This is a genomic window from Streptomyces sioyaensis, from assembly GCF_004122735.1.
GTDB lineage: Bacteria > Actinomycetota > Actinomycetes > Streptomycetales > Streptomycetaceae > Streptomyces > Streptomyces sioyaensis.
Genome location: NZ_SDIF01000034.1, coordinates 1 through 56,316 on the forward strand (window position 1 = coordinate 1; position 56,316 = coordinate 56,316).

49 protein-coding genes, 1 other RNA gene and 3 pseudogenes (1 of these 53 only partly in view) are annotated in these 56,316 nt (G+C 72.1%); 19 read left to right on the forward strand and 34 right to left on the reverse strand.

What is annotated here, in order from left to right:
* Positions 1–35 precede the first annotated feature (35 nt).
* Positions 36–725, forward strand: a pseudogene (locus EST54_RS14565) (trypsin-like serine peptidase); the annotation flags it as partial.
* A 113-nt stretch (positions 726–838) separates the two neighbouring features.
* Here EST54_RS14565 and EST54_RS14570 read toward each other — a convergent pair.
* The 14 genes and pseudogenes from EST54_RS14570 to EST54_RS14635 all read right to left on the reverse strand — a co-directional run bounded on the left by EST54_RS14570 (position 839) and on the right by EST54_RS14635 (position 14,966).
* A complete protein-coding gene (locus tag EST54_RS14570) occupies positions 839–2,416 on the reverse strand; it encodes a S53 family peptidase (RefSeq protein WP_239013776.1) in 1,578 nt (525 codons plus the stop codon).
* Between the two features lie 116 nt (positions 2,417–2,532).
* A pseudogene (locus tag EST54_RS36345) lies at positions 2,533–2,685 on the reverse strand (DUF7873 family protein); the annotation flags it as partial.
* 68 nt (positions 2,686–2,753) lie between these two features.
* A pseudogene (locus EST54_RS14580) lies at positions 2,754–3,164 on the reverse strand (CBS domain-containing protein); the annotation flags it as partial.
* A 178-nt stretch (positions 3,165–3,342) separates the two neighbouring features.
* Entirely contained in the window at positions 3,343–3,669 is a 327-nt protein-coding gene (locus EST54_RS14585) for a plasmid stabilization protein (protein ID WP_129248046.1), read from the reverse strand.
* Between the two features lie 296 nt (positions 3,670–3,965).
* The gene (locus EST54_RS14590) at positions 3,966–5,321 is read right to left on the reverse strand and encodes an MFS transporter (RefSeq protein ID WP_161989285.1); all 1,356 of its coding nucleotides are present in this window, start codon (positions 5,319–5,321) and stop codon (positions 3,966–3,968) included.
* A gap of 300 nt (positions 5,322–5,621) precedes the next feature.
* A complete protein-coding gene (locus EST54_RS14595) occupies positions 5,622–6,824 on the reverse strand; it encodes a polysaccharide deacetylase family protein (protein WP_129248048.1) in 1,203 nt (400 codons plus the stop codon).
* A 417-nt stretch (positions 6,825–7,241) separates the two neighbouring features.
* A complete protein-coding gene (locus EST54_RS14600) occupies positions 7,242–8,306 on the reverse strand; it encodes an alpha/beta hydrolase (RefSeq protein ID WP_129248049.1) in 1,065 nt (354 codons plus the stop codon).
* Positions 8,307–8,398: 92 nt separating this feature from the next.
* Positions 8,399–9,562, reverse strand: a complete 1,164-nt coding sequence (pcaDC, locus tag EST54_RS14605) for a bifunctional 3-oxoadipate enol-lactonase/4-carboxymuconolactone decarboxylase PcaDC (protein WP_129248050.1) — start codon at positions 9,560–9,562, stop codon at positions 8,399–8,401.
* Positions 9,559–10,992, reverse strand: coding sequence for a 3-carboxy-cis,cis-muconate cycloisomerase (pcaB, locus tag EST54_RS14610; RefSeq protein WP_129248051.1), 1,434 nt, complete (start codon positions 10,990–10,992; stop codon positions 9,559–9,561). The genes pcaDC and pcaB overlap by 4 nt, the downstream gene beginning before the upstream one ends.
* Positions 10,979–11,521 carry a protocatechuate 3,4-dioxygenase subunit alpha gene (gene pcaG, locus EST54_RS14615; protein ID WP_174857439.1) on the reverse strand — a complete coding sequence of 181 codons (543 nt, stop codon included), beginning with the start codon at positions 11,519–11,521 and terminating at the stop codon, positions 10,979–10,981. Before pcaG ends, pcaB begins: the two co-directional genes overlap by 14 nt.
* Positions 11,521–12,273, reverse strand: coding sequence for a protocatechuate 3,4-dioxygenase subunit beta (gene pcaH / locus EST54_RS14620; protein ID WP_129248052.1), 753 nt, complete (start codon positions 12,271–12,273; stop codon positions 11,521–11,523). The genes pcaG and pcaH overlap by 1 nt, the downstream gene beginning before the upstream one ends.
* A 6-nt stretch (positions 12,274–12,279) precedes the next feature.
* Positions 12,280–13,470, reverse strand: a complete 1,191-nt coding sequence (locus tag EST54_RS14625; protein ID WP_129248053.1) for a thiolase family protein — start codon at positions 13,468–13,470, stop codon at positions 12,280–12,282.
* A gap of 66 nt (positions 13,471–13,536) precedes the next feature.
* On the reverse strand, positions 13,537–14,184 hold the full coding sequence (locus EST54_RS14630; protein WP_129248054.1) for a 3-oxoacid CoA-transferase subunit B: 648 nt from the start codon (positions 14,182–14,184) through the stop codon (positions 13,537–13,539).
* On the reverse strand, positions 14,184–14,966 hold the full coding sequence (locus EST54_RS14635) for a CoA transferase subunit A (RefSeq protein WP_129248055.1): 783 nt from the start codon (positions 14,964–14,966) through the stop codon (positions 14,184–14,186). The genes EST54_RS14630 and EST54_RS14635 overlap by 1 nt, the downstream gene beginning before the upstream one ends.
* Positions 14,967–15,117: 151 nt before the next feature.
* Between EST54_RS14635 and EST54_RS14640 the strand changes: the two genes are divergently transcribed.
* Positions 15,118–16,776 (forward strand): IclR family transcriptional regulator domain-containing protein, encoded by a 1,659-nt coding sequence (locus tag EST54_RS14640; RefSeq protein WP_129248056.1) that lies wholly within the window; start codon positions 15,118–15,120, stop codon positions 16,774–16,776.
* Positions 16,777–16,840: 64 nt separating this feature from the next.
* Here EST54_RS14640 and EST54_RS14645 read toward each other — a convergent pair whose 3' ends face one another.
* The 4 genes from EST54_RS14645 to EST54_RS14660 form a co-directional block, all read right to left on the reverse strand.
* A complete protein-coding gene (locus EST54_RS14645) occupies positions 16,841–18,160 on the reverse strand; it encodes an MFS transporter (RefSeq protein WP_129248057.1) in 1,320 nt (439 codons plus the stop codon).
* 163 nt (positions 18,161–18,323) lie between these two features.
* Complete coding sequence (locus EST54_RS14650; protein ID WP_129248058.1) at positions 18,324–20,066, reverse strand: LuxR family transcriptional regulator; 1,743 nt, start codon at positions 20,064–20,066, stop codon at positions 18,324–18,326.
* 369 nt (positions 20,067–20,435) lie between these two features.
* On the reverse strand, positions 20,436–20,813 hold the full coding sequence (locus EST54_RS14655) for a hypothetical protein (RefSeq protein ID WP_129248059.1): 378 nt from the start codon (positions 20,811–20,813) through the stop codon (positions 20,436–20,438).
* 14 nt (positions 20,814–20,827) lie between these two features.
* Positions 20,828–21,508: an alpha/beta fold hydrolase gene (locus tag EST54_RS14660; RefSeq protein ID WP_203525536.1), complete on the reverse strand. Its 681-nt coding sequence runs from the start codon at positions 21,506–21,508 to the stop codon at positions 20,828–20,830.
* Positions 21,509–21,864: 356 nt separating this feature from the next.
* Between EST54_RS14660 and EST54_RS14665 the strand changes: the two genes are divergently transcribed.
* From EST54_RS14665 to EST54_RS14675, 3 genes are all read left to right on the forward strand, one after another.
* Positions 21,865–23,235, forward strand: coding sequence for an MFS transporter (locus tag EST54_RS14665; protein WP_129248061.1), 1,371 nt, complete (start codon positions 21,865–21,867; stop codon positions 23,233–23,235).
* A 144-nt stretch (positions 23,236–23,379) separates the two neighbouring features.
* Positions 23,380–24,066, forward strand: coding sequence for a response regulator transcription factor (locus tag EST54_RS14670; RefSeq protein WP_129248062.1), 687 nt, complete (start codon positions 23,380–23,382; stop codon positions 24,064–24,066).
* On the forward strand, positions 24,063–25,448 hold the full coding sequence (locus EST54_RS14675) for a sensor histidine kinase (protein WP_129248063.1): 1,386 nt from the start codon (positions 24,063–24,065) through the stop codon (positions 25,446–25,448). Before EST54_RS14670 ends, EST54_RS14675 begins: the two co-directional genes overlap by 4 nt.
* Positions 25,449–25,484: 36 nt before the next feature.
* Here the strand turns inward: EST54_RS14675 and EST54_RS14680 are convergent, their stop codons facing one another.
* The 4 genes from EST54_RS14680 to EST54_RS35400 all read right to left on the reverse strand — a co-directional run bounded on the left by EST54_RS14680 (position 25,485) and on the right by EST54_RS35400 (position 30,075).
* Positions 25,485–26,459, reverse strand: a complete 975-nt coding sequence (locus EST54_RS14680) for a TAXI family TRAP transporter solute-binding subunit (RefSeq protein WP_244942521.1) — start codon at positions 26,457–26,459, stop codon at positions 25,485–25,487.
* A 157-nt stretch (positions 26,460–26,616) separates the two neighbouring features.
* Complete coding sequence (locus EST54_RS14685; protein WP_129248064.1) at positions 26,617–28,944, reverse strand: ATP-binding protein; 2,328 nt, start codon at positions 28,942–28,944, stop codon at positions 26,617–26,619.
* A gap of 257 nt (positions 28,945–29,201) precedes the next feature.
* Positions 29,202–29,813 (reverse strand): DUF6879 family protein, encoded by a 612-nt coding sequence (locus tag EST54_RS14690; RefSeq protein WP_129248065.1) that lies wholly within the window; start codon positions 29,811–29,813, stop codon positions 29,202–29,204.
* A complete protein-coding gene (locus tag EST54_RS35400; protein ID WP_129248066.1) occupies positions 29,806–30,075 on the reverse strand; it encodes a hypothetical protein in 270 nt (89 codons plus the stop codon). The genes EST54_RS14690 and EST54_RS35400 overlap by 8 nt, the downstream gene beginning before the upstream one ends.
* 268 nt (positions 30,076–30,343) lie before the next feature.
* Between EST54_RS35400 and EST54_RS14700 the strand changes: the two genes are divergently transcribed.
* From EST54_RS14700 to EST54_RS14710, 3 genes are all read left to right on the forward strand, one after another.
* Positions 30,344–30,757 carry a hypothetical protein gene (locus EST54_RS14700; RefSeq protein ID WP_129248067.1) on the forward strand — a complete coding sequence of 138 codons (414 nt, stop codon included), beginning with the start codon at positions 30,344–30,346 and terminating at the stop codon, positions 30,755–30,757.
* An 8-nt stretch (positions 30,758–30,765) separates the two neighbouring features.
* Positions 30,766–32,892, forward strand: a complete 2,127-nt coding sequence (locus EST54_RS14705) for a tetratricopeptide repeat protein (protein WP_129248068.1) — start codon at positions 30,766–30,768, stop codon at positions 32,890–32,892.
* Positions 32,893–33,143: 251 nt separating this feature from the next.
* Entirely contained in the window at positions 33,144–33,815 is a 672-nt protein-coding gene (locus EST54_RS14710; protein ID WP_239013775.1) for a rhomboid-like protein, read from the forward strand.
* 7 nt (positions 33,816–33,822) lie between these two features.
* Here EST54_RS14710 and EST54_RS14715 read toward each other — a convergent pair whose 3' ends face one another.
* The 3 genes from EST54_RS14715 to EST54_RS14725 form a co-directional block, all read right to left on the reverse strand.
* Positions 33,823–34,512 (reverse strand): DUF429 domain-containing protein, encoded by a 690-nt coding sequence (locus EST54_RS14715; protein ID WP_129248069.1) that lies wholly within the window; start codon positions 34,510–34,512, stop codon positions 33,823–33,825.
* Position 34,513: 1 nt separating this feature from the next.
* Positions 34,514–35,188 carry a protein-L-isoaspartate(D-aspartate) O-methyltransferase gene (locus EST54_RS14720; protein ID WP_129248070.1) on the reverse strand — a complete coding sequence of 225 codons (675 nt, stop codon included), beginning with the start codon at positions 35,186–35,188 and terminating at the stop codon, positions 34,514–34,516.
* 98 nt (positions 35,189–35,286) lie between these two features.
* The gene (locus EST54_RS14725; RefSeq protein ID WP_129248071.1) at positions 35,287–35,586 is read right to left on the reverse strand and encodes a DUF6506 family protein; all 300 of its coding nucleotides are present in this window, start codon (positions 35,584–35,586) and stop codon (positions 35,287–35,289) included.
* Positions 35,587–36,325: 739 nt separating this feature from the next.
* Here EST54_RS14725 and EST54_RS14730 point away from each other — a divergent pair.
* Complete coding sequence (locus EST54_RS14730) at positions 36,326–36,619, forward strand: hypothetical protein (protein ID WP_129248072.1); 294 nt, start codon at positions 36,326–36,328, stop codon at positions 36,617–36,619.
* A gap of 304 nt (positions 36,620–36,923) precedes the next feature.
* Here EST54_RS14730 and rnpB read toward each other — a convergent pair.
* An RNA gene (gene rnpB, locus EST54_RS14735) (RNase P RNA component class A) lies at positions 36,924–37,324 on the reverse strand.
* A gap of 113 nt (positions 37,325–37,437) precedes the next feature.
* On the opposite strand from rnpB, the gene EST54_RS14740 reads away from it, so the two are divergent.
* Positions 37,438–38,283 carry a MerR family transcriptional regulator gene (locus tag EST54_RS14740; protein WP_129248073.1) on the forward strand — a complete coding sequence of 282 codons (846 nt, stop codon included), beginning with the start codon at positions 37,438–37,440 and terminating at the stop codon, positions 38,281–38,283.
* Complete coding sequence (locus EST54_RS14745) at positions 38,280–38,981, forward strand: hypothetical protein (RefSeq protein WP_244942522.1); 702 nt, start codon at positions 38,280–38,282, stop codon at positions 38,979–38,981. The genes EST54_RS14740 and EST54_RS14745 overlap by 4 nt, the downstream gene beginning before the upstream one ends.
* Here the strand turns inward: EST54_RS14745 and EST54_RS14750 are convergent.
* Positions 38,968–40,479, reverse strand: a complete 1,512-nt coding sequence (locus EST54_RS14750; RefSeq protein ID WP_129248074.1) for an RNB domain-containing ribonuclease — start codon at positions 40,477–40,479, stop codon at positions 38,968–38,970. The genes EST54_RS14745 and EST54_RS14750 overlap by 14 nt on opposite strands.
* A gap of 209 nt (positions 40,480–40,688) precedes the next feature.
* On the opposite strand from EST54_RS14750, the gene yaaA reads away from it, so the two are divergent.
* Together yaaA and eda are read left to right on the forward strand one after the other, a co-directional pair.
* The gene (gene yaaA / locus EST54_RS14755) at positions 40,689–41,486 is read left to right on the forward strand and encodes a peroxide stress protein YaaA (protein ID WP_129248075.1); all 798 of its coding nucleotides are present in this window, start codon (positions 40,689–40,691) and stop codon (positions 41,484–41,486) included.
* Between the two features lie 179 nt (positions 41,487–41,665).
* Positions 41,666–42,322, forward strand: coding sequence for a bifunctional 4-hydroxy-2-oxoglutarate aldolase/2-dehydro-3-deoxy-phosphogluconate aldolase (gene eda / locus EST54_RS14760; RefSeq protein ID WP_129248089.1), 657 nt, complete (start codon positions 41,666–41,668; stop codon positions 42,320–42,322).
* A 55-nt stretch (positions 42,323–42,377) separates the two neighbouring features.
* Here eda and EST54_RS14765 read toward each other — a convergent pair whose 3' ends face one another.
* Genes EST54_RS14765 through EST54_RS14775 form a run of 3 tightly spaced genes read right to left on the reverse strand, consistent with a single transcriptional unit; the run spans position 42,378 to position 45,178 of the window.
* On the reverse strand, positions 42,378–43,559 hold the full coding sequence (locus EST54_RS14765; protein WP_129248076.1) for a bifunctional RNase H/acid phosphatase: 1,182 nt from the start codon (positions 43,557–43,559) through the stop codon (positions 42,378–42,380).
* Between the two features lie 3 nt (positions 43,560–43,562).
* Positions 43,563–44,306: a zinc ribbon domain-containing protein gene (locus tag EST54_RS14770; RefSeq protein WP_203525539.1), complete on the reverse strand. Its 744-nt coding sequence runs from the start codon at positions 44,304–44,306 to the stop codon at positions 43,563–43,565.
* Positions 44,303–45,178, reverse strand: coding sequence for a Nif3-like dinuclear metal center hexameric protein (locus EST54_RS14775; protein ID WP_174857440.1), 876 nt, complete (start codon positions 45,176–45,178; stop codon positions 44,303–44,305). The genes EST54_RS14770 and EST54_RS14775 overlap by 4 nt, the downstream gene beginning before the upstream one ends.
* Before the next feature lie 244 nt (positions 45,179–45,422).
* On the opposite strand from EST54_RS14775, the gene EST54_RS36160 reads away from it, so the two are divergent.
* The gene (locus EST54_RS36160; protein WP_129248077.1) at positions 45,423–47,150 is read left to right on the forward strand and encodes a hypothetical protein; all 1,728 of its coding nucleotides are present in this window, start codon (positions 45,423–45,425) and stop codon (positions 47,148–47,150) included.
* Between the two features lie 160 nt (positions 47,151–47,310).
* A complete protein-coding gene (locus EST54_RS34665; RefSeq protein ID WP_167511541.1) occupies positions 47,311–47,481 on the forward strand; it encodes a hypothetical protein in 171 nt (56 codons plus the stop codon).
* Between the two features lie 108 nt (positions 47,482–47,589).
* On the opposite strand, the gene EST54_RS14785 is transcribed toward EST54_RS34665, so the two are convergent.
* The 3 genes from EST54_RS14785 to EST54_RS14795 all read right to left on the reverse strand — a co-directional run bounded on the left by EST54_RS14785 (position 47,590) and on the right by EST54_RS14795 (position 50,690).
* A complete protein-coding gene (locus EST54_RS14785) occupies positions 47,590–48,531 on the reverse strand; it encodes a 3-oxoacyl-ACP reductase (protein WP_129248078.1) in 942 nt (313 codons plus the stop codon).
* Between the two features lie 101 nt (positions 48,532–48,632).
* Positions 48,633–49,709, reverse strand: coding sequence for a Zn-dependent alcohol dehydrogenase (locus EST54_RS14790; RefSeq protein WP_129248079.1), 1,077 nt, complete (start codon positions 49,707–49,709; stop codon positions 48,633–48,635).
* Between the two features lie 105 nt (positions 49,710–49,814).
* The gene (locus EST54_RS14795; RefSeq protein ID WP_129248080.1) at positions 49,815–50,690 is read right to left on the reverse strand and encodes a MaoC/PaaZ C-terminal domain-containing protein; all 876 of its coding nucleotides are present in this window, start codon (positions 50,688–50,690) and stop codon (positions 49,815–49,817) included.
* 352 nt (positions 50,691–51,042) lie between these two features.
* Between EST54_RS14795 and EST54_RS14800 the strand changes: the two genes are divergently transcribed.
* From EST54_RS14800 to EST54_RS14815, 4 genes are all read left to right on the forward strand, one after another.
* Positions 51,043–52,056 (forward strand): ABC transporter ATP-binding protein, encoded by a 1,014-nt coding sequence (locus EST54_RS14800; RefSeq protein WP_239013774.1) that lies wholly within the window; start codon positions 51,043–51,045, stop codon positions 52,054–52,056.
* Positions 52,056–52,784: an ABC transporter permease gene (locus EST54_RS14805; RefSeq protein WP_129248092.1), complete on the forward strand. Its 729-nt coding sequence runs from the start codon at positions 52,056–52,058 to the stop codon at positions 52,782–52,784. Before EST54_RS14800 ends, EST54_RS14805 begins: the two co-directional genes overlap by 1 nt.
* A 6-nt stretch (positions 52,785–52,790) precedes the next feature.
* Complete coding sequence (locus EST54_RS14810; RefSeq protein WP_129248081.1) at positions 52,791–54,200, forward strand: sensor histidine kinase; 1,410 nt, start codon at positions 52,791–52,793, stop codon at positions 54,198–54,200.
* A gap of 148 nt (positions 54,201–54,348) precedes the next feature.
* Positions 54,349–55,005 (forward strand): response regulator transcription factor, encoded by a 657-nt coding sequence (locus tag EST54_RS14815; protein ID WP_129248082.1) that lies wholly within the window; start codon positions 54,349–54,351, stop codon positions 55,003–55,005.
* A 70-nt stretch (positions 55,006–55,075) separates the two neighbouring features.
* On the opposite strand, the gene EST54_RS14820 is transcribed toward EST54_RS14815, so the two are convergent.
* Positions 55,076–56,316 carry the 3' portion of an MFS transporter gene (locus tag EST54_RS14820; RefSeq protein WP_129248083.1) on the reverse strand. The gene runs 205 nt beyond the window's last position, so only the last 1,241 of its 1,446 coding nucleotides appear in the window; its start codon lies beyond the right edge, outside the window; the stop codon is at positions 55,076–55,078.

Here is a 56,316-nt window from a genome sequence, read left to right on the forward strand (position 1 = left end):
CTTGGTGACCGCGCCGCCGCCGGTCCACGGCCCGCCCCGGCGCCCTGCCCCAGCCCGGCGGGCCGTGGACCGGCGGCGGCGCGGTCACCAAGACCACCGGCCGGGTGTTCTTCACCTACCAGGGCCGCACGGCCGCCTGCTCCGGCGACGCGGTGACCAGCGGCAACAAGAGCACGGTGATCACCGCGGGGCACTGTGTGAAGCTGGGCGGCGTCTGGCACACCAACTGGGTCTTCGTCCCCGGCTACCACGACGGCCAGTCCCCGTACGGCAAGTGGGCGGCCACCAAGACGCTCTCCACTCCCCAGTGGACGGCGAGCGAGGACATCAACTACGACGTGGGCGCCGCGGTCGTCGCCCCGCTCGACGGCAAGAAGCTCACCGACGTCGTCGGCGGCCAGGGCCTGTCCTTCAACTCCGGCTACAACAAGGCGATGTACGCCTTCGGCTTCCCCGCGGCCGCCCCGTACGACGGCAGCAAGCTCATCTACTGCGGCGGCACCACCTTCAAGGACCCGCTGTTCTCCGGCGACCACGGTCTGGACTGCAACATGACCGGCGGCTCCAGCGGCGGCCCCTGGCTCGCCTCGTTCGACGAGAAGACCGGCACCGGTCTGCAGACCTCGGTGAACAGCTTCGGCTACCAGTTCTGGCCCCACACCATGTTCGGCCCGTACTTCGGCGACGACGCGAAGAACCTCTACACGACGGCCCAGGCGACCTGACCGGCACCCTCAGGGCCGTACCGCCATTCGGGTGACCCACGAGGGGCGCCCGGCGCCCGAAGGCCCGCCCGGCGCCCCTCGGACGCCGGGCGGGCTCCGTCGGCCGGTCCCCCTCAGCGGTGCGACATCTCCCGCAGGGAGTCGAGCAGTTCGGTGCCGTTGGGGACCCCCAGACCGGTGCAGGCGTTCCAGCCGGGGGCGGCGCGGAAGGCACCGTTGGAGCCATCGGTGATCTCGCGGAAACCGCGTGCGGTGTGCCCCGGTGTGGCACCGGCGTACAGCAGCGGCTGGATCATGCCCAGCGGGCGCCCGAGTGCCTGCACCAGCCGGCAGACCAGGGCCGCCCAGAGAGGAGCCACGGCACTGGTGCCGCCGATCACGGAGCGGTGGCCGTCCACGAGCACCTGATAGCCGGTGGCCGGGTCGGCGACGCCCGACACATCCGGTACGCCACGGCCCGGGGGGCTCCCGTTGTGCGGGACACCGGCGGTGGTCTGCCACGACGGAAGACCGAACGCCGCGCTGACGCCGCCGCCGGTGGCACCGTCGGCGGCCCTCCCGCCCCACACCCGCTCATGGTGCACCTGGCCGGTGGTCGGGTCGGCGTCGAGCCGGGTGCCGCCGCAGGCCAGCGCATGCGGGCTGGAGGCCGGGAAGTCGGTGTGCGGCAGTCCGTCGCCGACCCCGTCCCCGCTGCCGTCGTCACCCGCCGCGGCACACACGGTCACGCCGAGCGCCGCGGCATCGGCGAGCGCCTCGTCGAAGACCATCCGGGCCTGGTCGGTCCACAACTCCTCGGCTGCTCCCCAGCTGATGCTCAGTGCGGCCGGCGTCGGGGTGGCGTGGACGGCGGCGCTCACCGCGTTGACGAAGCCCTGGTCGGTGTTGTGCGCGAAGTACACCTTCTGCTCCGCGCCGGGCGCCAGGGCGCCCGCGACCTCGATGTCCAGCAGCACCTCGCCGTCGGCCCCGTCGGGGTCGCGGCCCGGCACATTGCGGGCGGTCCCGACACTCACCGCGGTCACCCGGGGGATGCTCGGCAGGTCCAGCGAGGCGAAGTAGGTGTCGAGTTCGGCCCCGGCGAAGCCGCCGCCGAGTTCGATGATCGCCAGGGTCTGGCCGCTGCCGTCGGTTCCGGGCGGGAAGTGGTAGACCTCGGCCAGCTGCGACGGCTTGTAGGAGATCCGGTGGGTCTTTTTCCCGGCCCGCCGCAGATGGGGACGGGCCTGCGGCCGGTCGTCCAGTCCGAGCACCGCGACGACCACGCCCGCCAGCTCGGCGGGCACCTCCAGCGGGCCCTCGCGGTGGCGGTGCTCGACGGGGTCGCCGCCGGTCGGGTCGGGGCTGGCCGCGCGGGCCAGCCGGGTCCGGAACGCCGCGGCCATCTCGTCCGCCGTGCCGGTCACCTTGGCCCGGCGGGACGCCAGATCGACGTCGGTCACCCGCACCCCGAGGCGGCCCAGCACCTCGCGCAGCAGCTCGGCGTCGGCCGGGTCCGCACCGTACTGCCGGGCCAGCTCGGCCTGCGGGATCGTCTCGGGGCCCGTGATCAGCTCATGGGGGACCTCGGCCTTGCGGCGCAGTACGACGGTGGCTTCGATAGGCGTCGAGCCGTCTAGGGGGCCCGCCGGGCGCGCCTCGGGCGCGATCGAGCGCTCACTGCCAGGCACCTGGACAAATCGCTCATTCATAGCACAAATTATCGACCCAACCATGGCGGAGCCGCACCCCGAGAATCCCCGACAAGGCGCCCTGCCGCCCTACGGCGGGCCCCTCCCGCGCCATATCGGCCTCTACGGGCTCGTCGCTGCCGCAACTTCTCCACGCGGTCCGGCAGTTCGTCCACCCGCCACGCGGGCAGCGCGCCGGAGAACTCCACGGTCATCCGGTAGCCGACCGGAACGTCGTCGTCGTACACATCGACCCGCGCCGGGGGCTTGTCGGTGGCCTGCACCGTCACGTCGACGAGCAGCCGAGCGCGACGCAAGCAGGGCTGGCGGGAGCACACCGGTGCCCGGCGGGAGGGCTGTCCGCGGAGAGCGCTTCGAGCAGGCTGCCGGCGTGCAGGTTCGGCAGCGCGCGAGCCACATCGGCCAGCGCCACCATGCCCACCAGCCGGCGACCGTCGATGACCGGGAGGCGGCGGACCTTGTGGCCGGCCATCGTCCGGAAGATTTCGTCCGCGTCGTCGTCCGCGCCGATGGTGACCACGCCCTGCGCGAGTTCCCCGGCTTTCGTCTGCTGGGGGTCCTTGCCCTTGCCGAGAACCTTGATCACGATGTCCCGGTCCGTCAGCACGCCGAGGAGGCTGCCGTCACTGCCGCGAATCGGCAACGCCCCGACGCCCAGCCGGGTGAGGGTGCATGCCGCGTCCAGGACGGTGTCCTCGGCGTCGATGCACTCCACTCCTGGGGTCATGATGTCGCGTGCCACAGGCATAGCGTCCGCCTTGGTGAGATCTCGGGGTTCAGCCGGGGCGCAACGAACCGGAGCGCCCGAAAACGTCTCCTCCCCAACCGGGTAGCGCTCTGCACCGACCGGCAGGGGCGGGCCGAGCGGGCCGCGCCCCTGCCGTCCGGTGCACCGGCAATGCCGTGCTTCCTGCCTTCGGTTGCCGTCAGCGGCCGACGGCCCTGCGCAGCTGCTCCTTGGTCATGGTGGAGCGGCCGTCGATGTGCTTCCTCTTGGCCTCTGCGTAGAGCTGGTCCTTCGTGGGGCTCTGGGGGCCACGGTGGGAGCGCTCGCCGCCGCGCTGGGAGGCGGACTTGGGGTCGCGGGTCGAGGTCCTGCTTGCCGACCTCGCCTCTCCCGCCCGGGCGCGTTCCTTGTTGACGGTGCGCGCGGCGATCTCCTTCGCCCGCCCCGTGGAGGTCCCGCGCTTCACGGCGCCCTCCTTGATGTGCTCGTACTGCCGCTCACGCTTACGGCTGGATCCTGCCGGCATCACACACTCCTCATGTCGCGTTCGAGATCCTTCGTCTTCCTGTGGCGGGTACCCGCATACCGGCACGAATGCGGGCGCGCGCCTCTCCCAGTCCACGACGAAACGCCTCCCGACGCGACACGAAGGAGAGCGGCGGCGCCCGCCCCGGTCCGGCTCGGCACATACGGCCGTGCGGGCGGAGAGGAGGCACGCCCATTGCTCCGAACGGGAAAGCCGTGCGCTCCGACCGGGCCACCGACGACGGCCCTCCGGGCCGGAAGCGGGGTGACGGTGAGCCGCCGGCCGCGGTGCGGCGTTCAGGCTCGCACCCGGTTGCGGAAGAGGGGGCGTTTGCGTGGCAGCTTGGCCGCGGCCAGAGCGAAGGTGGCGGCCAGCACGATGCTCGCGAAGACGAAGCCGTGGAGCGTTGCCGACGCCTTGATGATTCCCGCGGCGTTGGATTCCCGATCGTTGGCCGACAGGACGAGTGCTCCCGCGGCGGCGAACCCGAAGGCCCCGCCCAATTGCCGCAGGGTTTGCCGGAGGACGGAGGCATCCGCACGTTCGTCAACGGTGACGGCGCTCATCATTTCCGCACTCAGCGCGGGAATGGGCATCCCCATCCCGAGGCCGGCGACGATCATCCCGGGGACCTGCCACAGGTATGCGCCCCAGGGAAGAACGGCCGCCCAAGCGGCCGTCCCGAGGGTGGCGACCGCCACACCCCACAAGACAGGCACGCGGATCGCCTGGAAGCGCTCAAGGAGAAATCCGGAGGCGAAAGTTCCCACGGCCAGAGCAGCGACAAAAGGGAGCAGTGCCACGCCGGAGCCGAGCACCGTCAGGTGCAGAGCCTGTCGCAGATAGACGGCGCCGTGCACCAGCACGGGCAATTGGGCGGCCTGGACCAGGAACGTGACCGCCACGGCCGCGGCATAGGTGTGATTCCGCAAAAGGCCCAAATCGAGAAGAGGATGGGCGGCTCTCAGGATGACCCGGACCGAGAGAGCCAGCAGAAGCACGCCCGAGGCCAGGGCAGGAACCGTCCTCGCATCAAGGCCCCAGATTCCGCTCTGGTACAGGGCGAAGACGAGCACGACCAGTGCCGGGGTCATGAGGAACGGCTGAAGGACACGGAGCGGCTCCCCCGGAGCCTGATCGCTCAACCGCGCTTTGGCGATCGCCCACAGGACCGCTCCCGCGAGCGGAATATTGATCAGGAAGACGGAAGGCCATCCGAAGAACCGCGTCAGCAAGGCCCCCGCCAGGGGCCCGAGCACGAAGAACAGCTGGGCCACACCGGCGTAGGTGGCCAAGGCCCTGCCACGCTCGTGTTCCTCGTAGACATCTGTGATGACGGTTGTGGCGACGGGGAGCATCAGCGCGGCTCCCGCCCCCTGAACCGCTCTCGCTCCGAGGAGGAGTGAGGCAGCGGGCCCGACTGCCGGCGCCAGGGCACAACCCCCGGAGGCAACGGCAAAGAGCACGACCCCGGACCGGAAGACGGGAAGGAGACCGAACTTTCGCGTCGCCATTCCGCCGACAGGCACAAGTGCCGCCAGGGACAAGGCGTAGACGAGTACCACCCGGTGCATGGCGGACGTATTCAATTCCAGGCCTCGCGCCACCGGATCGAGAGCCACCGCGACGACCGTCACGTCGAGGAGGACCATCCCCCCGGTGCACCCCATAGCAGCAAGGACATACCGCTTGCGGGTCAGCGAGGGATCCGTGCCGGGCGAAACCAATGTGAGCCCCTAGTGAACCCGTTTGCCGTCACCGGCTCTGCTTCGCCCTTTCCGTCCGGCGCACTGGATGCGGCCAAAGCAGAGTGACGTCACCTTAGGCCGCGACACCGGCACAAGCTGACGCTGTCGGCGACAGGTCTCGGCGAACACCTGAACGCGCCCAGCTACGTACGGATGAACGTGATCGGCCGCGTGGGGCCGGGGCCTTCCGCCCCTCCGGCGCCGTCAGCTGCGCCCGGTGAGCTGCTGGCCCACCCCGAACCGGCGCAGGTCGGCGAGGACTTTCGGGTCCTGGGCGTCCAGCCAGTCGCAGAGCTGGCGGAAGGAGACCAGCCGGACGTCCTTGTATTTCTTGTCCGCCATGTGCTTGAACGCCTCCTCGACGGCGTCCATGTAAATGCCGCCGTTCCACTTCTCGAAGTGGTTGCCGATGAAGAAGGGGGCGCGGTTGGTCTCGTAGGCCCGCTTGAAGCCGTTGATGTAGGCCTCGGTGGCCTGCTTGCGCCAGCCCGGGTAGTTGACCGGCGGGGCCTTGGTGGAGTTCTTCGACTGCTGGTACATCAGGTTGTAGTCCATCGACAGGGCGTCGCGGGAATGGCCGGGGAACGGTATCCCCTGGAGCGGGAAATCCCACAGGCCCTGCTTTTTGGTGGGCCAGACCTGGAGGCCGCCGGGTGAGCTGGCGTCGTAGCGCCAGCCGAGCTTGCGTGCCGTGGGCAGCAGGTTGTCCTGGCCGAGCAGGCACGGCGTACGGCCGCCGACGAGTTCCTTGCTGTAGTCGAAGGGCAGCGGTTCGAGGTCGGTGAAACCGGTGTTGGTCCGCCACTTGGTGACGAAGTCCATGGCCTGCTTGATTTCGTCGTCCCACTGGGCGGGGGTCCAGTGCTTCACCGAGCCGGCGCCCTCGGCGCAGAAGTGGCCGTTGAAGTGGGTGCCTATCTCGTGGCCGTCCAGCCACGCCGCGCGCACGTTCTGCAGCGTCATCTTGACGTGCTCATCGGTGAGGAAGTCTATTTCGGAGTGCCCGACGGGGTTGTTCGGCGGGCGGTACATGCGCCTCTTCGACTCGGGCAGCGTATACAGCCCGGACAGGAAGAAGGTCATCGAGGCGTTGTGGTCCTTGGCGAGCTTGCGGAACCGCGGGAAGAGGCCGTTGCCCACCTCGCCGGCGCCGTCCCAGGAGAAGACCACGAACTGCGGCGGCTTCTGGCCCGGCGCCAGTTTCTCCGGTGCGTGCGGCTGGTTGGGCTGCTTTCCGGTGTACGCCGTGGAGCCGTCGCCTATCGGCTTGGCCGGTGTTTTCTGACCGGGCTTGGTTCCGACCTTGCCGGAGTCCGACGAACCAGAGGAAGAGCAGCCGGCGACGGAAATGGCGGCTGCTGCCCCTACGCCGAGTCCGAGTATTCCGCGCCGGTTGAATTCACGCATGGAACGGTCCTCATCGCATTCGTTAGGAGTTCTTGTCTGCGGGACGCCCAGAGAGAGGGGCAGGTGGGCGCCGGGGTTCCGTTGCGGACTGAAGAAGTAGAATTCTCGACGGACGGTCGCGGGGCATTCACCCTCCGAAGTCACGGGCGAGACGCAGAAAGGCGGCCCCCGGCCGAGGAATTGAGCCGGGGCGGGCCGGGTGTAGATGCGCGTGTAGTCGGCGACCACGTGGTAAGCCTCCGATGTTCCCGACGCACACGGGTCGGGAGGGGCAGCGAAGGCCGGGGCCGCGGTGGGGAGCAATCCGATCGGCACACCCATGGAGCATGACCAGGCGCAGGCGCCTGCCGTCGGAACGAACATTGCCGCAGCTCAGAGGGGACTCCTCTGAGCTGCGGCAGTGAGCGGCGGGGTGGTTCAGCGCCCAGCGGTGTGGAGTTGGCTCTTGAGGAAGGCGATGACGGTCTGCCAGGACGGGTGGGCGGGGACGGGCCGTGTGAGGTGGCCGTGGCGGGTGGTTTCCAGGGTGGCGCCACGTTGGGTGTCGGCGTCGCTGAGCATTTCCAGGAACGTGCCGTGGCCGGTGTTCGGGAAGGAGTAGAAGCGGGCGCCCTTGTGCGTGGCGGCCAGCTTGTCGAAGAGCAGACGGCTCTGGTGGTAGGGCACGAGCTGGTCCTGCTTACCGTGGAATATCAGGAACGGCGGGGTGCGCCGCTTTCCGATGTAGGTGAGCGGGCTGGCCTCGGCGACCTTGTCGGGGCAGTCGTTGATGGCGCAGCCGAGCAGCCGCGATTCGGGCGAGTTGGGGTCGGCGTGGCATTCGCCGGGGACGGAACCGTCCTCGCGCGGCGTGCAGTCGGTGAGCATGTGCGCGTCCATCTGCCGGAAGTCGATGGGCGGGTAGAACGGCAGGGCCGCCTGGACGGCGCTGGAGGGGCCGTTGACGCCGACAGTGCCTTCCAGTTCGGGAACGTCGCCGGTCACCGCGGCCATCGTGGTGGCCCAGCCGCCGGAGGACTCGCCCATGATCGCGAAGCGCCGCGGGTCCAGGTGGTACTTCGCCGCGTTGGCACGCAGCCATCGGATGGCGCCCTTGATGTCGTGCAGCTGCGCCGGGAACTGTGCCTGTGAGCTGGAGCGGACGGCCACACCGGCCACCGCGAAACCGTGCGGGTTGAGCTGAGCGGCCACCTTGTCGGCGTCCATGCGGCCGTTGTCGGCCATCCAGCCCGAGCCGTGGGTGAAGATCACCAGGGGGACCGGGGGCCGGGACTTCGGGACGTACAGATCCAGCTTGTGGCCCTGGGTGCCGGCGGGCTGGGCGGCGGCGTAGTCGAGGTCCTTGGTGACGTCGACGCCCGGTGACGCGGCCGCGGGGACGTCTCTGGACCCCAGGGTCGTGGCCACGACGGCCACCAGTGCCGTCACGAGGACGAGGAGGGGAATACTGCGGAATGGTGTGCGCACGAGGCTGCGAAACATTGCTTTCTCTCCTTTTCGAATGGGCCCGGAGGGGCTCTAAGGGGTCCGGATGGGTCCGGATGGGCTCGGAGGGGTCCGGATGGGCTCGGGTATCAGGGGTCCTCGTTGATGACGGGGTCCTCGTTGATGAGGGGATCCGCGATCGCGAAGGCGGCGTTGGCGGCGGGGACGCCGCAGTAGACGGCGGTCTGGAGCAGGACCTCCTGGATCTCGTCCGGGGTGAGTCCGTTGCGCAGCGCCGCCCGTACGTGCAGGGCGAGTTCCTTGTGGTGGCCGCCCGCGACAAGGGCGGTGAGGGTGACGCAGCTGCGACTGCGGCGGTCGAGCCCGGGCCGGGTCCAGATCTCGCCCCAGGCGTAGCGGGTGAGGAAGTCCTGGAAGGTGGCGGTGAAGGCGCTGGTGCGCGCCTGGGCACGGTCGACGTGGTCGTTGCCGAGGACCGCGCGCCGTACGGCCGTGCTCGCCGCGCAGCGGAGGTCGTCGGGTGGAGTCGGGGCCGCGAAGTGGTCCCGGAGGGCGGTGAGTACGGCGTGCGGTTGCTCGACGAGAGCGAGGTGGGAGGCGGCGGGCAGCTCCCACAGGGTGGAACCGGTGATGCCGTCGGCCAGCTCGCGGGCGTGGGCGGGCGGAGTGGCCGGATCGCCGCGCCCCGCGATCACCAGGGTCGGTGCGGTGATCCGGGGCAGCTCGGCACGCAGGTCGTAGCCGGCGAGGGCGTCGCAGCACGCCGCGTAGCCGGCCGGGTCGCTCGCGCGGAGGTCGGCGACGAGAGCGGCGGCGGTGGCCGAGTGGGTGAACCCGGGGGTGAACCAGCGGCCGGGCGCCGTTCCGACGAGGGCTTCGGTGCCCTGTGCGCGCACCAGGGCGGCGCGCTGCTGCCAGCCGCTGGGTTCGCCGAAGCGGGCCGAGGAGCAGATCAGCCCCAGCGCGGTGACCCGTTCGGGATGGTGGACGGCGAGGTGGGTGCCGACCGCTCCACCGAGCGAGACACCGGCGTAGGCGAAGCGTTCCACGCCGAGGTGGTCGGTGAGGGCGAGCACCAGGTCGGCCAGATCGGCGACGGTGGCGCCCGGAGGGATGAGCTCGGCAGGCGAGCCCCCATGCCCGGGCAGGTCCCAGCGGATCACCCGGAAGTGCCGTGCCAAGGCGGGCAGTTGGGCATCCCAGAGGGCGAGCGAGGTGCCGAGGGAGGGGCCGAGGATCAGCGCCGGGCCGTCCGAGGGGCCGTCGAGGCGGTGGTGCGGGAGGTGCTTCATGGGTGGTTCCTGTGTTCGGACCCGGTCTTGCGCGCCAGGGCGCGGTCGACCAAGGCGGCTGCTGCTCCCAGGTAGGTCGTGGGGTCGGTGAGTCGGCTCATGCGGTCGAGATGGCCCGCCAGGGCCGGTTCCTCCGCCAGCACGGCGGCCAGGCTCCGCCGCTCGGCGGCGGCCCGGTGGGCGGCGCGGGTGAGGAGTTCCCTGGCCGGCTGGCGACCGAGCAGGGCGCCGAGTTCGACAGCGAGGCGTTCGCTGACGATCAGGCCCCCGGTGACGTGCAGGTTGTCGTGCATCCGGGCGCTGAGGACCCGGAGGCTGTCGACAAGTTCGGCGGCGTCGCGGGCCGCCCCGCCGGCCAGCCGGAGCAGGGCGCGCAGGGTCTGCCACTCGGCGTGCCAGGCACCGGCCGGCCGTTCGTCCTCCGCGGTGAGTGCGGAGGTCAACACGGCGGCGAGAGCGGGTGCTTGGCGCGCGGCGGAGGTGATCAGCGCGGCTCGCACGGGGTTGCTCTTGTGCGGCATGGCCGAGGAATCTCCTCCGCTGCCCTCCGCCAGCTCGCCGATCTCCGTACGGGAGAGCACCAGGACGTCCACCGCGAGCTTGCCGAGCGCGCCGCAGACGAAGCCGAGCGCGCTGCCGAGGTCGGCGACCGGTGTGCGCAGGGTGTGCCAGGGCAGGACGGGCTCGGCGAGGCCGAGTTCCCGGGCGTAGGCGGCCAGCAGTGCGGGCCCGCCGGCGGGCGTCCCGGTCGGCGTTCCGAGCGCCGCCGTCGTCCCGGCTCGCGTTTCGAACGCCGCCAATGTTCCTGCCGCGCCGCCGAGTTGGGCGGGCAGGCGGACGGCGGAGAGCCGTTCGAGGCCGTCCAGGACCAGGTGGCGCCAGCCGGCTGCCTTCAACCCGAAGGTGGTCGGGACGGCGTGCTGGGTGAGGGTGCGTCCCGGCATGGGGGTGGCCCGGTGCGCCTCGGCGAGCCGTCCGAGGGTGTCGGCCGTCCGCCGCAGGTCCGCGGCCAGCAGCGGCAGCGTGCGGGCCGCCACCAGCATGGTCGCGGTGTCCATGATGTCCTGGCTGGTCGCGCCGCGGTGCACGTACGGCGCGGCGTCGGCGGGCAGGGCGGCGGTCAGGTCGGCGGCCAGCGGGATGACCGGGTTGCCGCCCCTGCGGGCACGTACGGCGATGTCCCGTACGTCGAACCGGTCGGCGTGCGCGGCCGCCGTCACGGCGTCGGCGGCCCCTCGGGGTGCGTCGCCGAGGGTGGCCTGCGCCCGGGTCAGGGCGGCCTCGGCGTCCAGCATGGCCTGGAGGAACGCGCGGTCGCCGGTGGCCGCTTCGACGTCCGACGCGACCCGGACCGGGGAGAGCAGGCCGAGGTCCGCGACGGCGTCCGGGGACGCGTCGGCCGGCCGGGCGAGAGCGTCATCGGAAGTCAAGGAAGACCGTCTCCTCAGGGCCCTGCAGCCGGATGTCGAAGCGGTGGGTGCGCGGGTCCTCCTGGGCGGCGAGCAGCGTCGCCCGCCGGCCGGGGGCGAGGGCGGCGAGCAGCGGGTCGGTGGCGGCCGGGTCGAGGTAGGCGCGGGTGTAGAGGTGGTGGAGCAGTCCGCGGGCGAACACGCAGAGGGACAGGTACGGCACGCCGGCGGGCGGGAGGGTGCGGATCGACCAGTGTCCGTCGGCGGCGGTGGCGACGCGGCCGAAGCCGGTGAAGGTGACCCCGTCGCGGCCGGCGAAGCCACCGGTGACCGGATCGCGGCGCATCGAGCCGGGCTTGCCGGCCCGCGCGTGCCCCGGCTGCCAGAACTCCAGCAGCGCGTCGGGGATCGGCGCGCCCGCCCCGTCGTACACGTAACCGTGCACGGTGATCGCGTCGGGGTGCCCGACCGGGGCGATCTCGCCGCCGCCGGGGAAGGGCAGGGCGTAGCCGTAGAACGGTCCTACGGTCTGCGAGGGGGTGGGGTGCATCAGCGGCCCTCCTCGGTCCAGGTGGCGGTGGGACCGTCGAGGACGATGTCCCAGCGGTAGCCGAGCGACCACTCGGGGACGGAGAGGTCGTGGTCGTAGGTGGCGACCAGGCGGGCGCGGGCGGCGGGGTCGGTGACGGACTGGAGGATGGGGTCGTAGGGGAAGAGCGGGTCGCCGGGGAAGTACATCTGGGTGACCAGCCGTTGGGTGAAGGCGGTGCCGAAGAGCGAGAAGTGGATGTGGGCCGGCCGCCAGGCGTTGTGGTGGTTGCGCCAGGGGTAGGCACCGGGCCTGACGGTGGTGAAGGCGTACTGCCCCTGGGCGTCGGTGAGGCAGCGGCCGACGCCGGTGAAGTGGGGGTCGAGCGGGGCGCGGTGCCGGTCGCGCTGGTGCGCGTACCGGCCGGAGGCGTTGGCCTGCCAGATTTCGACGAGCTGTCCGCGTACGGGGCGTCCGCCGCGGTCGAGGACGCGGCCGGTGACGGTGATCCGCTCACCGAGCGGTTCGCCGGTGTGCTGGCGGGTCAGGTCGGCGTCCAGCTCGGTGACGTCGGTGAGGCCGAAGGCGGGGCCGCTGAGCTCCGCCCCTTCCGGGTCCTGGACGGTGACGAGCGGCTGCCCGGGGTGGCGCAGCCGGCTGCTGCGGTAGGGGGCGTAGCCGCGGGCCGGGTGGTGGGCGGCCTCGCCGGTGGCGGCGTGTGCCGTGGCCTGCCGGGCGATCTCCCGCGAGATGTCGTGCTGGGTGAGGGTCATCGGGGCCTACCTTTCGAGGACGAGCGCGAGGCCCTGTCCCACGCCGATGCACAGGGCGGCGAGCGCGGTGCCGGAGCCCGCCGCGGCGAGTTGGTGGGCGGCGCCGCCGGTGATCCGGGCGCCGGACGCACCGAGGGGGTGCCCGAGGGCGAGCGCACCGCCGCGCGGGTTGACCACCGCCGGGTCGAGGCCCGGCCAGGCGCGCATGCAGGCCAGGGCCTGGGCGGCGAAGGCCTCGTTCAGCTCGACGGCGGTGAGGGCGTCGACGTCCCGGCCGGCCTTCGTGAGGGCTCGACGGACCGCCTCGACGGGTCCGGTGCCGAAGAACTGCGGTTCCACGCCGCTGACGGCGCAGGCGCTGATCCGGGCGAGCGGTTCGCGACCGGTGGCTTCGAGTCCGGCGGCGTCGGTGAGCAGCAGGGCGGCCGCCCCGTCGCTGAGCGGTGAGGAGTTGCCGGCGGTCACCGATCCCGTCTGCCGGAAGACCGGTGGGAGGGTGGCGAGGGCGTGGCGGGACGTGGTGTCACGGATTGATTCGTCGCGGGTGAGGTCCACGCCCTCGACCGGGACGACCTCGCTGTCGAACAGGCCGTCCCGCCAGGCGCGCGCGGCCTTGTGGTGGCTGGCGAGCGCGAAGGCGTCCTGGGCCTCGCGGGTGATGCCGTGGCGGTCGGCGACCAGTTCCGCGCCTTCGCCCAGCGAGACCGTCCACCGGTCGGGCATCTTCGGGTTGACCATGCGCCAGCCCAGGGTGGTGGAGAAGAGCTCCTGGTGGCCGGCGGGGAAGGCGCGTGGGGGCTTGGGCAGCACCCAGGGGGCACGGCTCATCGACTCCACCCCACCGGCGAGCGCGATCGAGGCGTCCCCCACGGCGATCGACCGATAGGCCTGGATCACGGCCTCCATCCCGGAGCCGCAGAGCCGGTTGACCGTCACACCGGGCACCGTGACCGGCAGTCCGGCCAGCAGCACCGCCATCCGGGCCACGTTGCGGTTCTCTTCGCCCGCACCATTGGCGTTGCCGAGGAACACGTCGTCGATCCGGGCCGGGTCGAGCCGCGGCGTGCGGTCGAGCAGGGCGCGCAGCACGCCGGCGGCGAGGTCGTCGGGGCGGACGGTGGCGAGGGCTCCGCCGTATTTGCCGACGGGCGTGCGGACGGCGTCGACGACGTAGACGTCGTGGAGGCGCTCGGTCATGGAAGGCTCCTGTTGCTGTACGGGCACGCACCGGGGTGCGTGCGTTCCCCGCGAGGTGTCGGCTGCTCAGCGGGTGGTGGGGAGGGCGACGCGGACGGGTGCGGCCGTCTTCGCCAGCACCTCGTCAGGGCCGACACCGGGGGCGGTTTCGATCAGGACGAAGCCGTCCGGCGTGATGTCGAGGACGCCGAGGTCGGTGAGGACACGGTGGACGCACGCCGTGCCGGTGAGCGGCAGGCCGCACTCGGCCACGAGTTTCGGCGTGCCGTCCTTGGCGGTGTGCTCCGTCATGACGAGGACCGTGCGGGCACCGTGGACCAGGTCCATCGCGCCGCCCATGCCCTTGACCAGCTTTCCGGGGATCATCCAGTTGGCCAGGTCTCCTCGGGCGGAGACCTGCATGGCGCCGAGGACCGCGGTGTCGACGTGGCCGCCGCGGATCATGCCGAAGGAGAGCGCGGAGTCGAAGAACGACGCCCCGGGGACCACCGTCACGGTCTCCTTGCCGGCGTTGATGAGGTCGGGGTCGACCTCGCTCTCGTACGGGTAACGGCCCACGCCCAGCAGCCCGTTCTCCGACTGGAGCACGACGTCCGCGTCGTCGGGCAGGAAACTCGGCACCAGAGTGGGCAGTCCGATTCCGAGGTTGACGTAGGAGGAGTCGGCGAGCTCGGCCGCGGCGCGGGCGGCCAGTTCGTTGCGGGTCCAGGCCATCAGGCGCGCGCCGCCTCTCGTGCCGCGCGGACGGAGACCGTCCGCTTCTCGATGTGCTTCTCGGCTGCCTGAGCGGGGGACAGCGGGAGGACCCGCTGCACGAAGACGCCCGGCAGATGGATCTCGTCGGGTCCCAGGACGCCCGGCTCGACCAGCTCCTCCACCTCGGCGACGGTGACCCGGCCGGCCATCGCGGCCAGCGGGTTGAAGTTGCGGGCGGCCTTGTGGAAGACGAGGTTGCCGTGCCGGTCGCCGCGCGCCGCGTGGACGAGCGCGAAGTCGGTGGTGAGGGCGTGCTCCAGGACGTGGCCGCGGCCGTCGAACTCGCGGACCTCCTTCGGCGGGGAGGACACCGCCACGCCGCCGTCCGGGCCGTAGCGCCAGGGAAGGCCGCCGTCGGCGACCGGGGTGCCGACGCCGGCCGGCGTGAAGAACGCCGGAATGCCCGCACCGCCGGCGCGCAGCCGCTCGGCGAGCGTGCCCTGCGGGGTCAGCTCGACCTCCAACTCGCCGCTCAGGTACTGCCGGGCGAACTCCCGGTTCCCGCCGATGTACGAGCTGGTGACCCGGGTGATCCGCCCGGCGGCCAGCAGGATGCCGAGCCCACGGCCGTCGACGCCGCAGTTGTTCGACACCACGCTCAGCCGGCCCGATCCGCGGTCGTGCACCGCCTGGATCAGCACGTTCGGCACGCCGCTGAGGCCGAATCCGCCCACGGCCAGCGAGGACCCGTCGGTGAGGTCGCCGATGGCCTCGGCGGCGGTCTGCCGGACTTTGTCCATGAGTGCCCTCAAGGTTGTTCGCGTAGTGAATGTTCGTTCATAATCTGGGGTGCCGAGAGTGTGCGCCTGCGTGCGGTGTCTGTCAACGCCCGGCTCGCACCCGCTCGGCCAGTACGGTTGCCCGAAGCCCGCTACGGAGAGCAGAGCCACCATGCCGACCACCGATGTCCGCGCACCCGCCGAAGCCGTGGGGCCGCTGATCCGCGGCATCGCCGTGCTGCGCGAACTCACCGAGGCGGACGGCCGCCAGAGCCTCGGCGGTCTCTCCCGCGGCACCGCCCTCGCCCGCTCCACGGTGGACCGGATCGCCGCCACGCTGACCCGCATGGGGTACGTCCGGCAGATAGGCCGCGACATCGCGCTCACGCCCCGGCTGATGGAGCTCGGCAACGCCTACCTCGGCGCCATCCGGCTGCCCGACCTGCTCGGCCCGCACGCGGACCGCCTCGCCGACGCCCTCGACGAGTCGGTGTCCCTCGCCGTGCCGGACCGCGACGGCATCCGGTTCGTCCACCAGGCCACCCGCCGTCGCGCGCTGTCCCTCACCTTCCGCCTCGGCGACCTGCTGCCCGCCGAACGGACCGCCCACGGGCAGGTGTTCGCGGCGGACTGGACCGAGGAGGAGTGGGCGTACTGGCGCGAGCGGTGGGCGGCGGACCCGGAGAACCTGCGCTTCCCCGCCGTCCCGCCCTTCCGCCAGCCCGCCGAGTTCCTCGCCGAGGCCGCCGCCGTCGCCCGCACGCGGGGCTGGGCGGTGGACGACCAGATGATCGAGCCGGGCCTGATCGCGCTCGTGCTGCCGGTCCGCGACGCCCAGGGGCGACAGGTCTGCGGGGTCAGCGTGGTCAGCCACACCAGTCGGCACAGCGCCCGCTCACTGCGCGAGGCCGTACTGCCCACCCTGCGCGAGACGGTGGCCGCCATGGAGGACGACCTGCGCCACGCCCCGCCGATCGAGGCGGCACGGCGGCCCGCGGACGTCGCCGGATCGGCGGCGTGGACCCAGGCGTCCAAACAGGAGCTCGGAAGGGAGTTCGTGGAGGCGCTGGCGCGGGGGCTGACCGTGCTGACCGCGTTCGGCCCCGGGCGCGCCGCGTTGCCGCTCACCGCCGTCGCCGAGGCCACCGGCCTGGCCCGGGCCACCGCCCGACGGGCCCTGATCACGCTGGAGCACCTGGGCTACGTCACCGCGCACGGGCGGGAGTTCAGCCTCACCCCCCGGGTGCTCGACCTGGGCTTCGCGCCGCTGTCGTGCGCGCCGCTGTCACGGATCGCCGAGCCCCACCTGGCCGACCTGGCCGTCGAGGTGCAGGACTCCGCCTCTCTTGCCGTGCTCGCGGGCGACGACGTCCAGTACACCGCCCGCATCGCCACCCGCCGCGTCATGAGCGTCAACATCACCGTCGGCACCCGGTTCCCCGCCTTCGTCACCTCGATGGGACGCGTGCTCCTCGCCGACCTTCCGCCCGCCGCCCGCGCGGCCCGGCTGGAACGGGCCGACCGAAGCCCCCTGACCAGCCGCACCGTCACCGACCCGGCCCGGCTGGCCCGGCTGCTCGACACGATCGCGCGGGACGGATACGCCCTGGTCGACGAGGAGTTGGAGGAGGGGCTGCGCTCGATCGCCGTGCCGATCCGCGACCGCACCGGACGGGCGGTCGCGGCCGTCAACATCGCCACGCACACCGGCCGCCGCAGCCTCGCGCAGTGCCGTCAGGACGTGCTCCCCGCACTGCGCACGGCCGCCGCCCGGATCGAGAACGACCTGCACACGGCCGGGCGTTACGTGCGGATCGCCACCACCTCCTGAGCACGCCGTCCGCGGTCGCCGACGGTCGACGGCGCCCGGGCCGGCCGGCCGCGCGGGGGGCGCCTCAGGCCTCCGCCCTCGCGACCGCCACCGCGCTCTCCCGGGCGACGAGCGGGACCAGCGCGATGGCCGTGGCGCCGAGGAAGCCGGCCAGGGCGAAGGCGGTGAAGCCCCAACTCTGGTGGCCGCTCGCCGCGAGGACACCGCCCAACCACGGGCCGACGACCGCGCCGGTACGGCCGACCCCGGTGACCCAGCCGAGCCCGGCGGCCCGCTCGCTCTCCCGGTAGACGGAGTTGGTGGCGGCGTACACCATGGCCTGGGCGCTGTACAGCCACACTCCGGTGACCGCCACGACTGCGTACGTCACCGCCAGCGGCAAGTGGGACTTGAGCAGCAGGGCACCGACGGCCGTCAGCACGAACCAGACCGCCGAGACCCGCACCGGTCCGAAACGGTCGGCCGCCCGGCCCGCGACCAGCATGCCGACGATGCCGCCCGCGTTGATCACCATCAGGAAGCTGATCGAGGAGGTGAGGCCGTAGCCGGAGGTCCGCATCAGCTGCGGCAGCCAGGTACTCATCCCGTACACCAGCATCAGCCCGCAGAAGCTGGCCAGCCACAGCAGCGGCGTCGTCCCCCGCGACTCGTGGGCGAACAGCGCCCGTACCGCCGCCCACCGCCCCTTCGCGCCCGCGGCCGGAGCCGCACCCGCCGCCGGCCGGGGCAGTCCGTAGCGGGCCGCGACGGCGCGGGCCCGTTCGCCCTGACCTCGCGCGAGCAGCACACCGGGCGACTCGGGCAGCAGCTTCCACAGCAGCGGTACGGCAATCACGGCGGGCAGCGCACCCGCCCAGAACACCGAGCGCCAGCCCGCCGCCGGAGCGACGGTCATCCCGAGCACCGTCGCCGCCATCCCGCCGGCGTGGTAGGAGGTCATCAACAGGCCGGTGGCCAGCGCCACCCGGCCCCGGGGCGCGAACTCCATCACCATGGCCAGACCGAGCGGCATCAACCCGCCGAGACCGAGGCCCGCGAGGAACCGACCGGCCCCGAGCATCGCCGGGCTGCCGGCCAGCGCACATACCGCCGAGCCGAGCGAGAACACCGTCACGCTGCCGGCCAGCAGCGGCCGGCGCCCGAGCCAGTCGGTCAGATTGCCGGCCGCCAGCGCGCCGATGAGCATGCCGAAGGTGGTCCAACTGCCGATGGTTCCGGCGTCGGCCGGGGTCAGTCCGAATCCGTGGTCGTCAAGGATGTGCGGCATGACGGCGCCGTAGATGTTGATGTCCATGCCGTCGAAGAACACGGCCAGCCAGCACAGGGCAAACACCGGGAAGACCGAGCGGAAGGAGTGGGGAGGTGGGTCGAAGGAAGAAGTCATGTCTGTCCCAGGGGAGCGAAGGGAGGGGGTGATGTTCGCCGGGGAAGTTCGTCCAGTGAACTGATATTCACTGCTGAGGTGGCATGAGTGTCCGGCCGAGGCGTACGGGTGTCAATGACTCGGCGCCTGGAGTTTTCGCCGGTCACCCCCATCGCCCCCGGGATCAGCCGCGGGTGTCCGGGCTCTGGACCGCTTCGGGGAGTTGGCGGCGCCCGGCGATGCCGAGTTTGCGGAATCCGTTGGTGAGATGGTTCTCCACGGTGCGCTGCGTGATGAACAGCTTCTGCGCGATCTCGCGGTTCGTCAGGCCGTCGGCCGCCAGGGCGGCGACCCGGCGTTCGCCGGCCGTCAGCGCCTCGACCCCCACCGTGCAGGGGGTTCGGGGGCGGGCCCCGAATTCCCGCAGTCTGCTGAGGGCTTGCGCGCTCAGGCTCGCCGCTGAGCAGTGCTGAGCGAGGCGGAGGCCGCGGTGGGCCAGGTCGCGCGCGACACGGGTATGACCGGGCTCGTGCCGCAGCGTGGCGAGCTCGATGAGCGAGCGGGCCTGCTCCACCGTCGCCTCGGCCTGCCCCAACAGGTCGACCGACTCCTCCAGCAGACGCCGGCCGCGTGGTCCGCGCGCCACCAGACCGGCGGCGCGCGACGAGATGCCGAGAGCGCGGGGCGCGCCAAAGGACCGCGCCTGGTCGAGTTCCTCCTGCGCGAGGCGTTCGGCCGGGCCGTGGTCGCCCAGGGCCAGGTGCGCGAGGGCGGCCAGGGAACGCCAGGGCAGCACGGCCGGGTTGTCCCGTCGCCAGGCGAGCTGACGTCGGCCGCACTCCAGCAGATCGTGCAGCGCGTCGTCGGCGTGGCCGCGGGCGAGGGAGAGGCGCGCGCGGGCCTCCAGGAGATGTGTCCACTGCCAGTCCGGCTCAAGACGCGCGCAGTCGGGCCGGGCGAGAAGCCGGGCCGCCTCGTCGAATTCCGCGGCCTCCACCAGCGCGCGCACCAGAGCGGCGGTCGCCAGTGCCACCCTGGCGTTTCCCCGGGAGGCGGAGAGCAGGTCGAGGGAGTCACGGCCCGCGTCGATCGCCGTCGGCACATCACCGGACCGGTAGGCGCATGCGCACCGGCTCATCGACACCAGGATCCGGGAAGCAGGCCGTGCGTCCTCCTGGATGTCGGCCGCCACGCGGTCGATGAACGCGGCGGCTTCGCTCGACCGATCGCACCAGGTCAGAGCCTGCACGGCCAGCTCGGCCGCCATCACCGTCACGCCCTGCGGCAGCTCGCCCTCCAGTGCGCGGCGTGCCTGGGCGGCCACGCGGTCGGCGTCGGCGTCCGTTCCGAGGGCGAGGCTCGCCCGGACCGCCGCCACCCCTCGTACGGCCACAGGGGCGTGCGGACCGGCCGCCTCCAGCTCGGCGACGGTCCGGTCGACCTGCGTACGCCGGGTCCGGTCATCGAGGTCGGTCAGGAGACGCTGGACGTCCAGGTGCACCGCCAGGTCCCCGCGGGACGGTTCGGCGCGGGCCAGGGCACGGGCCTCGCGGTCGAGCAGCTCGGCCGCCTGGCATCCGCGGCGGCACCGCACGAGGGCGTCGGCGAGGACGGGCACGATCTCCCGCCGCTGCGGCGCCTGCTCGGTGAGCAGGCCGAGGGATTCGGTGAGGTGACGGACCGCGGCCGCCGGGTGGCCGCCGGCCTCGATACGGCCCAACTCCCCCAGCACCAGGGCCCGGTCCCCGTCCGGCAGCGGTTCGCGCAGGGCCCGGAGCAGGTAACGGATCGCCGCGCCGGAATCGTCGTGTGCCGTCGCCGCCCGGGCAGCGGCGCGCAGCACGCTGAGGACCCACGGCATGCCGGTCGGCTCGGCGGCGAGGAGATGCCCGGCGGTCTCCTCCGGTGGCGCGTCCTGGTCGTGCAACCGACGGGCGGTCTGGTAGTGCGGGCACGTCCGCTCGCACGGCTCGGAAACGGTGATGGCTCCTGCCCCCCTTGTCCAACGAGTGATCACCTTCGTATGCGTACGCCGGCGCATGGGGAGTGTGGAACACAGCCCTCCGCCCCGCGTGGTGCCGCGTTCTCGCACGTCACTGAGGCTGCCCGGCGCGCATCCATCATCGCGGCCGGGCAGGGAAGGTCGTAGGGGAGAAATACCTGTACCGCCACCGTCTTGGCGAGTACGTATCCGCCGCACCCACGACGGCCAACCGCTGCCGGACGGCCTTCGCCCGCGCGCCCGGATCGCGGCTTCCGGTGGCACGGCCACCGCGATCCGGGCGCGCGGGACGGTTCAACCGGCTCGGCGCAGACCGGCAACCTGCAAGGAGCCGAAGACCACCACCGCCACGCCGATGAAGCCGACGTAGCCGATCCCCAGCGTGGTGATCTCGAACCACCCGGCCGTCAGCAGCGCCACACACCCCACCGCCCAGACGGCGTTGAGCACCACGGCGCCGACCGCGACCCAGCGGATGACCGTCTGCCGGGTGGCGGCGTACCACAGCGCGGCGGCATAGACAGCCAGGAATGCCCCCTGTCCCCAGTGCAGCCATGCCGGGAGACCCAGCATCCCGTCCAGGCTCCGCGCGCCCAGGAGACTGAGCACCGCCACGAGGCCGGACACCACCCCGTCCGTTTTCAGGGCGAAGCGCAACAAGAACTCGTTCATGACCGGCACCGCTCTCAGCAACCGGCCGTCGCGGCCGAAGCAATCACGTCGGCGACCCGCTCCGGCTGGGAGAGCAGCACCGCGTGGCTCGCCGGCACGGAGGTGACGGACGCCCCCATGCGCTCGGCCATCCACTCCTGCGCGGCGGGCAACAGCGCCTTGTCGTTCTCGGCGACCAGGTACCAGGACGGGATCGTGAGCCAGGCCGGTTCGCCGGACGGGGTGGCGAAGCATGCCGGGGCGGCCGGCTTCTGCACGCTGGCCAGCACGGCGGCGCGGGCGGACGGGAGGTCCGCGGCGAACACCTGCCGGTACCGGTCGGGGTCGATCCACAACCGGCCCTGCTCGTCCTGCTGGACCGCTTCGCCGACGGCCGACGGGAAGCGGGCCAGGATGTCATTGCCCCGCTCCCCCTGCTGAGGAGCGAAGGCCGCTATGTACACCAGGGCCGACACGTTCGGCGCGCCCTGCGCCGCGTTGGTGATGACGGCGCCCCCGTAGGACCAGCCCGCCAGCACGACCGGTCCCGGCAGCCGGTCCACCACCTGCCGGGTGTACGCCACGTCCTCCTCCACCGAGGTCAGCGGCAGCTGTACGGCATGCACCCGGTGCCCGGCGGCGTGCAGGAGCGGGATCACCTCGCTCCAGCTCGACCCGTCGGCCCACAGCCCGTGTACCACCACAATGTCAGTCACAACCATCAACCCTCGTGCTCGGATCGGTGCCCGACCCGCTGTGCGTGCCGGTCGGTGAAGCTTTCCGGGATCAAGGCTGTCGGAGCGGAGACCGCCAGGGATCACGGAATCCCCGTGAGATTTCGATGCGGACTCCGGGCCCTCGGAAACGCCCGGCAGCCGCGTCAGGCCCAGGGCAACGGATCAGGGCACGAATCAGGGCAATGGATCAGGGCAATGGACGGGGCCGAGGGAAAGCCCCTTTCTTAGCGGCACGTTAGATCTGACGGCCGGACCTTGTCCGGGTACGACGGCACCCGCATCCTCTGAGCACCTCATCGCCTCTCCCACCAGGGGACTTCTCGTCTGGAGCCGTCATGTCACCGTCCGCCGCCCTGCCCAGGAAGCCATCCGGCGACGAGCGCGCGAAGCGCCGCCTCGCCCTGATCGGCGGGTCGCTCGGCAACCTCGTCGAGTGGTACGACTGGTTCGTCTACGCCACCTTCGCGATCTACTTCGCGGACTCGTTCTTCCCCGGCGAAAACCCGACCACCCAGCTGATGAACACGGCAGGGATCTTCGCCGTCGGGTTCCTGATGCGCCCGGTCGGCGGCTGGGTCCTCGGCCGGGCCGCGGACCGGCACGGGCGGAAGAGCGCGCTCACCCTCACCGTCGCCATGATGTCGGTGGCCGCCCTGCTGATCTCCGTCGCCCCGACCTACGGGCAGGCCGGCTACGTCGGCGCGCTCGTACTCCTGCTGGCGCGCCTGCTGCAAGGGATGAGCATCGGCGGTGAGTACGCGGCGAGCGCCACCTATCTGACCGAGGCGTCGGCCCGCGGCCGCCGGGGGCTGGGCTCGTCGATGCAGTACGTGTCGATGACCTGCGGCCAACTGCTCGGCCTGGGCATCCTCATCACCCTGCAGCAGACGCTGAGCGCCCCCCAACTGTCGAGCTGGGGCTGGCGGATTCCGTTCGTCCTCGGGGCGCTCTTCGCGGTGGTGGTGTTCTGGCTGCGGCGCCGCCTGGAGGAGACCGAGGCGTTCACCGAGCAGTCCGCCGGCCGCGGCCGCGACGACACCCGCGGCACCCTGAAGGCCCTGTGGCAGCACCGCCGCCAGGCGGGCCTGGTCATGGCGCTCACCCTCGGCGGCACGGTGGCCTATTACACGTACACCACGTATCTGACCAAGTACCTGATCGGCAGCGCGGGCATGGCGAAGACCACCGCCACCCTGGTGAGCTTCACCTCGCTGACCGTCTTCGCCGTGCTGCAGCCCTTCGCCGGGGCGCTGTCGGACCGGATCGGCCGCCGCCCGCTGCTGATCACGTTCGCGGTCGGCTGCACCGTCGGCACCTATCCGATCATGACCGCCCTGCGGTCGGCGTCGTCGTACTGGTCGGCGCTCGGACTGTCGCTGCTGGCTCTGGTGATCGTCACCGGGTACACCTCGATCAACGCGGCGGTGAAGGCGGAGCTGTTCCCCACCCGGGTGCGCGCCCTGGGTGTGGCGCTGCCCTACGGGATCGCCAACGCGCTCTTCGGCGGTACGGCGGAGTATGTGGCGCTGTGGTTCAAGGACGCGGGCCACGAGACGATGTTCTTCTGGTACGTGTCCGGGTGCGCGCTGATCTCCCTGGTCACCTACGTCCTGATGCCGGACACCCGGGACGCCGCGCTCAGCCGTGCCGAGGCCGACGCGGCCCCCGAGGCCGGGAGCCTGCCCCCGGTGACGGCGGCCGGCTGATCCGCCGCGGCTACGGGCACCGCGGTCCCGCGCCGCAGCCCGCAGTGGCCGTAGCCGCGGCCCCCACCTGGGCAGGCCTCTTCCCCAGGAGCCGTCGATGGGGTATCCAGAAGGCGCTGTCCAGGTGACAGGGGAAATATCCGCATGCATGCGCTTCTGGTCGAGGACGACGACCGTATGGCCCTCGCCCTCGGCACCGCCCTCGCCCAGCGCGGGCACACCGTCCGCAGGGTCGGCCGCGCCTCGGACGCCCTGCAGCATGCGCGCGAGGCCCAGTTCGTCCTGCTGGATCTCGGCCTGCCGGACCTGGACGGGCTGGAGCTGTTGCGGCGGCTGCGCACCGTGTGCGAAGCGCCCCTCATCGTGGTCACCGCCCGCTGCGAGGAGCGCGACATCGTGCAGGGCCTGCGCGCGGGCGCCGACGACTACGTGGTCAAGCCCTTCCGGATGACCGAGCTGATGGCCCGCATCGACGCCGTACGCCGCCGGACGGGCGCCCCGTCCGGCGACGGGCCCACCGGCGGCCGGGTGCGCACCGGTGACGTCGAGATCGATCCGGCGGGCCGCACCGTCACGGTGTCGGGGCAGCACATCCGGCTGACCCGGCGGGAGTTCGACGTGCTCGCCTTCCTGGCCGCGCGGCCCGGCGAGGTGCACTCCCGTGAGGAGATCCTGGACCGGATCTGGGGCGACGCGTTTCTGGCCGCCTCCCGCTCCCTGGACGTCCATGTGGCCGGTATCCGCGCCAAGACGGCCAGGCCCGGCCTGGTCCGTACGGTCCGAGGGTTCGGCTACCAGCTCGGGGCCACCGGCCAGGAGGACGGCCGATGAGGCGCAGACTTCTGGCCGTACTGATCGTGCTGATCGGCGCCGCGGTGCTCCTGCTGTCGATTCCGCTGGCCGACTCCTCCGCCCGGGGACGCACCGAGCATCTGCTGCTCCAGCGGCGGTCCGAAGCGGTACGGTTCGCCGACCTCGCCGACCGGGTGCGGACCGCGGCCGACCGGTCCGAGCTGTCCACCGAGATCGGCCGGTACGCGGAGCTGTACCGGGCCGCTGTGCTGGTCGTGGACACGACGGGACGCACCGTGGCGCAGGCCGGGGCGGGCGCCGCGTCGGCGGCCGCGGCCACGGCGGTCGAGGCGAAAACCCAGGCCCTGACCGGCCGTTCCACCGCGACGCTGCCGACGATCCGGCCCTGGGGCCCGTCCACCGTGGTGCTGGCCGAGCCGGTGGGGCGGGACGAGCGGGTGAGCGGGGCGGTGCTGCTGGCCGCCCCCACCGCCGCCGCGCGCCGGGACGTGACCGTCCGCTGGTCGCTCCTCGCGGCCGGCGCCCTCGCCGCGTTCACCTCGGCCGTCCTGGTCGCGGCGGGGCTCACCCGGTGGCTGATGCGTCCGGTGCGTGACCTGGACCGGGCGGTGGAGGGGCTGGCGGCCGGCAGTCTCCAAGCGCGGGCCGTCTCCGATACCGGACCACCGGAACTGCGCCGTCTGCGGCAGCACTTCAACACCATGGCGGAGGCGGTGGGCACCTCCCTGCACCGCCAGCGCGCCTTCGTCGCCGACGCCTCCCACCAGCTGCGCAACCCGCTGGCGACCCTGGTGCTCCAGTTGGAGAACGTGGAGCCGCACCTCGGCCCGGGGCCGGGCCGAGCGGAGCACTCCCGCGCGCTCGACGAGGCGGAACGCCTGGGGGAACTGCTCGACGGTCTGCTCGCGCTCGCCCGGGTGGAGTCCGGCACCGCCGAACTGACCGACCAGGACGCGGCGGCGGCCGTCCATGAGCGGGTGGCGGCCTGGGAACCCGTCTTCCGCGCGAACGGCCTGGAGCTGACCGCCGACGTACGCGACGACCTGCGGGTACGGGCGCTGCCCGACGCGGTGGGCCGTGTCCTGGACGCCCTGCTCGACAACGCCGCCAAGTTCGTACCGTCCGGCGGCCGCGTCGACGTACACGCCGCGGCTCGGGGCGGGAACGTCGTCGTACGCGTCGCCGACAACGGCCCCGGGGTGTCCGAGGACCAGGTGGACGCACTGCTGCGGCGCTTCGTCCGCGGCGCCCAGCACCAGAACGTGCCCGGCAGCGGGCTGGGCCTGGCCATCGCCGACGAGATCGCCCAGATCAGCGGCGGCCGCCTTACCGCCGGCCACAACACGCCACGGGGCCTGGCCATGGAACTGCTGCTGCCGGCCTTCCGGACGGACCGATGACCGCCGCGTTCCGGCCGCCGGACGCTGCCGGGCGGGTCAGCCGTACACGGACCGGTAGTACGCGACCGCGCCCGGGTGGAGCGGCACCCGGCCCGTGGAGATGGCGAAGCGGGGTTCCAGCCGCGCCCCCGCCGTCACGTCCCGCAGCAGGTCGCGCCACCGGTCGAAGACCACGTGGAGCAGCTCGCGCACCGCGGGTTCCGGTACGTCGGCCCGTGCCGTCAAGTAGTTGCCGACCCCGATGGTGCCCACCGGTTCCCGCAGCCCGTACGCCCCGGCCGGCAGCGTGACCGCCGTGTAGACCGAGCCGTAGCGCTCCCGCAGCGCGCTCACGAAGCCGTCCAGCGGCAGGAACCGCAACGGCAGGGTCCGGGCGAGCGCCGACAGCGCGGGCGTCGGCACGCCTCCGGACCACAGCAGCGCATCGACCGTGCCCGCGCGCAGCGCCGCCACCGACTCGGCGAGGCCGAGCTGCCGCTCCCGCACCGCTCTGTCACCGGTCAGGCCCGCCGCCTGCAGCAACCGCCCTGCTATCACGTGCACTCCCGAAGCTGCCGCGCCGGTGGCGACCGGCCGCCGGGCGAGCGCATCGACCGATCGCACCGGTCCGTGCGCCGGAACGACGAGGTGGGTGTAGTTCACATAGACCCGGGCCAAGGCCCGCAGCGGAACCGGATGGGAGAACTCCGCCCGGCCGAGCAGCGCGTCCTGGGCCGCATCCGCCATCGCCAGCGCCAGCTCCACCGACCCTCCGTCGAGCCGGCGGAGGTTGTCCACACTCGCCGACGTGGCCACCGGAACGACGTCCAACCGGTGACCGCTCCGGGCGACGGCCTCGGCCAGCGCCCGGCCGAAGGCGTGGTACGGACCGCCCTGCGGCCCCGTAGCGAACCGCAGCCGGCGCACCGGCACGGACTCCGTGGCACATCCGGCCAGGGCCGCCGCCGCGACCCCGGCGAGCCCCAGCCCCAGCAGATCCCGGCGCCCGACAGGCGCATTTGCGCTGGTCACGGGCGGAGTGTAACCGCAGACCAGACGCCGCGGCCATCGTCTGGAGGCCACCCCGCCGGTGCAGGGCCGGGTCCGGCACCGTCGCACCCCAGGACGGCGTCGGGTCACGGGCAGGCGGGGGCACTGACGCCAGTCAGGGCATTGCTGCTGCCGGCGGTCAGACGGCGTGGTCCCCGATCTGGTCCCCGGTGTCGTTCCTGGCGGCCCAGGCGGCGATCTGGGCGCGGGAGGTGAAGCCGAGCTTGGTCAGGATGTGCTCGACGTGGCCTTCGGCGGTGCGCCGGGAGATCGTCAGCTTGGCGGCGATCTCCTTGTTGGTCCTGCCCTCGGCGACCAGCTCGGCGACCTGGCGTTCGCGGCGGGTCAGCTGCACCGGCGCCTCCTGCGGGGCCGGCGGCGGGCCGGGAGTGCCGGACTCTTCCCACGCGTAGGCGACGGACTGCTCCAGGGTGAGCTGCTTCCCGGCCCGGACGGCCGCCGCGAACGCGGCGTCGCCCAGCTCGGCGCGCAGTGCGGACGTGCACTGCTCGTGGCCGGCCTGCAGATGACCGAGCCCGGTGAGCGCGGACCCGGCGACCTCCCACGTCGCCTCGGCAGCGCCCACCAGCGTGGCAGCCCGTTCACCGAGCCCCGCGGCGGCCGCACACCAGCCCAGGACCTCCAGGCACTGGGCCACACCCCATTGGTCGTAGGAGAGCGGCTTGTCCCGCAGCGCGTGCCGGATCAGCGTGCCGGCCCGCCGGTGGCGGCCGCAGCGGAAGTGGTCCAGTCCCAGGACCCAGAGCGCGTGGGTCCGCGACCACTGCGCACCGTGGGCCTCACACAGCGCCAGGCACCGCTCGGCGTGCACGGTCGCGGCGGGGTCGTCGAGATTGACGCAGGCGGTGGCGAGCATGAAGGACGTGACGGCCGCGTTCCCCGCGTCGTCGGCGGCCTGGTGACGCGCGAGTGCGTCCTCCAGCAGCGATACGGCCCGGGGGAAGTCGCCCTGGAACAGCGCCACGAGGCCGTCCAGCGTCACCGTCGCCCGGCTCAGGTCCGGGTCGTCCCCCAGGGCGGGCAGGAGTGCCCGGCAGTGTTCCACCCGCGCCTGCGCCGCGTCGATGTCGCCTTGCAGTACGGCCAGCAGCCCGTCGACGAAGAGCGCTTTGACCCGGACGGGGCTCGGCTCCTCGTCCCGGGCGAGGGCGCGGCCGAGCCACTGCCGGCCCTCGTTGAAGGAGCCGAAGCCGAGCCGGTGGATCCACATCGAGGCCGCCAGACCCAGCGCCGTATCTGCCGCTCCGGGCTCGTCCGCACAGAACTCCAGCGCCGACCGGAAGTTGTGATGCTCCATACGAAGCCGCGTGAACCAGCCCATCTGGTCAGGGCCGAACCACTCGGCTTCTGCTTGTTCGGCCACCGTCCGGTAGTAGTCACGGTGCCGCTCCCGCAGCGCGTGTTCCTCACCCGACGCGGCCAGCTGCTCCCTCCCGTACTGGCGCAGCGTGTCCAGCAGCCAGTACCGCATCCGCGACCCGCGCTCCTCGCAGGCCAGCACCGACTTGTCCACCAGGCCGACCAGCACGCCGAGTACCTGGCCGCGCTCAATACCCGTCCCGGAACAGACCTGATCGACGGCGTCCAGATCGAAACCGCCGGAGAACACCGACAGCCGCGACCACAGCAGGCGTTCCTGGCTCGTACACAGGTCGTGGCTCCAGTCGATCGCCGCCCGCAGGGTCCGCTGCCGCGGCAGCGCCGCCCGGGACCCCGCCGTGAGCATCCTGAACCGGTCGTCGAGCCGGCTCAGGATCTCCTCCGCCGACAGCGCGCGCAGCTGCGCCGCCGCCAGCTCGATCGCCAGTGGAACCCCGTCCAGCCGTCGGCAGATCTCGTCCACCACCGCGGCTTTGCTCACGGTGAGCTCGAAATCCGGGCGCACCGCGGCCGCCCGGTCGGCGAACAGCGCCACCGCCTCGCACAGTTCGGGGGGCGCCCCGTCCCCGGACAGCACCATCGGCGGCACCGGGAACACACACTCCCCGCCCACCCCCAGCATTTGCCGGCTCGTCGTCAGCACCTGCACGTCCGGGGCCGCGCGCAGCACGGTGCCGACCAGCGCCGCGCAGTCGTCCAGTACGTGTTCGCAGTTGTCCAGCACCAACAGCAGCCGCTGATCGGCCACATGATCCACCAGCGTGGCCAACGGGTCACGGATCGCTTCGTTGCCGAGCCGGAGCCGCGCCGCCACGGTCTGGGCCAGTTGCTCCCCGTCCTCCAGCGCGGCCAGCTCCACCAGCCACACCCCGCCGGGGAAGGACCGCCGCACCTCGGCGGCGACCCGCAAGGCCAACCGCGTCTTCCCGATCCCACCCGGACCGGTCAAGGTCACCAGCCGCCCCCGCGACATCAGCGCCCTGGCCTGGGACATCTCCCGCCGTCGCCCGATGAACCGGGTCACCTCGGCCGGCAACACCCCCGCCTCCCAGACACGACCGCCCATACCCGCACGCTAGACGGCCCCCAGGGGGCGGGCAACTGCCCCTGGCAGCACCAGCTCGCCGAGGGACAGTCGCCGGCTGCGCCCGCAGGGGACGATCTCGGAACAGGCTCTGCCCTCAGCCCCCCAGCGGTCGGATCGGACGTCACCGCACATCCAACCGCCGCAACCACCACCCCGGACGAGCCATCCGGTCGGAGCACGTGCAAGCGGCGGTGCTCACGTCCTCGCTCAAGCGGATCCCCACCTCGGGGGAACACTCATCGAACGACCATCGGAGGGTCGAGTGGCGCAATTTCCCGATCGAAGAACTCGGTGAAATCTTCCCCTCGACGGTAAAGCACATCGAAGCCTGCGGAAGTTTCTTCAATCACTCCTTGATCCGCGATCCGATTTGCCCCCGCCGCGTTCCCGTCGTCGTCGTAAACCACCTCGTACATGACCTCATCGCCAAGGATCACAACTTCTGGCACAAGGCGATCGACTTCGATATCTGAGATTTTGCGGGCATCCATCACTCGGATATTGTCACCCAATTCCACCCGCAGCCGAAGCACGAACAGTTCCCACTGCACGTACGGAGTGACAGGGAACTGCACTACGCGAAGCCGACGCTCCAGAATGCCGAGCTCAGCAGCCTTCTGGAACTGGCCGGCGTAGATTTCACGTTTCTCCTCAATCAAGGAGAGCGCCCTGTTCCACTCGCCGACGGCGAAGGCTTCCCAGCTAGGGAAACCTCGCTCCTTGAAATTCTGCCCACGCTCAAGCTTCTTCAAGAAGCGAATACCGCTCTCATAATGGCGGCGAAAGTCCTCGTGGTAGCTCGGCCGATCCAAATGCTCTGAGATGGTTCGCTGGAACGACTCAAACACTTGGGATATCCGGCTTCGCCGCGACCATCATGCTCCTCGGGATGACCACGAGTCGTTCGTCGTCGCCGACCGACACCCCCGGTGGTAGACATTTCCCGAGCGAGTTCGTCAGATCCCTGCCGATGATGGCGACATCTCCATTCTCTAGCTCCCAGATGTCGGGACAGTCGGGATTATCTGTTGTATGCCCTAACTCCTGCGGGGATTTCCCTAGCCGCCTTTTGAACTGCGTTGTAGGGTCAGCTTCCCACGGCCTGGCCACACAACCACCCCTCTCCTGCGGACGTTCCAGAGCGTTTTGAGGTTAGCGTCCGAAGCTCGACGCAGCTAGAGCAAACACTGGACTACACAGGAAAAACGGACACATGGCATATGCCATGGGAATATCCTATCGAGGCTCGCTTGCTCGTTCAGTTCGGCGGTGCAACGATGCTGACCTTGAGCGGCCGCGAGGCCCTCACGGCCTCGATAGTCGAATTTGTGGACTTATAGCAGGAATCTGGAGCAGTAGCGATTCAACTGGGGGAGCTATGGATCCGGAATTAACATCGTTCACGCAGACCGCTGGAACCACCTTGGTCACTCTGATGGCAACGGAGGCCTGGCAGCACACCCGCGACGGATTAACGCGACTGTGGCAGCGTCTGCAGCCTGACAGAGCTCACATTGTTTCCGATGAATTGGACGCAAGTCGCGAAGAAGTGCTGCGCGCCCGCTCAGCAGCCGACCAAGAGATGCTGAGTGAATTGTGCTTGCAGTGGCAGGGGTATCTCCGCCGGCTGTTGCTCGCCCAGCCAGAGGCCGTCGAGGACCTTCGCAGGTTGCTTGACGACGTCGATCCGGAAGCCACTGCGCACGCTGCACGGATCACTCAGCACGGAACTGCATCCGGGCGAGCACGGGTCTATCAAGCTGGCCGAGACATGCACATCGACGAACGATGAGAGGTGCGATGGACGGCCATGCCGAAGACGGCGGCCGCGTCTACCAATCGTCGCGTGACCAACACATCAGCGAGTACCACTATCACGGCAGCGATGACCCTGCCCTGGCCGGCCCGGACTCGGTTCGACGCCCGTCAGTGGGCCGAGCACCCGTGGTTTTGCGCGACCGCGCCGAAGTGCTCAAGCGCCTACGGGCGAGTGTCGCGGAAGGAAAAGGCGGTCAGGCCTTCGTTCTTCACGGCATGGGAGGCTGCGGCAAGACTGCTGTCGCTCACGCCTTGTTTCAATCCGCTACGGAGGCCAGCGGCCGTGTCGGCCTGTGGGTGAACGCCTCCGACCGTGCGAGCCTGCGCTCCGGCATGCTCGCCGTTGCCGCGGACCGTGGTGCCACAGATGGCGAGCTGCTGGCTGCTCGCAACGGCCTGCGTCCTGGAGCCGACCTCGTGTGGGAACACCTCGACCGATCCGCTGAGCCGTGGCTGCTGGTACTGGACAACGCAGATGATCCCGAGATTTTGAGGGACGGCAGCTGGCTGCGTACCAGCCCTGGCGGCATCGTGGTGGTCACGACACGGCGTGCAACTGCTCGTTGGTGGCCAGGAGCGGAGTTGCAGCACATTGGGGTACTGCCGCGGGAAGACGCTGCACGAGTGCTGTGCGACCTGGCCCCGCAGAGCGGCACGTTGAAGCAGGCTTCGGTGATCGCAGACAGACTCGGCCGACTGCCGCTCGCGCTGACGCTGGCCGGTGGCTTCCTGTCCCACCAAGTGCTCGACCCCTGGACGATGGACGCCTACAGCCGACACCTCGAGCAAGGAGAGCGTGTCGAGCTCATCGACCAAGGAGCTGACCTCTTGTCAGATGTAGATCCACGTCACCTGGTAGGGCGTACTTGGCAACTCACGCTCGACGCATTCGAAGCCCGCGGCCTGCCCGAGGCAGTGACACTGCTTCGCTTGCTCGCCCGTTTCGCTCCGGAGCCACTGCCACTGGCCCTGCTGAATCGTCCTGAAATCAGTGGCGTACTCCCTCGGGCTCGCACTGAAACCGCACTGAGAGCGTTGCTCGACCAATCGCTTACTGAACTGGTTAACGTTGGCGTGCGGTGCGTTCAAAGCCACGGTGTACTGCTCGACAGCGTAGCTTCCGCCACGCCATCGGATTCGCTGAGCACTCTCAACTCGACAGCTTGCCGGCTGTTGGACGCCGCGATTCCTGAACTTCCTGATGCCGGCCCGGAAGACCCGCATCTACGGCTGCTCAGCCCCCATCTCATCGCCTTGTTGCAGCGTGGTGCGACTTCCTCAACACTGGCCGATTTGGTGGGTATCGCGACCCGCTTGGCCACTGCCCTGCACCGTACTGGGGACTACCTGTCCGCCTGGGAGACCGCCCATAGTGCGGTGGCGCTTTCGGAGCACATCCTCGGTTCGGAGCATCGCTTGGTTTTGGCCGCGCATTCCAGGGCTGGTCGAGCACTGTTCCGGCTGGGAAAGTATGCGGAGGCCGAGCCGCTACTGCGCCAGGTCCGAAGCAATCAGGAGCGGCTGTTCGGAGCCTGCGACCCGGACACTCTGGACAGTGGCCACGGTCTTCAACTAGTGCTTGGAAACCGTGGCAAGCAGGCGGAAGCCCTGTCTCTGCTCCGCGCCACGATTGCGGGCCGGCAATCGTCACTCGGGCCTGCACATCCATTGACGCTGCGATCCCGGGCCAGCCTGCTGACGATGCTGTCGGCGGCCGAACTCGAAATGGAAGACAACTCTGCATTACTTTCCCTGCCGTCGGAATGTGAGCGGCACCTCGGCCCGGACCACACGGTCACACTGGGAGCAAGACATAACCATGCATGGGCACTTTACGTACTCAGGCGCTTCGACGAGGCCGATGAAGAGATCCGACTGGTCGCAGACACGTATGAACGTCGCTTTGGGTCCGATTACCCCATCGCACTTTCGGCGCAACAGCTCTATGCTCGAATTCAGCATAAACTTGGACACTTCGAGGCGGCAGTAAGTCTCATGAACGACGTCACGGAAAGGCGGACGAATAGCCTCGGCGCTGACCATCCTTTTACAACTGCCAGCAGGAAGGTGCTGGCTGAGCTCAAGGAAGATCGGCGAAATGCGCCCTGATGCGACTCCCCGGTGGGCCGCGGTGCGCAAGAGAAGGTACGGCAGGGCAGGCCACCGCGGCGCCCGACGCCCCTGAGCAGGACGTGTGCCCTGGTCAGGAGCGTAATGGCGGACGAGTCGGGCGGTACGCCGGGGACCGGCGGCCGCGGTCCGGGCAGGCGACGGCGCGATGCCGTGCGCTGCGGATAGAGCCAGACGGCAGTCCTAGAGGCTTATATGGAGCCGATGTCGGGTTGGCTATCGTGTCGGGAATGAAATGGTTGCGACGCTTGCCCGCTACGGCGGTGTATGTGGCCTTGCTGCTGGCCACCGCTGGGTGGATGGTCTCGCAGCCGTTGCGGGAACAGGCCCGCTTCATCCGGCACAACAGCAGCAATGTGCACCATCTTGAAGTCGGCAAGTGGTGGACGCTCTTCACCAGTGGGCTGGTGGTGGACGGCGTCCCCGTCCTGCTGGGGATAGCTGCCGTGGCCGGCGTGCTCGGGCTGGCGGAGTGGCGGTGGGGGACGCTGCGCGGGTTCGGGGTCTTCCTCTTCGGGCACATCGTGGCAACGCTCCTCACCGAGGGCGCCATGTGGCTGATGAAGCTGGTCCACCTGCCAGGCGTCCTGTCCAGAGCCCGCGACGTCGGGATCAGTTACGGGCTCGTGGCCACGGCCTCCTGTCTACTGGCCCTCGGCGGACGGCGAGCTCGCCACTACGGGTTGCCCGCCCTTGCCGGGCTGCTCACCGTTGCGTGGATCATCAACCAGGAACTCGCCGACGCGGGTCACCTCGTAGCCCTGTGCCTGGGCGTACTCGGGGCCCACACCACCTGGCTGCGCTCCGCCGCGCAGGGCCGCTCTCAGCAGCAGCGCCCGAGCGCGCCGGCGACCGCCGAGGCTCTCATGGCGCCCACCCGGGCCGCAGCAAGCGGTAAGTGAGCGCAGATCAGTACCAGATGGCCACCGGGCACCCGCCCGCAGTGCGCTCGGGCGGATCCGGGAGGGGGCGCGCACGGCCGCGGGCAATCCGGTCGGCCGTCCACGCGGCAGCGGCCGCGTCCAGCACGTCGTCCGGCGGGGTACGCCCCGCGTCCCCCAGGTCGTCCGGGAGGACGATGCCGGCGTCGGCGAGGAGCGAGCGCCGAGCCATCTGCCCTGCCCAGCTCTTCTTGCGGGGCAGCAGCGCTGTCCCGCCCGCCAGGGCCCGGAACGAAACCTCGGGGTGCACTTCGAAGAGCCGGTCACCCCCGGGCTCCGTCAAGCAGGCGTTCGCCTCACGGAGTTTGCGTGCCAGCCCCCAGGTCTGGCGGCTCAGCCCGGTCCCGGTGAGTTCGCGGCACCGGCGCCGCGCGTCGTCGTACTCCTCCTCCTGCCACACCGCGCGCGGTGGCACCCGGAACACGCTGCCCCGCCGCGGTCCCAGCAGGGCCGCCGCCTCCGTGTCCGCCCGCCGCCACCCGGCGTCGAGGAGCCCCAGCGGCATGTCCACGGCCACGACCGCGACGCTGCCGGCCGCGGCTCCGGCCAGGAGGGTGAGCAGGGTGGTGACGGCCCGTGCCTCCGCGAAGCGGCCGTCGTGGAGCCCGACCGCCAGCCATCCGGCCGGACACGCGTCGACGCCGAGAACGGTCACCATGTCAGCCGGCGTCCTCGAACGGGGCCGTCGGAGGATAGCCGTACGCACCGTAAAGGCGGACGAAATAAGCGAGTGCGACGGTCCGGCGGCGCACGAGGCCCGGCTCCGATTTCTCGTACAGCTCGACCCGCTCCTGGCCGCCCGGCCCGATCGGCTGCACCAGACGGCCGCCCGCCCGCAGCTGTGCGGCCAGCGGCGGCGGCACCTCCGGGAAGGCGGCGGAGATCACGATCGCGTCGAACGGAGCCCGGTCGGCCACGCCCAGGGTGCCGTCGCCGACGACGATCTCGGCGTTCTCGACGCCCTGGCCGGCGAGGTTGGCCCGGGCCTGCCCGGCCATGTCCGCCCACCGCTCGACGCCGACGACGTACGCCGCAAGGCGCGCCAGCAGCGCCGTCTGGAAGCCGTGGCCGCTGCCGATCTCCAGGACGCGCTCGTCCCCCGTGAGGCCGAGCGCGGCAACCATCATCGCCACGAGGGAGGGCTGCGTCGTCACCTGGCCATGACCGATCGGAACCGGCGCGTCCGTGTACGCCGACGCGCGGTGCGACGCCGGGACGAAGGCCGAACGCGGGGTCGCCTGGAGGGCACGCAGGAGGCGCTCGTCCGTCACGCCGGAGGCGCGGGCGGCCCGGACCAGATCCTCGGGGCCCGGTTCGCGGCGGGGACGGGACATCCTGACCGCCTCCCTTCCCGACCATCGTCGGTCACGAACCGTTCCAGCACTACCCCGCCCTCACGGAACGCCAGGTCACAGCCATCATCTGCGGGCAGTCAGGAGAAGATCGCGTGCACCTGATCGACCGCTTCGGGCCCGTAGCCAACCGTACCCACGGGGACCGCACCGTCGATCGCCTCGATGACGCGACCGGCCCACACCGGCCCGAACCCCCCGCAGAGTTCGATCAGTTGCACGCCCTCGCCCACCAGACGGCGCGCGGCCTCGATCCCCTCTTCAGGCTTCTCCACCCCCACAAGGACGGTGCGGCACGTACCCGTGTCCACGACACTGACATCGCCGCCTGCGGCACTGCCGGCTGCCGTGTAGATGAATCCCCAGTGCGTGAGCGCCATGCGGGTGCACCTCCGGTGATCGTCGAAGCCACCAGCCAAGCAGAACCGGGACGGGGGCGTCCCGGTTCGGAGGTGAGGCGCGAGTGATCCGCGCCTCACTCCGCGATCCCGGCACCCACCGGAGCAGCAACTCGCGATGGCTGCGACGGCCGTCCGGTCATCGCGCCCTCGGCGACGATGACGACACCGGCTGACGAGTCGGCCGGTACGCCGGGGACTACTCGTGCTTTCGCCAGAAGGATCAGCAGGCGTCGTTCGGCGAGCTTCCGAACGGCAACCACCAAGACACTCAAGAAGGAATTGGCTTTTGCCCGCGCCCGGGTCGCGCTTCCGTGCGCCCATGGCGGAACGTCCTGCGCTCGGTGGCATGGCCGCCCAGCGGAGAAACGGACAACTATGCAGGCATTGTGGTGGGCCACGGACGCGCAGCCGGTACGCAGGCTCTGGTGGACGGCGGCGTTGGTCGGCACTGGCCTGGTCCAGGTGGCCGTCGTCGCGTTCGTCGACGGCAAAAGCGCGGTCGAGAGATGGAAGCCCGCACTGGGGGTTGTGGTCTCCGTGCTGGGGCTGCTCTCCACGCTGACGCAGAGCGAGACCCGAACCGGGGAGGGTGGTGGCGCGGACTGGCTGAAAGCCCGGGCGGACGCCCTGGCGCGGGGCGGTGGAGGACATGTGGGCGGCCGAGGCGCGGCTGCGCAGACTGCAGGATCCCGAACCACTGCCCGTTCGATGGCGCCCTGTGGACATGCCGCTGGCCGATCACGACGAGAACGTGTGGCGGCGCTCCGAGGCACATGCTGCCTTTAGCCTGCGGGGTGACCGCCTCGCTGTGCTGACCCGGGGCGCGGCAGCCACCATCGCAGGGTCTGCCGTCAGCGCCCTGCTGCTGATGACCACGCCGGACCGGTACGGGATGCACGGCATGTCACTCCAAATGGCGCTCGTCATGGGCCCGCTGGCACTGAGCCTGAGCGCGTACGGACGGCTGGCCGTCGCGAGGATCTGGCTCGGCGCCACCGGTCGGCTGCCGTAGCGGCTGATGGCTTTTCTCAACGAGGCCCACACACGGGGCGTGCTACGCCAGTCCGGCGCACGCTACGAGTTCCGGCACCTCCGGCTTCAGGAGTGTCTTGCGCCAACGCCCGAACCAGACGGGGCGTACGCAGCACCCAGTACCGCAGCTACCTCATAGACGGGTGCCTCGCCAAGACGGCCAGAGCTTCAGACCTGTCCGAGCAACCGGACGACATCGCGAGTTCCGCAGGTACGGGAAGGAAGCCCGACGGGGCACCCGACGGCCCTGGCCAGGGAATTTGCCCTGCTCAGGGGTGTAATGGCGGACGAGTCGGCCTGTACGCCGGGTTCTGTCACCCCCGGTCCTTGCGGGCCGGGGGGAGACGGCCATCCATCTAGGGCTGTCGTTGCCGGCAGCCTCGTGCGGTCTACCCGCGGACTCGGGCGGGCAGCCCTCGGTCGTCCGCGCAGAGGCATCAGCCGATGCCTCCTCTTGACCTTGCTCCGGGTGGGGTTTACCTAGCCCTCCGAGTCACCTCGGAGGCTGGTGGTCTCTTACACCACCGTTTCACCCTTACCCGCGCCTTGCGGCACGGGCGGTTTGTTTTCTGTGGCACTGTCCCGCGGGTCACCCCGGGTGGGTGTTACCCACCACCCTGCCCTGTGGAGCCCGGACGTTCCTCGGGGGGATCGTCGATCCCCACGCGGCCGTCCGGCCGGCTCGTCCGCCGTGGCGACCATGGTACCCGCAGGCAGCGGCGCCGCGGCCCGCGCCCACGGGCGGGCCCGCCCGGCCGCCCTTGACCTTGTCGCGGCGGCAACGTTTCTACTGAGCGCATGAGAATCGGGGAACTCGCCGCGCTGGTCGGCGTCAGCACCCGCGCGGTGCGCCACTACCACCACCTCGGGCTGCTGCCCGAGCCTTCCCGCCGGGCCAACGGCTACCGGGAGTACGGGCTGGAGGATGCCGTCGCGCTCGCGCGGCTGCGGCGGCTGGCGGAGCTGGGGCTCGCGCTGGACGAGGTGCGTGACGTCCTGGCGGACGACTCCGGGCGGGAGCTGGCCGAGGTGCTGGCCGAGCTGGACGCGGACCTGGCCCGGCAGGAGGAGGAGATCCGGTCCCGGCGGGTGCGGCTGGCCGCCCTGCGGCGGCAGGCGGAGGAGCACGGCGGGCTGCCCGCCGAGGGGCCCGTCTCGGACGAACTGGCCGCGGTCTTCGGGGAGATGGCCCGTGCCTCGGCGGCCCGGCCCGGCCCGGAACCCGCCATGGCGGCGAAGGAACGGGAGGTGCTGGCGCTGCTCGACTCGACGGTGGAGGAAGCGGAGCGCCGGCGGATGGCGGAGCTGCTGGGGGAGATGGCGGCGGAGCCGGGGGCGATGGAGCGGATGTACGAGGTGTACGGGCTGCTCGATGCGCTGGCGGAGGCCGCGCCGGACGATCCGCGGGTGGCGCGGGCCGCTCAGGCACTCGCCGACTGCGTTCCGGACGCGGTGGCCGCGGAGCTCGGCGCGACGGGCAGCGGGGAGGCGGGCGGGCCGGGCGCGTCCGGCTTCATGACGGAGGAGGGCGGCTTCATGGCGGCGGAGAGCGGCTTCATGGCGGCGTACCACGCGCAGTTCGCGCCCGCGCAGGCCGCGGCCGTACGCGAGGCGGTCCGGCTGGTCACGGAGCGTGCGCGGTGAGCCGGGGCGGTGCGCTGCGGCGGCTGGCCGCCCACGAGGGGCGGTGGCTGGTGAGTCTGGTGTGGTGGGTGGCGCGGCGGCGGATCGGGGTGGCGCCCGGCGAGCGCGCCCTGGGCTATGCGGCGGCCCAGGCGGCGCTCCTCTACGGGCTGGCGTTCGTGTGTGTGGTGGAGACGGTGGGGCTGAGCGCGCTGTTCGCCGGCAGACCGGTGGTGCATGGGGTGCTCCTGGTGCTCGATGTCTACACCGTGCTGATGGTGCTGGGCCTTCAGGCCTCCGCGGTCACCCGGCCGCATGTGCTGGGGGCGGACGTCCTGTGGCTGCGCGACGGTGCCCGGCGGGAGCTGCGGATACCGGTCGGGCGGATCGCCTCGGTCCGGTACGACCTGCGGTTCAGCAGGGAGGAGGGCCGGGCCGGCGACGGGGCGGCCGCGGGGGCCCCGGCCGGGGTGGCGGAGTTCGCCGTGGGCGGGCAGACCTCGGTCAGCGTCGAGCTGGTCGAACCGGTCGTGGTGGTGGGGCTGTTGGGGCAACGGGCGACCGTGGGCACGGTGCGGTTCCATGCGGATGATCCCCGGGCAGCGGTGCGGGCCGTACGGGAGGCCGTGGCGGGGGCGGGTGACGGCTCCCGCGGGGACGCGACGGGAGCCCGCGGGGACATGACGGGAGCCGGCGGGGCGAGGGTCACGCGGCCGTGAAGCGGACCGGTTGGTGGCCCGGTTCGGCCTCGGCGAGACGGACCGGGATACGGCTCCCGAGCGGCAGTGCGGGGCCTTCCGGGGCGGCTTCGACGGGGCCGATGACGGCCGGGTCGACGAGGTGGACGGTGCCATGGGTGGGGTCCGTCTCCTGGATCTCCACGACCAGGCCCTCGAAGACCTCCCCGATCCGGTCGCGCAGCAGGGCCGCCTCGACGAGGTCGACACAGGCCCGCTCGACCTGGTTGGCACGCTGGCTGCCCAGCTCCATCTCCCGGGGCAGCGCGGCCAGCGCCCCGCGGACCCAGGAGGGCGGCTCGGCGCCGGCCGAGGCGGCCAGGCACAGCTCGGAGGTGTAGCGGTCGACGAGCCGCCGCAGCGGCGCGGTGGCGTGCGCGTACGGGGCGGCGACCGCGGCGTGCAGGGCCTCGGACGCCGGGGGTGCGGTGCCGTCGAAGGCGGTGTAGCCGGCGCCGCGCAGCAGTGCGGTGCACTCCTGGAGGAACGCGGCGTGGGCGGGGCGGCGCGGGTCGAGGGCGCGGATCAGCGCCGCGTACGAGGTGTGGTGCGGCCAGTCGACGCCGAGCGCGCGGGCGGTCAGCCGCAGCCGGGCCACCGAGCCGTCAGGGGCGATGGGCAGCGTACGGAGGATGCCGGTGCCGGAGGCCAGCATCAGCTCGGCCGCGGCCATGCCGGTGAGCAGGGATATCTGCGCGTTCCAGCCGTAGGCCGGGAGCGGGGCGCGGTATTCGAGGCGGTAGCAGCCCTCCTCCTCGACGATCTCCTGCTCGGGGACGTTCAGGGAGATCGCGCCCCGGGCGACCTCCAGTTCCTCGCGCAGCAGCCCGATCTCGCGGAGCAGGGCGAGCGGCTCCTCGGCCGTACCGTCGTCGAGGATCCGCTGGACACCGGCGTAGTCGAGCTTGGCGCGGGAGCGGACCAGCGCGCGGCGGACCCGGACGTCGGCCAGGGCGCCGTCCGCGTCGAGGTCGAGCTGCCACAGGACGGCCGGGCGGTCCCGGTCTGGCAGCAGGCTGGCGGCGCCCTCGCTCAGCGCGTGCGGATACAGCGGGACCCGCTCGTCGGGGAAGTAGAGGGTGGTCACCCGGTGGTGCGCCTCGGCGTCCAGGGCCCCGCCGGGCGTCACGAACGAGGCGACATCGGCGATGGCGTAGTGGACGCGGTAGCCGCCCCCGGTCTTCGCCCCGGGGGACCCCCGGCCGGGGCGGCGGGAGAGGAACATCGCCTGGTCGAGATCGAGGGAGCCGGGCGGGTCGAGCGTGAAGAGCGGGAGGTCGGTGGCGTCCTCCAGGGTGTGCTCGGTCGCCACCGCGCCGTCGGCGGCCGGGATCCGCGGGGCGCGGGCCGCGCTCTCCGCCTCGGCCTGTGCCGTGGGCGGGAAGTGGTCCGGGATCTCCAGCCGTCCGCGCAGCTCCTGCAGCGCCACCCGCAGCGGGGCATCGGCTGCGTCGGTCACATGCATATGGAGACGGGGCATGAAACCGAGCGTATGGCGGGTGGCCGCTCCCGGCGCGGCGTGCGGTGCGGCACCGGTTCCCGGCAGGCGGTGCGGCACCGGTCCCCCAGCCGGCGGTGGCGCGCCGGTCCCCCGGCGGGCGCGCGGGTTCCGTACCGGTCCGCCGCAGGCCATACGCTTTCCCGGGGCGGGCCGCACCCCCGCCCGTACCGCCGCGAAGGAGAAACACCGTGCTCGTGCTGTTGCCGCCGTCCGAAGGGAAGGCCGCGGGAGGCAAGGGGGCGCCGCTGGACACCGGGGCGCTGTCGCTGCCGGGGCTGACCGCGGCGCGCGAGGAGGTGCTCGGGGAGCTCATCGAGCTGTGTGCCGCGGACGAGACCAAGGCCCAGGAGGTGCTCGGGCTCAGCGAGGGCCTCAAGGGCGAGATCGCCAAGAACGCGGGGCTGCGGACGGCGCCGGCCCGGCCGGCCGGGGAGATCTACACCGGGGTGCTCTACGACGCGCTCGACCTGGCGTCCCTGGACGCGGCGGCGCGCCGGCGGGCCGAGCGCTCGCTGCTGGTGTTCTCGGGGCTGTGGGGCGCCGTGGGGGTCGGCGACCGGATTCCGTCCTACCGCTGCTCGATGGGGGTGAAGCTGCCGGGCCTGGGCGCGCTGGGCGCGTACTGGCGGGCGCCGATGGCCGAGGTGCTGCCCGCGGCCGCCGGGGACGGGCTGGTGCTCGATCTGCGGTCGGCGGCGTATGCGACGGCATGGAAGCCCAAGGGCGAGCTGGCCGGGCGTACCGCGACGGTGCGGGTGCTGCAGTCCAAGATCGTGGCCGGCGTGGAGAAGCGGACGGTGGTCAGCCACTTCAACAAGGCGACCAAGGGGCGGCTGGTGCGGGATCTGCTGTCGTCGGGGCGTGCGCCGGACGGCCCGGCCGAGCTGGTGGAGGCGCTGCGGGAGCTGGGCCATGCGGTGGAGGCACAGGCTCCGGCGACGGGCGGCAAGGCCTGGGCCGTCGATGTGATCGTGACGGAGCTGTAGGCGGGAGCGGGAGTCGCCGGTACGGCCCGGAGGGGTCACGGGAGCCGGTACGGCCAGGGGGGAGTCGATACGGCCCGGAGGGCACCCGACGACTGACGGTACGGCCCGGAGGGCACCCGACGACTGGCGGTTGCAGCATGTGCAACGCTCGTTGCGGAGGGTGGGCGGGCCTGCGCACCATGGGCGGCGTGACCACCAGCAACGTCGCCTCCCCCGGCCCCTCGTCGGTGCTCGGGCTCGCGCCCGTCCTCCCCGTCGTGGTGGTCCATGACGTCGCGGACGCCGTGCCGCTCGCCCGGGCGCTCGTCGCGGGCGGACTGCCCGCGATCGAGGTGACGCTGCGGACGTCCGCCGCGCTCGACGCGCTCCGCGCCATCGCCGACGAGGTCCCGGACGCGGTGCCGGGCGCGGGCACCGTGCTGTCCCCCGCGCAGGCCGGGGTGGCCCGTGCGGCCGGCGCCCGGTTCCTGGTGAGCCCCGGGTGCACGCCCCGGCTACTGGGGGCGATGACGGACTCGGGGGTGCCGTTCCTGCCGGGCGTCTCGACGGCCTCGGAGGTGGTGACCCTGCTGGAGGAGGGCATCACCGAGATGAAGTTCTTCCCGGCCGAGGCGGCGGGCGGCACCGCCTATCTGACCTCGCTGGCCGCGCCGCTGCCGCAGGCTCGCTTCTGCCCGACCGGCGGGATCGGCCCGGCGTCGGCACCGGCCTATCTGGCCCTGCCGAACGTCGGCTGCGTCGGCGGCTCCTGGATGCTGCCGGCCCGGGCGACGGCCGCCAAGGACTGGGGCCGGGTGCGCCAACTCGCCCGGGACGCGGCGGCGTTGGCGGTCTGACGGCCGCGGCGCAGGGCCCGCCCGATGGCTCAGGCCCTGCCCGATGACTCAAGGCCTACCGCAGATGTGCCGTCTCGTTCAGCAGCCGCACCGAGGCATTGCCGTCGGAGTAGTAGGCGACGGCGGAGAGGGAGGCCGCGGAGAGCTCCATCCGGAACAGCGCCTCCGGCGGGGCGCCCAGCGCCAGCCGGACCAGCGTCTTGACCGGCGTGACATGGGTGACCAGCAGGACGGTGCGGCCCGCGTACCGGGCCAGGAGCTTGTCGCGGGCGGCGGCGACCCGGCGGGCGACCGCGGCGAAGGACTCGCCGCCTCCGGTGGGCTCCGCCTTCGCGGAGGCGAGCCACGCGTCGAGGTCCTCGGGGTAGCGCTCGCGCACCTCGGCGAAGGTCAGCCCCTCCCACGCCCCGAAGTCCGTTTCCCGCAGGCCCTCCTCGATCCGGACCTCCAGCCCGAGCCGGGCCGCGACCGCCTCGGCGGTCTCCCGGCAGCGCCGCAGCGGTGAACTGACGACGGCCTGGATCGTGCCGCGGGCGGCGAGCGCGGCAGCGGTCGCCTCGGCCTGGCGGCGGCCGGCGGCGGAGAGTTCGGGGTCGGTGCCGCCGCTGCCGGAGAAGCGCTTCTCCGGCGTGAGCGCGGTCTCGCCGTGCCGCAGCAGGACGAAGGTGGCGGGCGGGCCGAGGTCGGGGCCCCAGCCGGCCGACGGTGCCTCGGCCGCCTCGTCGGCCGCCTCCGCGGAGGCGTCGGCGGCCCGAGCCGCGGCGCTGCGGGCCGGCGCCGCGGTGTCCAGCGCCGCCCGGGAGTCGCGCGGCTCCCACTGCTTGCCCGATTTCCCGGCGTCCATCGCCTCGTTGGCGAGCCGGTCCGCGTGCTTGTTCTGCGCGCGGGGGATCCACTCGTACGACACCCGGTCGGCCGGGAAGACCGACCGGGCCTCGGACGCCAGCGGCTTCATGTCCGGGTGCTTGATCTTCCAGCGCCCCGACATCTGCTCGACGACGAGCTTGGAGTCCATCCGCACCCGGATGCGGGCCTCGGGATCCAGGGCGTGCGCCGCCCGCAGGCCGGCCACCAGGCCCTTGTACTCGGCGACGTTGTTGGTCGCCGTACCGAGGAACTCGGCGGCCTCGGCGAGGGTTTCGCCCGTCTCCGGGTCGAGGACCACCGCGCCGTAGCCGGCCGGCCCCGGGTTGCCCCGGGAGCCGCCGTCCGCTTCGACGATCAGGGTGCGGGCCATGGCCTACAGGCCCGAGTCGGGCGTACGGACCAGGATGCGGCTGCAGTTCTCGCAGCGCAGGACGGTGTCGGCGGCGGCCGCGCGGACATCGTTGACCTCGGTGATGTTCAGCTCCAGGCGGCAGCCCTCGCAGCGGCGCTGGTAGAGGCGGGCCGCGCCGACGCCGCCCTCCTTGGCACGGATCTTGTCGTAGAGCTTGAGGAGATCGGCCGGGATGTCGGCGACGGTCAGCTCGCGCTCCTTGGCGACCGTCGCACGCTCCGCCTCGATCTCGGCGTTCGCGGCGTCGCGGCGCGCGGTGGCGTCGTCGACCTTGGCCTGGATGGCCTCGACCCGGGAGGTGAGCTCGGTGACCCGCTCCTGGGCGGACTCCCGGCGCTCCATCACCTCCAGGACGATGTCTTCCAGGTCGCCCTGGCGCTTGGCCAGCGAGGCGAGTTCGCGCTGGAGGTTCTCCAGGTCCTTGGGAGAGGTGACGGCGCCGGAGTCCAGCCGCTTCTGGTCGCGGGCGGCGCGCTGGCGCACCTGGTCCACGTCCTGTTCGGCCTTGGTCTGCTCGCGGCTGGTGTCACTCTCCTCGGTCTGTGCGGCGACGAGGAGGTCGCGCTGCTGGATGAGGTCGGCCTCCAGAGTCTGCAGCTCGGCCAACTCGGGGAGGTTGTGGCCCCGGTGGGCGAGCTGGGTGAGCCGGACATCCAGGGCCTGGACGTCGAGAAGGCGGATCTGGTCGGCGGGCGCGGCGTTCAGCGTGGGGCTCCTGTGGTGTGCGTCGGGGCGAAGAGAGGGGTGGACGCCGCGTGGGCGGTCCAGGGGTCGGTGACCGTACGGGAAACATGCGTGCGCAGTCCCCAGTCGTGCCGGTCGGAGACCGCGTCGAGCTGGGCCGCGGCCTGCTCGCACCACGGCCACTCGGTGGCCCAGTGGGCGGCGTCGAGCAGCGCCGGCGGGCGGTCTCCGGTGGTCTGGACGGCCTCGGAGGCCGGGTGGTGGCGCAGGTCGGCAGTGAGGAAGGCATCCACACCGGCCGCGCGTACGGCGCCGAAGAGGCTGTCCCCGGAGCCGCCGGAGACGGCGAGGGTCCGGATCTCGCGGTCCGGGTCGCCGGCCGCCCGGATGCCCTGCGCGGTGGCGGGCAGCCGGCCGGCCGCGTACGACGCGAGGTCGGTCAGCGTCATCGGATGCGGCAGCTCGCAGATCCGGCCCAGGCCGCGGCGGCCCGCCGGATCGTCCGGATCCGGCACCAGCGGGCCGAGGATGCGCAGATCCAGGGCGCCGGCCAGGGCGTCGGAGACACCGGGGTCGGCGGTGTCGGCGTTGGTGTGCGCGACGTGCAGGGCGATGTCGTGCTTGATCAGGGTGTGCACGATCTTGCCCTTGAAGGTCGAGGCCGCGACCGTCGTCGTACCGCGCAGATACAGCGGATGGTGGGTGACGAGGAGGTCGGCGCCGAGCCGCACCGCCTCGTCGGCGACCTCCTGGACCGGGTCGACGGCGAACAGCACACGGCGGACCTCGCTGCCGGGATCACCGCAGACCGTGCCGACGGCGTCCCACCCTTCGGCCCGCTCGGGGGGCCAGAGGGCGTCGAGCGCGGAGAGGACTTCAGACAGTACGGGCACGGGTGGAAGGTTACCTCCCAGCTGTGACACCGCGCGGGCCGTCTCGCACGGGGCCCCGTGGCCACGGTAGGGCCCGGCGTACCGGGGCCCGCCACCCCGCGGCCGGCGGGCCGATGCACAGCCGCTCCGTCTGGGACCGGCGAACCGGACAACTGCCATCCTTATGCGTGAAGTGCGGCAACTCGCCCTGTTCGGCCGGACGTGCGAAACCTACCTTCGGTTGCCGACTGGAGGTGACCGCCCGATGACGATCTGTGCCACCGAGGACGCCACGGCGCCCGCGCGCCCGCAGCGCGCGACCCTGACGATCGCCGCCGACGGCTCGTACGCCGCCCGGCTCGCCCGTCACGACGACGCGGCCGGCAGCTGGTTCCCGGAGCGCTGGACGCTGAGCGGCCCCGAGCCGTACGCCGTGCCGCTGCAGGGCACCCAGCCCGAGGAGCCGGACAGCGCCCTGCTGCCGCTGGCGGACGGACGGGTGCTCATCGCGCGCCGGGTCGCCGACCGCTTCGCCGTCTCGCTGCTCTACCCGGCGGGCCCCGGAACCGGCGAACTCCTGCTGGGCGCGGTGCAGGCGCCCGAGCTGACCCTGCTGCCGCCCGCGCCGGACGGGACCCGCGGCTACGCCCTGGCGCCCGGGGCGCAGCACACCACGCTGTGGCTGCTGCACGGCGGCGCGGGCGGGCCCGAGCCGGTCGCCGAGATCCCGGGGCGCTGCTCGGGCGGCGTCTGGCTGGACCGCGCCGGCCGGCTGCTGGCACTGGACCGTCAATGGGCGGGCCGGACGAAGGCGATCACGGTCGACCTGGAACGGGGCGGCGAGACCGGCCCGCTGCTACAGATCACCGAGGACAGCAACGACCGTCTGCTGCTTGCCGATCCGGACAGCGGACTGCTGCTGGTCCGGTCGGACGCGCCGGGCCAGGACCGGCTCGGCTGGGGCGTACTGGGCAGCCGGCTGCCGGTGCGCTTCCCGGAGTGCCTGCATCCCGTCGGCGCGACGGTCACCCCGTTCGCGGTGCAGCCACGGCAGATGCTGGCACCGGAGAGCTGCGCGGTGGCCTTCCGGCTGGACGGCGCGCACGGCACCTGGCTGGGCGTCTGGCGCCCCTCGGTACGCCAGCTGCGCCAATTCCCGGCGCCCCAGGGGTGGCTGACGGGGGCCGGGTTGTGGACGGCGGCCGGCGCACTCCTGCTGCCGTACGCGACGGCGGCGGAGCCGTGCGGGGTGGCGCGGGTGGCTTCGCCGGCGGGGGCGGTGGGGGCTGAGGGGCCAGGTCGGGCGGTCGTGCCTGAGCGGCCGGTTCGGGCGGCCCGGCTTGTGGGGCCTGGCCGGATGGTGGCGCCTGAGCGGGCGGTTGGGGCCGTGGAGCCCCCGCGGGTGGTGGTGCCGCAGCAGCCGGTTCGGGCGGTGGAGTCCCCGCAGCAGGTCCGGGCGATGGAACCGCCACAACAGGCTTGGGCGGTGGAGCCCGCACGGGCGATGGCGCCACCGGTGGAGCAGGTGCGACTGGTGCGACCGGTGCGAACGGCAGGACAAATGCGGCCGATGGAGCCGGTGCGGCCGGCCCCGCCAAGAAGCCCGTGGAAACTGGTCGGCCCCCTGAGACCGGTGCAGGGCCCGCCTTCCGGGGTGCCTTGCGTGATGCCCGCCGAGGCCCCGTCCGGAGCGGACGCAGGAGCAGAGGCAGAAGCGGATGCCGGGACGGGGGCCGGGACGGGGGCCGGGACGGGCACGGCATTGGGCACCGTAGCGGTCGCCGCATCGGGCACCGTGGCGGTCGCCGCATCGGGCACCGCGTCAGGCACCGGAAATGGCGGGGGGATTGTCCCGGATACGGAGGAAACCGACAACCGCTCCACATCATCTGCACAACCCCGCGCCGTGGCCGGGGAACCGCAGCGGAGCGCCGCACATCCCCCTTTGTGCAGGCCAGTTCCCTTGCAACAAGCACCTCAGGCGGCACGGTAGACCCGGTGGAGCGCCATTTCCCGCCCCGTTAGAATTTCGGGCGGGGGCAGCGCAGCCGGTTGACCGGCCACCGGCCGTGCCGTTTCGGGGTCAGCCTTGGCGGTCGTCGGGCGAGGTCCCGACGCGTACAGCTGTAAGCGATCCGACGGAGACTCTTTTCATGTCCGAAGCCCGAACCGACACGACCCAGGCGCGCCCCCAGGAGGCATCCGCCCAGGCCGCCGAGGCCGCAAGCTCCGGCAGGCACCGTGGCCCGGCCGCCGCCGCGGAGGAGTCCGGCCCCGCCGCCCATGGCCGGCACCGCCGGGACAAGCAGCCGCAGGACGCGTAAGGCCGGTCCGGCGGTCCTGACCGCCGACCGCACACCACAGCCGTGGCCGCCACACCGCATTGCGCGGGTGGCGGCCACGGCTCGTCCGTAGGTGCGGCGCGGCCGGCCTCAGCCGTGTTTGAGGCCCAGCACCTCGGCCGCCGCGAAGGTCTCGTTCGCCGGGCGCTGCGCGTAATACGGCGTCAGCAGCTCATCCAGCTCCGCGTAGCTGAACACCTCCTTCGCGGTGTCGAACTTGGCGGCGATCCGCGGTCGTTCGGCGATCGCGACCATGCCGCCGTGCACGACCAGCAGCTGCCCGTTGACCTGGGCGGCGGCCGGTGCGGCGAGATAGCCGACGAGCGGGGCGACGTGTTCGGGCGCGAGCGGGTCCAGGGCGCCGTCCTCGGGCTCCTGGAAGCCGGCGAAGACGTCCTCGGTCATCCGGGTGCGGGCGCGCGGGCAGATCGCGTTGGCGGTCACGCCGTATTTGCCGAGCGCCAGCGCCGTGGAGGTCGTCAGGCCGACGATGCCGCCCTTGGCCGCCGCGTAGTTGGGCTGGCCCGCCGAGCCCGCGAGGAAGGCCTCGGAGGAGGTGTTGATGATCCGGCCGTGGACCGGGCCGCCGGCCGCCTTGGCGCGCTCGCGCCAGTGGACAGCGGCGAAGTGCGTGGTGTTGAAGTGGCCCTTGAGGTGGACGCGGATGACCGAGTCCCACTCGTCCTCGGTCATCGAGAACACCATCCGGTCGCGGAGAATGCCCGCGTTGTTGACCAGGATGTCGAGCTTTCCGTACGTCTCGACCGCCAGCTGTACCAGGGCGCGGGCCTGTGCGTGGTCGGCGACGTCACCGAGGTGGGCGACCGCCCGGCCGCCCGCCGCACGGATCTCGGCGGCGACGTCCTCGGCGGGCGCGGCGCTGGCCTCGCCGGAACCGTCGCGGCCCGGCTGTCCGTAGTCGTTGACCACGACCTGTGCGCCGAGGCGGGCGAGTTCAAGGGCTTCTGCGCGGCCCAGGCCGCGCCCGGCACCGGTGACGATCGCGGTCAGGCCCTCCAGTGGCTGTGCCATTCCTGTCCTCTCCAGTCCAGTCCTCTTGGAGCGTGGTGCGGGCGATGGTGCGGGGGATGGCGCGGTAGGCGGGGGGTGTCCCCTAAGGGGGCCGGGGGCCGTCAGATCTCGATGCAGGTGCGCAGTGCGGTGCCGGAGCGCATCTGGTCCAGGGCGTCGTTGATCTCGGCCAGTCGGACGCGGTGGGTGATCAGGCCTTCCAGGTCGATCCGGCCGGCCCGCCACAGGGCGATGGCCCGCTCGTAGGAGCGCAGCACATCCGCGCCGCCGTACAGGGACGGCAGGATCCGCTTCTCGTCGAAGAACAGCTCGAACATGTTGACCTGGAAGGTGTCGTCCATGGCGCCCGCGCCGACCACGCACAGCGTGCCGCCGCGCCGGGTCATTTCGTAGGCGGTACGGGCGGTGGCGGACTTGCCGACCACCTCGAAGACGTAGTCGAAGCCCTCCCCCGCGGTGATCCGGGCCTTGGCATCGGCGAACTCCTCGGGGGCGACGGCTTCGGTGGCGCCGAAGCGGAGCGCGGCCTCCCGGCGGGCCGGCACCGGGTCGACGGCGATGATCTCGGCCGCCCCGCAGGCCTTCGCACCCTGGATGACGGATATCCCGACACCGCCGCAGCCGATCACCGCGACCGAGGACGCGGCCGCCACCCGGGCGGTGTTGAGGGCGGCGCCGAGCCCGGTGGTGACACCGCAGCCGATCAGCGCGGCGATCTCGTACGGGACGTCGTCCGGGATCGGGACCGCGCAGTTGGCGGGGACCACGACCTCCTCGGCAAAGGTGCCGGTGCCGGCGAAGCCGAAGACGTCCCCGCCGGGGCGCCGGAAGTTGGGCGTGCCGGCGTTCATGAATCCGGCCAGGCACAGATGGGTCTGGCCGCGCTTGCAGGACGGACAGCTGCCGCACGCGGGCAGCCAGCACATCAGCACGCGGTCGCCCTGGCCGAGCCCGGTGACGCCGTCGCCGACGTCGAGGATCTCCCCCGCGCCCTCGTGCCCCGGGACGAACGGGGCGGGCTGGGGCAGCACCCCGCTCATCGCCGAGAGGTCGGAGTGGCACAGCCCGGTCGCCCGGATCCGGATCCTGACCTTGCCGGGGCCGAAGCCCACCGCCTCGATGTCGTCGAGGACTTCGAGCTTGTCCTGGCCTGTCTCGTGCTGTACGGCTGCGCGCATGTCACGGCTCCTCTCGGTTGTGTGGCTGCCCCGACTGCCCTGGCTCCCCTGGCTCCCCTGACTCCTCTGGCTCCTCTGGCTCTTCTGACCGCCCCGGCCGCTTCCCTAGTGGTGCGCCACCACGGTGTCCGCCAGAACGGGTGCGTCGTCCCGGTCGGCCGCCGTCACCGACACCTGCACACGGCCCGGCTCCCGCCACATACGGAGGCGCAGCGTCTCGCCCGGGAAGACGACGCCGGCGAACCGGGTGGCATACGACGTCACCCGGGAGACCTCGCCCCCGAGCACCGTGTCGACCACGGCCTTGAGGGTCACCCCGTAGGTGCACAGCCCGTGCAGAATCGGCCGGTCGAAGCCGGCGAGCGCGGCGAACTCCGGATCGGCGTGCAACGGGTTCCAGTCGCCGGAGAGGCGGTAGAGCAGCGCCTGGTCCTCGCGGATCCGGCGCTCGGTGTGCAGGTCCGGGGCGCGCTCGGGGAGTTCGAGGCGTGCGGAGGGGCCGCGTTCGCCGCCGAAGCCGCCCTCACCGCGGACGAAGATCTGGGTGTCGCAGGTCCACAACGGGCCGTCCTCGTCGGCGATTTCGGAGCGCAGCACGATGACCGCGGCCTTGCCCTTGTCGTACACGGCGGGGACGGAGGAGGTCTGGGTCGCACGGCCGCGCACGGGGAGGGGGCGGTGCACGGTGACGGTCTGACCGCCGTGCAGGACCGCGGCGAGGTCGACGTCGATACCCGGGGCGGAGAGTCCGCCGGCGAGGGCCATCCCCCCGCCCGCGACGGTCGCGAAGCTGGGCAGGACGTGCAGTGCGCTCTCCAGGGTGTAGCGCAGTTCGTCCGGGTCGGTAGCGGGGTGCGGCTTCTCCGGCGTGGCCGCGCCGGCGCCGATACCGAGGTGGTAGAGCTGGACGTCCTTGTGGTCCCAGGCGAGTTCGGTGATCCGCGGCTCGGCGGAGGTGGCCTTGGCGGCGTCGATGGGCATGGGGCTGATGGCTCCTTCACCACGGCGGGAAGACCCCGGCCCGGCCGTCCGCACCGTCGACCGGACCGGGGTCGCATCTGGTCGGCCACGGCCGCGCTCCGACCGCGCACAGGGCACACTTCTAGAACGCGTTCTAGCCGATGGGTCTCATGTATAGCCGATCCGTCCGGGACCTGGAAGACCCTGACGTGTTGTCAGATTCGGGGCGCGGTCACTGCCCCCGCCCCGCGCCCCCGACGAAAAACGCGCACGCCCATGACATTTGTCAGGGGGCATCGCCCACATTCGCCTCTACCTCCCGACGGCCACTCTCCGTAACGTCGACGTCGGACAGAAGGAAGGCGGGGCGGGCATGGCACGGACGACAGGACCGGGCGGCACGGCGCACACGGCAGAAGGCGTCGCGGCGGTGGAATTCTCCGGGGTGACGCGGAGTTATGGCGCGGTGCGGGCCGTGGACGGCCTGGATCTGACGATCGCGACGGGCGGGACGGTGGCGCTCCTCGGGCGCAACGGTGCGGGGAAATCCACCACCCTCACCATGCTGCTGGGGCTGCTGCCGCCCAGTACGGGCACGGTGCGGCTGTTCGGCGGCACACCGGAGGCAGCGGTGCGGGCCGGCCGGGTGGGCGCGATGCTGCAGGACGGCAAGGCCGTACCGCGGGTCACCGTCCGCGAGCTGATCACCTTTGTCGCCGCCACCTACCCGCACCCCATGGACGTCACCGAGGCCCTGGAGCTGGCCGGCCTCGGCGAGTTCGCCGGGCGGCGGGTGGACCGGCTGTCCGGCGGGCAGGCCCAGCGGGTCCGCTTCGCGGTGGCGCTGGCCGGCAACCCCGCGCTGCTGGTGCTGGACGAGCCGACCGCCGCGCTGGACGTGGAGGCGCGCCGCGCCTTCTGGCGCTCGATGCGGGCCTATGCCCGCCGCGGCCACACCATCGTGTTCTCCACCCACTATCTGGAGGAGGCGGACGAACACGCCGACCGGATCGTGGTGATGGACGGCGGCCGGGTGGTCGCCGACGGCAGCGGCGCGGCGATCAAGCGGCAGGCCGGCGGCACGCTGGTCTCCTTCGACCTCGCGGGCGCGCCGACCGGGCCGCTGCCCGGACTGCCCGGGGTGAGCGCAGTGGAGGTGCGCGGCGACCGGGCGCTGCTGCGGACGACGGACTCCGACGCGACGGTCGTGGCACTGGCCTCGCTCGGACTCGTCCGCGGGCTCCAGGTCGTCCCCGCCAGCCTGGAGGACGCCTTCCTCACGCTCACCTCCGCCGAGACCGCCCCTGCTGCTCCGGTTACCCCGGCTGTCCCTGCTGCCCCGGCGCGGCCCGCCGCCGGTGCCCCGTCCGCGAAGGAGCGCGCATGATGCTCGACTACGTCCGGCTCGAAGTCCGCCGCACCCTGCGGGACAGAGGCTTCGTCGTGTTCGGCATCGGGATGCCGGTGGTGATGTATGTGCTGATGACCAACATCGGCGTGGGGGCCGGCGGCGCCGCCATGGAGTGGAAGATCGCGTCGATGGTCGGGATGGCCGCGTACGGCGCGCTGGGCGCGGCGATCGGCTCGGGCACCGGCGTCGCCGAGGACAAGCAGCTGGGGTGGCTGCGGCAGTTGCGCATCACTCCCCTGAGTCCCGTACGGGTCGTGGTGGGCCGCGGGCTGACCGCCTCGGTGACGGTACTGCCGGCCATCGCCGCCGTACTACTGGTGGGCGCGCTGGTCAACGGCGTACGGATGCCCGCCTGGCAGTGGGCCGCGCTGGCCGGGGTGCTGTGGCTGGGCACCGCCCCCTTCACCCTCCTCGGCCTCGGCAACGGCTACCGTCTCTCCGCGCAGTCCACGGGCGTGGTCAATACGGGCTGCATGGTGCTGCTCTCGATCGTCGGCGGCCTGTGGTTCCCGACCGAGCTGTTCCCCGGGTGGCTGCGCGCACTGTCCTCCTGGACACCGGGCAACCGGTTCGCCGAACTCGGCCGGAGCGTGACGCAGGACGGGGCACCGGGCCCGGGAACAGTGGCGGTACTGGCCTTCTGGCTGGCAGTCTTCGGCGGTTACGCGGTGTACGCGTACCGTCGGGCCGCACGGACGCCGTGACCGACGATGGCGCAGACCTGGGAAGCAAAGACAGTGCAGCACACGAAGCAACAGGACGCCTGCGCCCCGGATCCCGGCGCCGCGCGCGGCACGGATCCCGGCGGCGCGCACGGCTCGGACTCCGGCCCGTGCCGGCCCAGGTGGGCGGAGCGGAAGGCGGACGAGGGGCCGGGGAAGTACGCCTTCCTGCCGTGGCTGCTGATGGGCATGGGCGCCTTCTCCAACGTCCTCCAGGGCAAGACGGGCAACCCCTGGCTGGCCGGGCTCGGGCTGCTCGCCTTCAACTCCGTCTACATCACGGTCGTGTGGACCTCGTTCAACCCCCGGCTGCGCCACTCCCGCCGGCCGCTGTACGCGCTGGGGGTGCTGACCGCCATCACCTTCGCCATCGCCCTCGGGTTCGGCGGCGACTGGTTCCTGTTCTTCCCGCTGCTGTCGCTGGCCTCCGGTACGGTCCGCGCGCTGCGCGGCAAGAAGCTGGCGGCGTGGCTGATCGCGCTCAGCGGCGCGGCCGGGTATCTGACCGGCTGGGACAACGGCGGCCCGGGCGCGTTCGGCGTCGGCTACGGCACCTTCCTCTCCGGCACGGTGACGGCCACGGTCCTGAGCCTCTTCGACACCATCCAGGAGCTCAACACCACCCGCCAGGAACTGGCCCGCAGCGCCGTCGAGAAGGAACGGCTGCGCTTCTCCCGCGATCTGCACGACCTGCTGGGCCACACCCTGTCCGTAGTGGTGGTCAAGGCCGAGGCGGTCCGCCGGCTGGCGCCGCGCAACCTGGACGCCGCGCTCGACCAGGCCGCCGACATCGAGGCCGTCGGCCGGCAGGCGCTGACCGAGATCCGCGAGGCGGTCACCGGCTACCGCGAGGGCAGCCTGAGCACCGAACTCGACCGCGCCCGTTCGGTGCTGGAAGCGGCCGGCATCGAGCCCGTCGTACGCCAGGCCGGGCCGCCGCTGCCCCCGCAGGCCGGCGCGCTGCTGGGCTGGGTGGTCCGCGAGGGCGTCACCAACACCGTCCGGCACAGCGGCGCCACCCACTGCGAGATCTCCGTCCATGCCGACGAGGAGCGGGTACGGCTGACGATCACGGATGACGGGCGCGGTCCCGGGGGTTCCGGTGCCGCCGCGGGGTCCGTCCCGGGCCGGCTGCGCGACCGCGTCCCCGGCCGCGGCCAGGGCGACGCGGGGGCGGACGCCACCCGCCCGGACCCCGCGGACGGCACCGGCGCTCCGCCGCCGCCCGGCCGTACGGGACCGGTGGGCGGCACCGGGCTGAAGGGGCTGACCGAGCGCCTGGCCGCGGCGGGCGGCACCCTGCACAGCGGCCCGGACGGCCGGCGCGGCTTCCGTGTCACGGCCGAACTGCCGGTCGGGACGGGCGATATGGCGGGGGCGGAGGAGATGACCGGGTGATCAAGGTTCTGCCGGCGGAGGAGGAGTGGCCCCTTGACTCGGCGGTGAGGCCATACCACTGGCCCCGTCCGTGCGCTGCCCCGTGGCACATGGGCGGGGCTTTTGCCACCAGAGAGCCAGTCGATCTGTCACGTCCTACGCTGTCAGGGTGAGCGAACAGTCTGAGTCCGGGGCCGGGTCAACCGACGCGTCGGCAAGGTGTACGAGAGTCCTCCTCGCCGAGGACCAGGGCATGATGCGGGGCGCGCTGGCGCTGCTGCTCGACCTGGAAGCGGACATGCAGGTCGTGGCCCAGGTCGCGGCGGGCGATCAGATCGTCGCCTCTGCCCTGGACACCCGCCCCGACATCGCCCTCCTGGACATCGAACTCCCCGGCCGCAGCGGCCTGGACGCCGCGGCCGACCTGCGTGCCCAGCTGCCCTCCTGCAAGGTGCTGATCGTGACGACCTTCGGCCGGCCCGGCTATCTGCGGCGCGCCATGGAGGCCGGGGCGTCCGGATTCCTGGTCAAGGACGGCCCGGTGGAGGACCTGGCGGCGGCGATCCGCCGGGTGCTGGCCGGCGAGCGGGTCATCGACCCCGGCCTCGCCGCGGCGGCCCTGAGCGCCGGGCCCAACCCGCTGACCCAGCGCGAGCGGGACGTCCTCACCGCCGCCGTGGACGGCGCCACGGTCGCCGACATCGCCGGCAAGCTCCACCTCTCACAGGCCACCGTCCGCAACTACCTCTCCGCGGCGATCGGAAAGACCGGCACCCGCAACCGTATGGAGGCGGTCCGGGCGGCGCGGCAGAACGGGTGGCTGTAGTGGAGGGGCGGGGGCCGTTACTTGCCGCGGCGGAAGGACCGGTGCTGGGCACAGAGGGATCGTTGCCGCCTCAGCCGTGCGCGGCGTCAGCCCGTCGTCGCGGCAGCGCCACGATCATCAGCACCAGGCTGACCAGCAGGATCAGCGAGCCGACCTGGAAGGCCAGACCGTAGCCGTCCGCCATGGCCTGCGGGCTGTTGTGCGCCTCGGTACGGGACGCCGCGACGGTGGACAGCACCGACAGGCCCAGCGCACCGCCCATCTGGCGGGAGGTGTTGATCAGGCCGGAGACCAGTCCCTGGTCGGCGGGGTCGGCGCCGGAGGTGGCGATGGAGGCGATCGGGGTCGCGGTCAGGCCCGCCCCCAGCGCCATCAGGATGCCCGGACCGAGGATCGTCCCGAGGTAGCTGCCGTGCACGTCCATCGTGCCCTGCCAGACCATGCCGGCCGCGGAGATCGCCGCACCGGTGATGGCCAGGGTCTTTGCACCCACACGGTTCATCAGCCGCGGCGCGATCTTGGAACCCAGGACGATGGACAGCGAGTGCGGGATGAAGGAGAGCCCGGCCTGCAACGGCCGGTAGCCCAGCACGTTCTGCACGTACAGCGACAGGAAGTACCACATCGAGAACATCGCGGCGCCGGCCAGCACCATCGCGGCGTTCGCCGACGAGACCGAGCGCAGCCGGAAGAGCCCCAGCGGCATCAGCGGGGCCTTCGCCCGCGCCTCGACCGCGAGGAACGCCGCGATCACGACCAGCCCGGCGGCCAGCGGCAGCAGCGCGGACGCCGAGGCCCAGCCGTCCGTCTCGGTCTGCACGATGCCGTACGCCACCAGCGCCAGCCCGCCGGTGACCAGCAGCGCACCGGGTACATCGAGCCGCCGTCCGGTGTCCTGCCGGCTCTCGGTGAGCCACAGCACGGCGCCCGCCAGCACCAGCGCCCCCACCGGCACGTTGATCAGCAACACCCAGCGCCAGGACAGGGATTCGGTGAGCACCCCGCCGACCAGACCGCCCACCGCGCCACCGCCGGCGCCGACCGCCGTCCAGGTGCCGATGGCGCGGGTACGGGCCGGGCCGGCCGGGAACGACGTGGTCAGGATCGTGAGGGTGGCCGGCGAGAGCACGGCGGCGCCGACGCCCTGCACCGTACGCGCCGCGATCAGCTGCCAGGGCTGCTGCGCCAGCCCGCCGCCCAGGCTCGCGACCGTGAACAGCGCCAGCCCCAGGACGAAGATGCGCTTGCGGCCGAACAGATCGGCGGCCCGCCCGCCGAGCAGCATGAAGCCCGCGAAGGTGATGACGTAGG

Excerpts from the sequence above, each read along its gene's own strand:
- EST54_RS14675 (WP_129248063.1), top strand. The coding sequence starts at position 24,063 with ATGAGGCGCAGACTTCTGGCCGTACTGATCGTGCTGATCGGCGCCGCG.
- EST54_RS14715 (WP_129248069.1), bottom strand. The coding sequence starts at position 34,512 with ATGGTGACCGTTCTCGGCGTCGACGCGTGTCCGGCCGGATGGCTGGCG.
- EST54_RS14600 (WP_129248049.1), bottom strand. The coding sequence starts at position 8,306 with ATGTTTCGCAGCCTCGTGCGCACACCATTCCGCAGTATTCCCCTCCTC.
- EST54_RS34665 (WP_167511541.1), top strand. The coding sequence starts at position 47,311 with ATGTCCGAAGCCCGAACCGACACGACCCAGGCGCGCCCCCAGGAGGCA.
- EST54_RS14630 (WP_129248054.1), bottom strand. The coding sequence starts at position 14,184 with ATGGCCTGGACCCGCAACGAACTGGCCGCCCGCGCCGCGGCCGAGCTC.
- EST54_RS14640 (WP_129248056.1), top strand. The coding sequence starts at position 15,118 with ATGCCGACCACCGATGTCCGCGCACCCGCCGAAGCCGTGGGGCCGCTG.
- pcaH (WP_129248052.1), bottom strand. The coding sequence starts at position 12,273 with ATGACCCTCACCCAGCACGACATCTCGCGGGAGATCGCCCGGCAGGCC.
- EST54_RS14685 (WP_129248064.1), bottom strand. The coding sequence starts at position 28,944 with ATGGGCGGTCGTGTCTGGGAGGCGGGGGTGTTGCCGGCCGAGGTGACC.
- EST54_RS14710 (WP_239013775.1), top strand. The coding sequence starts at position 33,144 with ATGAAATGGTTGCGACGCTTGCCCGCTACGGCGGTGTATGTGGCCTTG.
- EST54_RS14570 (WP_239013776.1), bottom strand. The coding sequence starts at position 2,416 with ATGAATGAGCGATTTGTCCAGGTGCCTGGCAGTGAGCGCTCGATCGCG.
- EST54_RS14585 (WP_129248046.1), bottom strand. The coding sequence starts at position 3,669 with ATGCCGGCAGGATCCAGCCGTAAGCGTGAGCGGCAGTACGAGCACATC.
- EST54_RS14590 (WP_161989285.1), bottom strand. The coding sequence starts at position 5,321 with ATGGTCCTCCTCGACGTGACGGTCGTCGCGGTGGCTCTCGATCCGGTG.
- EST54_RS14720 (WP_129248070.1), bottom strand. The coding sequence starts at position 35,188 with ATGTCCCGTCCCCGCCGCGAACCGGGCCCCGAGGATCTGGTCCGGGCC.
- EST54_RS14670 (WP_129248062.1), top strand. The coding sequence starts at position 23,380 with ATGCATGCGCTTCTGGTCGAGGACGACGACCGTATGGCCCTCGCCCTC.
- EST54_RS14725 (WP_129248071.1), bottom strand. The coding sequence starts at position 35,586 with ATGGCGCTCACGCACTGGGGATTCATCTACACGGCAGCCGGCAGTGCC.
- pcaG (WP_174857439.1), bottom strand. The coding sequence starts at position 11,521 with ATGCACCCCACCCCCTCGCAGACCGTAGGACCGTTCTACGGCTACGCC.
- EST54_RS14625 (WP_129248053.1), bottom strand. The coding sequence starts at position 13,470 with ATGACCGAGCGCCTCCACGACGTCTACGTCGTCGACGCCGTCCGCACG.
- EST54_RS14790 (WP_129248079.1), bottom strand. The coding sequence starts at position 49,709 with ATGCGCGCAGCCGTACAGCACGAGACAGGCCAGGACAAGCTCGAAGTC.
- EST54_RS14810 (WP_129248081.1), top strand. The coding sequence starts at position 52,791 with ATGGCGCAGACCTGGGAAGCAAAGACAGTGCAGCACACGAAGCAACAG.
- EST54_RS14595 (WP_129248048.1), bottom strand. The coding sequence starts at position 6,824 with ATGCGTGAATTCAACCGGCGCGGAATACTCGGACTCGGCGTAGGGGCA.
- EST54_RS14700 (WP_129248067.1), top strand. The coding sequence starts at position 30,344 with ATGGATCCGGAATTAACATCGTTCACGCAGACCGCTGGAACCACCTTG.
- eda (WP_129248089.1), top strand. The coding sequence starts at position 41,666 with ATGGGCGGCGTGACCACCAGCAACGTCGCCTCCCCCGGCCCCTCGTCG.
- EST54_RS14765 (WP_129248076.1), bottom strand. The coding sequence starts at position 43,559 with ATGGCCCGCACCCTGATCGTCGAAGCGGACGGCGGCTCCCGGGGCAAC.
- EST54_RS14750 (WP_129248074.1), bottom strand. The coding sequence starts at position 40,479 with ATGCCCCGTCTCCATATGCATGTGACCGACGCAGCCGATGCCCCGCTG.
- EST54_RS14705 (WP_129248068.1), top strand. The coding sequence starts at position 30,766 with ATGGACGGCCATGCCGAAGACGGCGGCCGCGTCTACCAATCGTCGCGT.
- EST54_RS14665 (WP_129248061.1), top strand. The coding sequence starts at position 21,865 with ATGTCACCGTCCGCCGCCCTGCCCAGGAAGCCATCCGGCGACGAGCGC.
- EST54_RS14805 (WP_129248092.1), top strand. The coding sequence starts at position 52,056 with ATGCTCGACTACGTCCGGCTCGAAGTCCGCCGCACCCTGCGGGACAGA.
- EST54_RS14795 (WP_129248080.1), bottom strand. The coding sequence starts at position 50,690 with ATGCCCATCGACGCCGCCAAGGCCACCTCCGCCGAGCCGCGGATCACC.
- pcaDC (WP_129248050.1), bottom strand. The coding sequence starts at position 9,562 with ATGAAGCACCTCCCGCACCACCGCCTCGACGGCCCCTCGGACGGCCCG.
- EST54_RS14635 (WP_129248055.1), bottom strand. The coding sequence starts at position 14,966 with ATGGACAAAGTCCGGCAGACCGCCGCCGAGGCCATCGGCGACCTCACC.
- EST54_RS14785 (WP_129248078.1), bottom strand. The coding sequence starts at position 48,531 with ATGGCACAGCCACTGGAGGGCCTGACCGCGATCGTCACCGGTGCCGGG.
- EST54_RS14740 (WP_129248073.1), top strand. The coding sequence starts at position 37,438 with ATGAGAATCGGGGAACTCGCCGCGCTGGTCGGCGTCAGCACCCGCGCG.
- EST54_RS14800 (WP_239013774.1), top strand. The coding sequence starts at position 51,043 with ATGGCACGGACGACAGGACCGGGCGGCACGGCGCACACGGCAGAAGGC.
- EST54_RS36160 (WP_129248077.1), top strand. The coding sequence starts at position 45,423 with ATGACGATCTGTGCCACCGAGGACGCCACGGCGCCCGCGCGCCCGCAG.
- EST54_RS14655 (WP_129248059.1), bottom strand. The coding sequence starts at position 20,813 with ATGAACGAGTTCTTGTTGCGCTTCGCCCTGAAAACGGACGGGGTGGTG.
- EST54_RS14645 (WP_129248057.1), bottom strand. The coding sequence starts at position 18,160 with ATGACTTCTTCCTTCGACCCACCTCCCCACTCCTTCCGCTCGGTCTTC.